Here is a 57,530-nt window from a genome sequence, read left to right as displayed (position 1 = left end):
TTCAGCCGGGCGCGGACGTGGTCGCAGGTGGCGACGACCGACTCGATGAAGTGCTCCATGTCGACGGCGGATGCGAGGAAGGAGTCCCGGTCGCCGTCGATCTCCTCGTAGTAGGCGTGCAGGGAGACGTGGTCGACCAGGTCGTAGACCGCCTCCAGGACGGTGGCCTCCCACGCGGCGAAGGTCTCCATGCCGGAGTTCGAGCTTCCGCAGGCCACCACCTCCAGATCGGGCTGGATCATCTTCATGGCGCGGGCCGTCTCGGCGGCGAGCCGTCCGTATTCCTCGGCCGTCTTGTGGCCGATCTGCCAGGGGCCGTCCATCTCGTTGCCCAGGCACCACATCCTGATGCCGTACGGCTCCTTGCCCCCGTGGGCGACACGGCGGTCGGACAGCTCGGTGCCGCCCGGGTGGTTGCAGTACTCCAGCAGTCGTATGGCGTCCTCAACCCCGCGGGTGCCGAGGTTGACGGCCATCATGGGCTCCATGCCGGTCTTGGCACAGAAGTCGATGAACTCGCCGAGGCCGAACTCGTTGGTCTCGGTGGTCTTCCAGGCCAGGTCCAGCCGTGCCGGCCGCTCCTCGCGCGGTCCCACCGTGTCCTCCCAGCGGTAGCCGGAGACGAAATTGCCGCCTGGGTAGCGCACGGTGGTGACGCCCAGTTCACGGACCAGGTCCAGGACGTCGTGGCGCAGACCGTCGGCGTCGGCCTGCGGGTGGCCGGGCTCGTAGAGGCCCGTGTAGACGCAGCGGCCCAGGTGCTCGACGAACGATCCGTACAGCCGCGGGTGGACGTCACCGATGCCGAAGGCCGCATCGAGGGTGAAGCGTGCGACCGGGGTGGTGGTGCGGAGATCGGGCATGACTGCCTTTCAGATTTGCGGACCCAGCAGGTGAGCGAAGTGAGTCATCAGAGAACGAGCGCACACACGACCGAGGGCGCGGAGATCGCCGAGGCAGCCTGTTCGAGGGCTCCCGTGTCAAGGACGCGCAGGGCGGCCATCGTGCCGCTGTGCTGGTTGGCGACCAGCAGATGACCGGCCGCGTAGGTCAGGCCTCGGGGCCAGGTGCCGCCGCTCGCCGTCTCGCCGATCGGTTCCGGGGTGGTGCCGGTGAGGCGGAAGGCGGCCACGGTGTCGGCGCCGCGGTTGGTCAGCCAGACGAAGCGCCCGCAGGGGGAGGCGACGATGCCGCCGGGCTGGTTGACGACGTCCCGGGCCCTGGTGGCGGGCACCGTGGCGACGGCCGTCAGGGTGCCCTTGGCGGTGTCGTACCGGTGGCAGGTGAGGGTCGAGGACAGCTCGTCCGCGCTGAACACCAGCTCCCCGCCGGGAGCGAAGGCGAGGTGGCGAGGGCCGGAGCCGGCGCACAGCCGGTTCACCGCCGCCCGCTCGAGGGTTCCGGTGCGCGTGTCGAGCCGGTAGGTGAAGACCGCGTCGGCGCCCAGGTCGGTGGCGAGGACGTAACGGCCCGCCGGGTCGACGAGTACCTGGTGGGCGTGGCTGCCCTCCTGCCGGCCGGCCACCGGTCCCGACCCCTCGTGCACCACGACGTGGGTCGGCTCGCCCACCCGTCCGTCTGCGCCGAGCCGGTGCACGGCCACGCTGCCGGGAGTGACGTCGTCGCCGTAGTGCGCGGTCAGCAGCCAGCCGCCGTCGGGGTGGACGGTGAGGTGGCACGGGTTCGCGCCCCCGCTGCTGACCGGTGCTCCCCGGGCGGTCAGGGTGCCGTCGCCCTGCCGGGCAAGGGCGGTCACGGATCCGGAGGCTTTCTCGTTCGTGCTGTAGAGGACGTCCAGGAACGGGTGCGCGGCCAGGAAGGAGGCACCACTGACCGGCACGGGCGGCACCCCGCTGTCGTACGCCAGGTGGCCGGTCGCCGGATCGAGCCGCAGGGCGGCGACTCCGGTGCCGTCGCCCCCGCTGTCCGGGGTGTGGGAGCCGGTGAGGACGAGGGGCCGGTCGTCGGGGGTGCGGGTGCGCATGAGTGGTCCTTGAGCAGGTGCGGGGAGGTCAGCGGACGTTGTCGTCATGGTGGTCGAGGAGCCGCAGTTCGGAACGACGGGGCAGGCCCTCCCAGTCACCGGCGGTGCCGACCGCGAAGGCGCCCAGCAGGGCCGCCGTGCGCAGCCGCCGCTCGGGCGGCTCGCCCGCGAGGAGTTCGGCGAGGTACCCGGCGGCGAAGGCGTCGCCCGCTCCGACGGAGTCGTGGACCTGGACGGGGATGGCGGGCTGCCGGTACTGCCGCCCGTCGATGAGCGCGTACGCGCCCTCGGCCCCCGTCTTGATCACGGCGGAGGCGGGGCCGAAGTGGCAGATGCCTTCGGCGAGTTTGTCCGGGTCCTGCGTGCCGTCCACCGCGAGTCCCGCCTCGTGCGGTCCGGCGAAGACCAGGTCGCTGCGGCGCAGCAGCGGCAGCAGGGCGGCCCGGGCATCCGCCTCGCTCCACAACAGGGAACGGAAGTTGATGTCCAGGGACACGGTCACCCCGGCGCCTGCGGCGATGTCCACGGCCCGGGTGACGGCCCGGGCGGGGCTGTCACCCAGCGCGGGCGTAATGCCGGTGACGTGCAGGACCGTCGCCCGGGCGATGAGGTCCTCGGGGATGTCCTCGGGTGACAGCCGGGCACCGGCGGTGTGGGTGCGGTAGTAGCGGGTGCGGCTGTGGCCGGCGGTGCGCTGCTCCTTCAGCAGCAGCGAGGTGGGAGCGGCGTCGCGTACGGCGACGGCGGTGACCCCTTCGGCCCGCAGTTCGCGCAGGATAAGGTCGCCGAGTGCGTCGTCGCTGACGCGGCTGATCCAGGTGGCGCTGCCGCCGAGCCGGCTGACTCCGACGGCGACGTTCAACTCAGCTCCGGCCAGCCCCAGGCGCAGGTCCATCCCAAGGGCGAGGGGGCCGGGCCGGAACGCGGACAGCACCCCGAGAGCCTCGCCGACTGTCACGAGACAGGGCTCCTTCTGCCGGCCGCTCACCGGCCGGCCTCTTCGGTCCGGGGGCCGGGGGCCCGCATCGTGGCGCCGACCGCGTCCAGCAGGTCACGCGCCCTCGCGGTGAGGGACTCCAGTGGCCCGGAGCCCGGGGCCCGGTCCGCCCCGCGCAGCAGCGGGGAGCCGATTCCCACGGCGTATGCTCCCGCGTCGACGTACTCGCGGGCGTGGGCGATGTCGACACCGCCGACGGCCATGAGCGGGATCTCCGGCAGCGGCGCACGCAGTTGGCGCAGGTGCCCGGGGCCGCCGGTCGAGGCGGGGAACAGCTTGACGGCGGCGGCACCGGCCCGCCAGGCCGCGGCCACCTCGGTCGGCGTCCAGGCGCCCGGATAGCACGGCACACCGCTCTTCGCGGCGCCGCGCACCACGTCGGCGTCGACGACCGGCGCCACCAGGAACTCGGCGCCGGCCGCGAGCGCGTCCCGGGCCTGGCCGCAGCTCATGACCGTGCCCGCGCCCACCGCGACCTCGGGCCCGAGGTCGTCACGGATCCAGGCCAGGGCGTCGAGTGCGTCGCGGGTGGTGAGGGTGATTTCCAGGCAGGTGATGCCGCCGGCCGCGAGCGCCCGGGCCGCGGCGGGCAGCCCGGAGGCGTCGGCCGACCGGAGGATGGCCATCACCCGGGTCCGGCCGAGCTGCGGGGTGAGGGCGGGGCGGTCCATCACCCCACCCTGCGGGTCGTGTCGGCGCCCTGGACGTCGGTCATGTTCGTCGTGCCTTTCAGGTTGCTCGCGGGAAATTGACGATGTGCCAGTTGCCCGCCGGCTCATTTGAGCCCGGAGGTGGCGATGCCGGAGACGAAGCCGCGCTGCATGATCAGGAAGAGCACGAGCACCGGGATCACGTACATCACGGCGCCTGCGGCGACGAGGTTGGACATCGGCATGCCCTGTGCGTTGACGTAGCCGTTGGCGAGCTTGACCGTGAGGGTGGTGTGCGCGTCGTCCAGCAGCAGCGCGGGGCCGATGTAGTCGCCCCATGACCAGCTGAAGGACAGGATCAGGCTGGCGGCGATGACCGGCCACGACTGCGGCAGGAAGATCCGCAGGAAGATCCGGAAGGTACCGCAGCCGTCGACGATCGCCGCCTCCTCCAGTTCCTTCGGCATGTTGCTGAAGAACTGCCGGAACAGGAAGATCAGGAACGGTGCGCCGGACAGCCCCCACAGCACCCACGGCATATAGGTGTTCAGCAGGTGGAGCTCGGCGAACATCAGATAGGTCGGGATGAGGGTGATGACCTGCGGCAGCATCATCGTCGACAGCAGCACCGCGAAGATCACCCGCTTGCCCGGGGCGGTCAGCCGGGCGAAGCCGAATCCGGCCCAGGCCGAGGCGAGGGTGACCAGAACGGCGTAGATGCCGGCGATCGTCAGGGAGTTGCGCGCATAGCCGAGGTAGTCGAACGCGGTCAGCGCCTGCCGGAAATTGTCCAGGTTCGGGTGGTGCGGCCACCAGTGGATGGGCATGACCCGCAGTTCCGACGCGTCCTTGAGAGCGGTGATCGCGAGCCAGCCGAAAGGGCTGAGGAAGAGGACGAGCAGTGCCACAAGGAGCATGTAGACGGCGTTGCGCCGGGCGAACACCATTACGCGTCTCCCATCGTGCGGGGCTTGTCCTTCGCCGGCTCCGCTTCCACCGTGTAGAAGACGGCGCCCTTGCTCACCTTGAACACCAGGAAGGTGATGACGACGATGAACGCGAAGAGCACCCACAGCATCGCTGAGGCATAGCCGTAACGTCCGTTGGCGAAGTACTGGGCGAAAACGTTGATCATGTAGAAGTAGTTGCTCTCGGGGACGGACGTCACGCCCGCCGGGGTGGGGTTGAGTGCGATCAGCAGCGGCGCGAAGCTCTGCAGCGCTCCGATGATCCCGGTGACGACCTGGAAGAAGATCACCGGGGAGAGCAGGGGCAGGGTGATCCGGGTGAAGGACTGCCAGGAACTGGCACCGTCGACCCGCGCCGCTTCCAGAAGTTCCTTGGGGATGTCCTGGAGCCCGGCGAGCGAGATGATCATGACGTTGCCGACACCCCACATCGTCAGGGTGATCAGCACCCAGCGGGCGTAGGGGTCGATCAGCCAGGGAACGCCGTTGATGTTGAGGACGTCCAGGACGCCGTTGGCGGCCCCCGAGTCCCGGTCGAAGATCAGCTTGAAGGTGAGCGCCGCGCCGACCGGCGGTACGACCGCGGGCAGGTACAGCAGGGTGCGGAACAGGCCACGGGAGCGGATCGGCTGGTTGACCAGGACCGCCAGCATCAGCCCGGCCACGATCGACAGCGGCACGGTGATGCCGGTGAACAGCGCGGTCCGGCCGAGGGAGGCCATGGTGTCCGGGTCGGAGAAGACCTCCTGGTAGTTCGCCAGACCGACGAAGCTGGTGCGCTGGGAGAGTCCGTCGGAGTTGGTGAAGCTCAGCCACAGCGCGTACAGAAGCGGGTAGGCCGTCAGCCCCAGGAATCCCAGCACCCACGGGCCGGTGAACGCGTAGAACGCCCATGCCCTGCGCTTGCTGAGGGACCGTCGTCTGCGTGCCGGGCGGGCGGCCGACCCCGGGGACGGGGACGGCACGGCCCGGGCGGTGTCTCCGGTGAGCTGACCGGTACTCACCCCACCAGCTCCTTGCCCGCGGCGATCGCCTCGTTCATCTGCGAGTTCAGCGCGTCCGCGACCTTCCCGACGGAGGTCCCGGACCTGACCGCACCCGGCAGCACCTTGTTGATCACCGCGTCCAGGGCGGTCGCCTGGGCGTACGGGGTGACGGTCATCATCTGGAAGTACGGGAGCTCCCGCTGCTGGACGGCGTAGGACTGCTTCTGGAACGGCTGCGCCTGCGGCATCAGCGAGCGCAGCGACTTCAGGGTCGGGATGCCCCAGCCGCTGCTGGCCCGGTCCTTGGCCGGCTGGCCTGCGAAGTACCACTCGAAGAACTTCCAGGCGGCGTCCTTGTTCTTGGCGCCCGTGGGGATCCAGTAGCCGGTGGCACCGAAGGTGGGGCTGATGCGGTGGCCGCCCATCTGTGGGGCGGGCGCGAACCGTGACACCTCGGCGGTCTTGGGGTCGCCGCCGATCGACCCGCCGAACCAGTAGCCGTCGCCGGCTATCGCCATCCGCCCGGCCTGGTAGGTGGGCCAGTCCCAGCCGTCCGGGTTCGGGTTGGCGGGGCTGGGGCCGATGTTGGCCTTGGCGTACTCCAGGTACCAGCTCAGTCCCTTCATCGCCTCGGGCGAGGAGAAGTCGACGGAGGCGAGGTCATCGGCGAACAGCTTGCCGCCGGCCGAGGCGGTCATGTTCATGAACTGGGGCAAGGTGCCGGGCCCGGCGCTCAGCCCGTAGACCTTCACCTTGCCGAGCCGGCGTTTGACCAGCCGCTTGCCGAGGTCCAGCCACTCGTCGTAGGAGAGCGGCTCGGTGTCGCTGGGGTGGTCCAGCTTCGCGGCGTCGAACATGTCGGTGCGGTACCAGAACATCGCGTCCTGGGAGTAGTCCTTCGTCATGCCGTAGCGCGGGCCCGCCCCCTGCTTCTCTCCATCGAAGCGCCAGAGGTCGTTGACCGGGTCGAGGTCGGAGGTCTTGAGGACCGAGCTCTCGGCGAAGTAGGGGTCCAGGTCGGCCATCAGGCCGCGGGCGGCGAAGTACGGCGTGTCCAGTGCACCGAAGCCGCGCACCACGTCCGGCGGGTTCTTGCTGGCCAGCATGGCGTTGAGCTTGGTCTGGTCGAAGGCGAGGTAGGTGATCTTCACGCCCAGCACCTGTTCGGCGGCCTGGATGGTCTTCTTGTCCTCGTCCTTGGCCATGACGGTGAGCGTCGACGCGCCCTTCTTGGTGCCGGAGCCGGAGCCGTCGTCGACGGAGGCGGCACATCCGGGCAGTGCCGCCGCGGCGAGCGTGACACCGGCGGTGGTGGCGAGGAAGTCGCGCCGTCCGAGGGCGCTTCTGGCGGGAACGGACATGGTCGTGAGCCTTTCGTACAGGGGACAGCGGGGCTGCGGGGCGGATCGAGGGCCGATGCGCGGCGGGAATTCCGATGCGGAGATCCGCGGGGAACTCCGCCGGGGCAAGGCAGGAGTGAGGCGCCGGCTCGCCCGGTGAGGCGCACGGGAGCGTGCCGGGGTACAGCCGGGTGGCCGCCGCCGAGTGGCCGGCAGGCCGACGGGGCAGTCGTGACGCGGCCTCGCGGACGGACCTTTGAGGACGCCGGGGTACGGGGACGCAGAGCGGCTTCGGGTGGTCGCCGTGCGGACGATGTCCGGACCGGGGGCGGGTCTCGCCGGGGTCGGCGCCGGGGGCAGGCATCTGTTCGTCGCGGGGGCGCCTGGTTCCGCCGCCCTGGGGACGTGGTGCGCGGGACGCGTCCCGGTGAGGTTGCCCCTGGCCCTGTACGGCGCCGCCCCGGTGAGGCGGTCGTTGCCGCCGCCGTACGCGGCCAGGAGCGGATGTCCGCGCCGTTGCGCGGAACGGGTTCAGAGGGCGTGAAGCTCGCCGGGAAGTGGCTCCGGCTGCGGCCCGCGTCGTGATCGCGCCGAGCTCAGGCGGCGGCCCGCCTGATGCGTGAAAACGGTTTCTTTCGATTTCTTGCCTGTATAGGTGCAGGTAAACGGCGTCGCGGCCGCCCTGGGAGTCTTCCGGAGCGCTTCATCGCACACCTCACGGATGGTCGGCGCCAGTCGACTTGTCATGTTTTGACTGGCGTTAGACGGCTCTCGCGTTCTGCCCGGACATAGTGCTTATGACTGCTGAGAAACCGGTTGCCTGAAACTTCGGCGAACGCTAGGTTGTGGCGCCAGAGGGTGTCAAGAGATCCGACACGCACTCGGTAACCGGTTGCCGAAACAGTTACCGCGTGCCGTGCGTTCACTACGGGAGAGGGAGGCTGCCGAGGTGGCTGAGCAGCCGGTTCGGGCAAGGCTGGTGGACGTCGCCCGCGAGGCAGGAGTCTCCAAGGCCACCGTGTCCAAGGTGCTCAACGGCCGGGAAGATCTGTCCGTCCGGCCGGAGACCCGACGGCGCGTACACGAGGTCGCCCAGGCGCTGGGCTACCGTCCCCACTCAGGGGCCCGGGCGCTGGCGGGCGCCAGCACGCACGCCCTGGCCCTGCTCGTCCCCGCCCTCGCCAACCCCACGTACGTCACCATCGCCCGCGGCGCCTACCAGCGCGCCCGCGAACTGGGCTATCTCTCCCTGCTGGCCGAGGACTTCGACGGGCAGGAAGCCGATGAGTCCTTCAACGACCTGGTGCAGGAAGGCCGGGTCGACGGACTGCTCATCGCCTCCGCGCGCCCCGGCCACCCCCTGCTGGACGCGCTGAGCCGCAGCGCGGTCCCCCACGTCTTCCTCAACCGCTCGGTGGAGGGGTCCGGCCGGAACGTCACCATGGACGTGGCCCGCTCCAGCGTCACCGCCCTCGACCACCTCCACTCCCTAGGTCACCACGCGGTCGGTCACATCGCGGGCCCGCCGGGCATCACCCCCAGTGAGGCCCGCAAGGAGGCGTTCCTGCGGCGCGCCGGGGAACTCGGGCTCGCCGCCGCTCCGGTGGCCTCCGGGGACTTCACCGAGGACGGCGGTGTGTCCGCGGCACTGCGACTGCTGCGTCCGGTCGACGGTGGCACGCGCCCGCCGGTCACCGCGCTCTACACCAGCTCCCTGGCCCAGGCGATCGGCGCCATGGCGGCGATCCGGGGCCTCGGTCTGCGGATCCCCGAGGACGTCTCGGTGGTCGGGAACGACGATCTGCCGGTCGCCGGCCACCTCTCCCCGCCGCTGACCACCGTGGCGATGCCCCTGTACGAACTGGGCACCGCGGCCGTCGATGCTCTGGTAGCCGCCATCCAGGGGGTGCCAATGGGAGATGTCGTCGTACCGACCGAGCCGCGCCTGATGCTGCGCGGTTCCACGGCAAGAGCGGGAGAAACACCATGAGTCGCGCCGGCCTCGCGCGCTTTCCGGGCCGTACGGCCCTGCTCACCGCCGCCGCCTCGGGCATCGGCGAGGCCACCGCCCATCGCCTCGCCGCGGAAGGGGCGTCGGTCCTCGTCACCGACGTGGACGCCGAGGGCGCCCGCCGTGTGGCCGAGGAGATCAATGCCAAGGGAGGACGGGCCCGGCACCGCGAGCTCGACGTCACCTCACCCGACGCGTGGACCGCGGCCGTCGAGGCGGTGACGTCCTGGACCGGGCACCTCGACGTCCTGCACCTCAACGCCGGCCGAAACCGGTCCGGGGCGGCGCACGAGCTGGACGACGCCACATGGCACGACCAGCTACGGCTCTGCCTCGACTCGGTGTTTTACGGCGTCCGGGCTGCGGTCCCCCAACTCCGGACCACCCGGGGCGCGGTGGTGATCACCTCGTCCGTGCACGCGGCCATCGGCTTCAAGGGCTTCCCCGCGTACGCGGCGGCCAAGGGCGGCATCGACGCCCTGGTACGCCAGCTCGCCGTCGAGTACGGCGGTGAGATCAGGTTCAACTCCGTCCTTCCCGGCGCCGTGGTCACGGCCCTGTGGGCGCATACACCGCCGGAGTCCCAGGCCCGGACCGCCGCGCGTGCGCCGGTCGGCCGGCTCGGCAGCCCCGAGGACATCGCGGCCGCCGTGGCCTTCTTCGCCTCCGACGACGCCTCGTTCATCACCGGCCAGAACCTGCTCGTGGACGGCGGCCGCAGCATCAGCTCCCAGGAATAGCCCGGGCTTCCGACTGTCCGGCAGACGGTCCGCGAGACCGCTCACTGCCTGGCCGACCCCCAGCCCGCACGCCCCCTACCCGCAGCCATCGGCCCCAGGGCCGTGCACCAGGACCCGGAGGTCCGCACCGTGAAGATCACTGGCTACGAACTCTTCCTCGTCGAACCACGCTGGCTCTTCCTGCGCGTCGACACCGACGAGGGCATCTCCGGCTGGGGAGAGCCCATCGTCGAGGGCAGGGCGCACACCGTGGCGAGGTGCGTCGAGGAGATGTTCGACTATCTGGTGGGGCAGGACCCGGCCCGTATCGAGGAGCACTGGCAGATGCTCGCCAAGGGCGGTTTCTACCGCGGGGGTGTCGTGCTCAACAGCGCACTGGCCGGCATCGACCAGGCCCTGTGGGACATCGCGGGCAAGACCCACGGTGTGCCGGTGTACCAACTGCTCGGCGGCCATGTGCGCGACCGGGTACGCGTCTACGGCTGGGTCGGCGGCAAGACCCTCCAGGATCTGGCCGACGCGGCGGCCGCACAGGTCGCCAAGGGCATGACCGCGGTCAAGCTCAACCCCTGCGGACAACTGGAGCCGCTCGCCACGGCCGCCGCGATCAACGCCATCGTGGACAGCGTGACCACGGTACGCGAGGCCATCGGCCCGGACCGCGACGTGGCACTGGACTTCCACGGCCGCTTCAGCGGCGCGATGTCCCGGCGCGTCCTGCCGTTGCTGGAGCCGCTGCTGCCGATGTTCGTGGAGGAGCCGGTACTGCCCGAGTTCTCCCGGGACCTCGGCGCGGTGGTGCGCTCCACCTCGATCCCCATCGCGACCGGTGAACGGCTGTACTCCCGCTGGGACTTCCGTTCCGTGCTGTCGGACGGCATCGCCGTGGCGCAGCCGGACATCAGCCACGCCGGCGGTATCTCCGAGACCCGGCGGATCGCCTCGATGGCGGAGGCGTACGACGTCCTGGTGGCGCCGCACTGCCCGCTCGGCCCGATCGCGCTGGCCGCCAGCCTGCAACTCGACTTCGCCACACCCAACTTCCTCATCCAGGAACAGGCGCTCGGCATCGGCTACGGCGACAGCAGCGGGCTGCTGGACTATCTCGTGGATCCCGAGACCTTCGCGTTCCGCGACGGCTACATCGAGCGCCCGACCGCACCGGGTCTGGGCATCACGATCGACGAGGCCGCGGTCCGGGCAGCCGCCGAACGCGGCCACCGCTGGCGCAACCCGGTATGGCGCAACGCGGACGGCTCGCTGGCGTCCTGGTAGCGGAACGGCTCCCGGGCAGCGGACACACGGTGTCTGTGCGCGGGGCCGAGCTCCCACTCCGGAGCGGACCGCATACTGGTGCGCGGCGCGGCCACCGGCCCCTCGTGGCGGCCCGTACCCCACCCTCTGTGAGGATCGGGCTTCCGGTGGCGGCAGTCGCCGAGGTTCACCGCAGCTCGTTCACGTAGCGGTCCGTCCCAGGCACCGTCGGGATGAACGGCGCGGCGAACTGCACGTTGCCCAGCCCCGAAGCCGCCACTGCCGTGTGCAGCTCCGCGCAGTGCTCCCGCCAGTTGTCGCGGGGATCGCGCTGGAGGAACCACAGCAGTGTCAACCGGGTCCCGACCCCCTCGACCTGTTTGACGTAGGTCATCCGGTCCAGGGGCAGCGGCGTCGGCGTCGGCGTGAAGACGGTCACCATGGCCGCGGGCGAGCCCGCCAGGCGTTTCGGAAGGTGGTCGTCGCGCAGCCACGCGAGCATTTCCCCGCGCCTGCCAGGCGAGTCGGACTCGATGACCTGGACGACGAGCCCGGCGTAGGGGTTGTGATCGAGGGCGTGGATGCACGCGGTCGTGGTCGCCATCGCGGTAGATGGTCGCCGCATGCTCCTGGAAGGCCGTGAAAACGTGTGTACGGTCCTGGAAGACACGTTGGTCGCGGTTGAAGGGGCTTGTTGATGCGTCGCCCGGCTGGTCGGCCAGTTAACCGCGTGGTGCCGCCGTCTACCCGCCGCCGCGGAGCAGCGTCGGCGGGATCGGTGCGGTGGTCGTTGAGCGTGGTCAGCAGGCGGTAGGTCCGCCGAAGTCGCCGCCGTCGGCGGTGCGGGAGTGGATCTCGGCCTCGATCACCCGCAGCGGGAGGCCCGCGATCCGGGTCAGGTAGGAGCCGTCGGGCAGCAGCGCCAGCACCGGCGGTCGTCGGGTGCTGGTGGCGCGTATCAGGAACTGAGTCCCCAGCCTGCCCAGCGGTAAGCGGATGGCGTCTGACCGCAGAAAGGTGCGCTGACCTGCGAGGATGCGAGTGTCTAGGTCGTATCGGTGCAGAAGTCAGGACACTTTCTGGTGAGCGAGCGTACAGGGTGGGATCTTGGGCTGTCCGTGGCAGCCGACGGAATGGGCCTGGTCGGACATGCGGGGGCGGTGCTGCTGCGTCGGCTGGCGGATCGGGTGGGGCTGACGCGAGGGCTCGCCGGGATGCTTCCCTCCAGCACGAATGCCGGGTGGCGGGGGCGGGCCGGGGTGCTCGTCCAGCTCGCCGTCGCGATGGCGCTCGGGGCGCGGAGCCTGCTGGAGGCCGAGCAGCTTCACGCCGGGTGCCCGCCGCCGCGCTGGAGGCCGAAGTCAACCAGTACATAGCGGAGTTGACCGCAGAGACGGACGCGGCCGGACATCGGCTGGTGTTCCGCAACGGTCACCACCGGTCCCGCACCGTGGCCACCGCCGCAGGCTCCATCGAGGGCGTGAACCTCGCCACCACCGGCCCCTGCAACCTGCTGCCCTGGCGGCTCGGCCTGCTGAGGAGCCGCCGCGTGAAGAACCGGGCGCCCACGCCGGTGATACGGGACCGGCACGGGGCGCCGAGCGGCGGGGCGTGGGTCAGCGGGTTTATCCGCTCTCGTCGGCCGGGGCCGGTTCCGGGCGGTGGATGCCGCGTGGGCGGTAGCCCAGGAGGTCGGCGAGGCCGAGCAGGTCGGCGAGCAGCCAGATGATGGCGAGCCACATCTCGGTGCCCTGCAGCCCGGGTGCGCGGCCCGGGCCGGTGCCGTCGGGCCTGGGACCGAATGCGAAACCCTGTCCCGGATGCCAGCGCCGGAGGGCGGCGGCGAGCTGGTCCGCCGCCCAGGCACGGGCCTCCTCGGCGCGATGGGAGGTCTGCCGGGCGCACAGCCACAGGGGGTGGGCGACGTCCAGGACGTTGCAGGCGTTCTCCCGGCCGGGAGAGAAGTGGCGTGCGTCGCGCGCATGGTCGAGAACTGTGTCCATGACCCGCTCGGCGTACGGCACCGGCAGGTCGAACTGGGCGAAGGAGCCGCGGGTGAGCCGGTAGTAGCCGTTGACCATCTGCAGGCGCCCGCCCTCGCGGGTGGGAGAGCCCCACATGCCGGTCCACGGGTCGACATGGGTGTGCAGCCAGCCGAACAGCGCCTCCAGCGCCCCCGGTTCGGCCGGTTCCCCGCCCAGGCGCCGGTTCCAGTGCGCCGCGGTGGCCCAGGCGTCCACCCACGACCCGGCGCGCCAGGCGCGGTCCCGCCAGGGCAGTGCGGCCAGGCGCCGGACCAGCTGGTCCGCTGTGGTGTCCCGCACCGGGCGCAGCGGGTGGGCGAAGGAGCTGCCGAGCAGATCCAGCGCGTAGCCCACGCACAGCACGTGATAGGCGCAGGCGCCGTCGTCCGGCAGCCCGGCCGGGCCGGCCGGGCCGGGCTGCGTGGGTGCCTCGCCGTACTCGGGCACCAAGCCGGTGGCGGGATCCTGCAGTGCACGCAGCCGCGCCGCGTGTTCGGCGGCCGGCAACTGCGGGGGAGCGGTGCCGAGGAGCAGGTCGGCGATCTCCACCGCGTCGCAGTGCGCCCGCACGGTCGGCTCGGAGCCGGGCTGGTCGACGTAGCGGCCGGCGTCCGGAAGCCAGCAGCGGGCCAGCAGGCCGGCGGCCTGTGCGCGGGTGGTCTCGGCGAACTCCGGCAGTCGGTCGGCGAGCGGCGCGGCGGAACGCGGGGCCTTGCCGCGCGCGTCCCGGCGGTCGCGGATGCGGCGCGCGGGGTTGCCGGCCGCCACCGTCCACGCGGGCAGGTCCTTGGTGACCACCGCGCCGGCGCCGACGACGCAGTGGTCTCCGATGGTGACGCCGTCCACGACGACCACGTGGGAGCCGATCCACACGTCGTCGCCCACGGTGATGCCGCGGCTGGTGACGGGCTGCCGATGGACCGGCAGATCGGGCGCGGCGCCGTGGTTGAAGCCGAGCAGCGAGCTGTGCGCGCCGATGCGTACGCCGTCGCCCAGCGTGACGGTGCCGCGCACCACGGCGAACGGGTTGACCGAGCAGTCGGCGCCCGTGCGCACATCGTCCGTGACGTAGGCGTGGGCCGCGATGTACGACCGGTCGCCCAGGTGCAACCGCTTCGGATACACGGCCGCGGTCGCCGCGACGAAGCACCCCTCGCCGAACCGCACCTGCCCGGCGCCGAGCAGCCGCTTCTGCCGCTCCCGCTGTGCCGCGCGCTGCCCATCGGAAGCCTGTTTGCCGAACAGCCAGGGACAGTGGTCGAAGAGGCCGTCGTCGCTCGCGGACTGCTCCAAGGGATCCTCCCCGGTGGCTGCGCGGGGCGGTCCCCGCTTGATGTCCGGATCATTGTCCGACGCCCCGCCCGGCCTTGGCCAGTGCGGTGCAAGATCGCCACCCGGATCACCGACTTCCACAACACCAGGCGGCGGCAGTCTGTCCAGATTCTGCCGGTAGGACGGCGCGCAGCGATGCCACGTCCCTGCTGATGACCCGGGCCTTCTACATGCATCTGGCCGGGCGGCAGCGCAGAATGTCCCGGCCGTCCGTCTCGATCAGCCGTTCCGCCGCGGCATGGTCCAACTGGGCGGTCTCAGGCGCCGACAGCCGTACTGCCAGCGACTTGGCCCCCTGAATCGAGCAGGCAAACGGGTCAGGGACGTCGTTGGTGCCGTAGCGTTCCATCCGGGCTCTTCTTCTCATGCGTTCTGCTGGTTGGCACCTACGAATGCAGGAAGAAGAGCCCCTTGAACACCGGCCGACCGCAAGGGGATGGTCCGCCTCACCGGCATGGTCCCTGCGCAGCTCCACGCCCAGGCGTACGCCAGCACCAAGGCCGCAGGCATCACGATGGGCCTCTTCCTCAAGCGGCTTATCGAGCAGCTCGCGTTCAGGTGTACGCCGACATCGCGTCAGGTGGGAGGCAGACATGCGCTGGTCGGCACCCGAGGCCCGTAGTCGTCGGTTCGGCGCGAGGCGGTGTCAGGCGCGCTGTTCGGTGAACCGGACCCGGCGGACCAGGACCTGCCCCGACTCGGTCCACAGACCGATCAAGCGCCCGGTGAACCCGCCTGCTACTTCGGTGGCGAGGTAGCGTCCGTCCAGGCGGCCGAGGACATCGGTGCCGGTTCCGTGACCGATGCCCAGTTCGATGTCGTCTGGTCCGTTCCAGGTCGGCTCCGTAGATCGGATGCGGAGGGTGGCAGAAGAGTCGGGCAGTGGCCGGGAGCCGAGAACGCTCTGGATCTGTCCGATGCGTGCGACCGCGGCGACTTCGCCGTCGGCGACGCGCAGCCCGTACCAGTGAGCACCGTCGAGCCGTAGCGCGACGGTGAACGCGCCCTCCCGTGGGTCAACGAGGAAGTCGGCCTCCCAGTGGTCTCCGCCGACTCGGGTGAACAAGCCCGAGGGCTCACCGGTCTCGCTCGGCGCGTGACCCACGATCACCCCTCCGGCGCGCTGCGGGCGAACCGGTCGGGACGCTCCCCTGGCGAGACCCACCTGAGATGGAGTCCGGGCGCGGAGAAGTCGTCCTCGAAGTCCCGCTGTCCGGTGGGGACGCGTAGGTTCGCAGGCTCGAAGTGTGGCCAGTCCTCGGCCCAGGACAGGTTGGCAAGGAATGTCTCACGCCCGTTGACGTGGAAGCGCGGACTGCGGCCTCGCGGCCGTGTGCCGAGATACACCGCTGCCCACGTCCCGTCGGGGCGCTCGACCAGATCGGCGTGACCGACGTTCTGGACTGGATGCGCCGTGCTGCGGTGGGTGAAGACCGGATTGTGCGCGGCGGCCTCGAACGGCCCTCGCGGCCTGCGTGAGCGTGCGACCGATGCCACGTGGCCCCGGTCGGTGCCGCCTTCGGCGATGACCAGGTACCACCAGTCGTCGCGCCGGTACAGATGCGGCCCTTCGGGATGGGCCAGGCCGGTACCGTGCCAGATCCACCGCGGCTGCTCGAGGGCCCGGCCCCGCTCCAGATCGACCGCGGCCTGCCTGATGCCGATCTCGTCCTCGGACCACGAGCAGTAGGAGACCAGGCACGTTCCCTCGTCGTCCCAGGCCAGGTCCGGGTCGATGCCGTCGAGCTCGGTCAGGCAAACCGGCGCGGACCACGGCCCGGCCGGGTCGGTCGCGTGGTAGACCTGATGACCTCCGCGAGCATCGTCGATATTCGTGGTGATCAGCCAGAACCGCCCGTCGCGGTAGCGCAGCGTTGCGGCGTAGATTCCGCGGCTCGACGGCGAGCGGCCCGCGCGGAACTGATCCTCCCTCGTCAGGGCATTGCCGATCTGACGCCAGGACACCAGATCCCGGGAATGCCAGATCGGGACGCCGGGGCTGTACTCGAACGACGAATTCGCCAGAAAGTAGTTCTCGCCGACCCGGCATACCGATGGATCAGGGTACATACCTGAAAGGATCGGGGCGGTCGCCGCGTGAGCGCTCCCGCCAATCTCCGACAGCATCGAACTCAACCGAAACACTTCCTTAACTCGAACCCTTATCAATCAACGCCATTCGGTTGGGCCGACCGTGCTCGGAGCACCGGACAAGATGCTCCTACTGGCCGGCGGCCGCAGTGACTCTCGTGCGGAGTTTCTTGATTCTTGATTCTGGCGTGCGCCATCAACGACGGAGACCTGCGCGTGGTGAACCAGACCGTGTCTCCTGAGTGCAGCTCGGTCGTCGTGTGCCCCTTGTAGTTGAGGGTCTCCAGCACCGGCCGCGCCCACTGACGGCGACGTAGCACTCCGTGCCGATGAGGTGCGTGTGGGGCGAGCCGCCGTGTTCGTCGTCCGCCGTGGGCCAAGGGTACACATCGAGCTGGCTCAGCCCCACGGCTCCGGGGAAGTCGGGAAGGGCGGTCACGGCGCGAACCTCTCCGCGATCGGCTCGAGTTCACGGCGGTCCACTTTGCGGTCGAGGAACACGAAGCGGTGGCTCAGGTGAAGGGTCTCACCGGGGTCGAGCTTGATCTCCGTGTCGAAGGGGGGCGACGGATTGAGGCAGGCGAAGGCACTGCTGCGGGCGAACCACTTCAGCGGGACGGCGGCCGTGGTGGTGCCGGCGTGGGCGAGTACCGTGGCGCCGCCGTCGATCTCGTCGTGCTCGCCGGTGATGGCCGCCCAGGCGCCCTGGGTGCCCATGACGGCGTCGCTCTCCTGGCCCCCGTCGGCAATGACGTCGGCGCCGGTCCAGGCTCGGGGCCCGCGCCAGAACAGTCCGGTGTAACCGGCGTTGGCGCGGCCGTGTGTGGTGGGGCTGCCCAGCTCCAGGGGCTGCTGGTGAACATTGGCCAGGTCGGTGGTGAAGTCCAGCGCCCAGACCCCCTCGTCGGTGTCGGCGCTGTGGAAGCGAAGAGTGCGGGTCTCGTCGATCCACACCTCGTCGCTCGAGGCGACCCAGTCCAGGACCTCGGCGACCGACACCTCGCTGCCGCTGATGTCCTGCCGGTCGAACGCGCGATGCACCTGCCGGCCGTGGTTGTCACGCCAGACGTAGCCGTGGCCGGGCGCGCCCGGTTCGAAGGTGGGCCCGCCCCAGAAGTTGTCGCCGGACAGATGCGACCAGGTCGTCTGCAGGCCCTTGTGCCAGCGGTGGTCCCAGGGCCGGTACACGCCCACAGGCGCGCCGGAGAGGGTCTTCAACGGGTAGAGATAGGGCTTGGGGGATTCCTCGAGCGGGGTCTCCGGCCGGTAGACGTACGTGGCGAGGTCCGAGCCAGCAGCCGACACCACGAACTTGCTGCCGGCGTCGTCGTGGTCGATCCGGAAGTGGGTGTCAGACACAGGTCTGCTCCTTGTCGGCGTTGTCCTGGGCGGCGCTGAGGCGGCCGCTCATGGAGTGGTAGAAGGGGTTTGGCCTGGGTGAGCATGTCCCAGGTGACGGGGCGTCCGGTCGTCGCCGACTCATACAGGGCGGCGATGAAGGCCAGGATGCGGCGGCCGTCGTCGCCACTGGCCTCGGGGCGTCGTCCGGCGCGCAGGGACCCGTAGCCGCACGCGCAACTGTGCGGCGTGCGAACTGGCGTCGTCGTCGAGCGGTGCCCCAGATCCGCGGCCGTAGCGCCGGCCCGGTGGGGTGCAGGAGTCCACGCCCAGTGGGAGTTGTCGTAGCCGTGGAGGTGGGACAGTTCGACCGTGGCCTCGGGGAAGTCGAACTCGCCCGGAACGAGCCGCTCGCGTCCGCCACCGGTGAAGGAGCCGGGTGCCACGCCAGAACAGGCCGCCGTATCGGACGTTCTCCCGGCCGCGGGTGGTGGGTGAGCCGATCGGGATGCCGGCGCTGGAGACGTTGGCCAGTTCGGGTGGTGAAGGTCAGTGCCCAGGCGGCGGGGGTGAGGGTTCGGGCGGTCAGGGTGCGGTTTCGGTGAACAGGAGGGTGCCCGCCTGGGTGAGCCAGTCCAGTTCGTGGCCGAAGGCGACGTCGCCCTCGGCGGCCTCGGTGCCGGTGAAGCGGCGGTGGAGCTGATGGCCGTTGTTGTCGAGCTGCACGTAGGACTTGCCGTGGACGTAGGTGGGGCCGCCCCAGAAGTTCTCCTCCCCGACCACCGGCAGCGACCAGGCGATGCCCTTGTGCCACACGTGGTCCCACGGCCGGAACAGGCTCACCGGCGGCCGGAGCGGGTGCGCAGCGGGTGCAGGTAGGGCCTGGGGGATTCGAGTTCGGGGGTGTCGGGGCGATAGACGTAGCGCAGCAGCTCGGTCGGCCCGCCGTGGACGGTGAGCGCGTTCCGGGTGTCGGGGCGGGCGGAGCTCCAGCCGGTCACGCGGCCGCCCCCTTCACCGGCGCCCACGGTACGGCCCCGCCGTCCATGCCGCGTGTGAACGGGTCGTCGCCGGTCAGCTCGCCCGCGACGACGGGCCGGCCGCGGAAGGCGGAGGCGTAGGTGGCGGCGGCGAACTCCAGGGTGCAGCGGGCCTCGTCCAGCGGGACACCCGGTTCGGCGCCGCTCGCGAGGGCGTCGAGGACGGCCTCGATCTGGAGCCGGTGCCCGCTCTCGGCGTCCGTGCCGTCGTCGGGCCGCCACAGGTCTGCGATGTGTTCGTGGCCGGGGGCAGGGGTGAAGCGCCAGTGTTTCTCGCGGTAGCCGTAGAGGTGCTCCAGCTCGACGGTGGCGTGCTCGAAGTCGAAGCGGAGGCGGGAGGATTCGCGCGGGGCGAGCACGGAGTTGACGACGGTGGCCATCGCTCCGCTGCCGAACCGGGCCAGGGCCATGGAGACGTCCTCGGTGTCGGTGGGCCGGGCGAGCCGGCCGGCGAAGGCGCTGACCTCGGCCCACGGGCCGAGGACGGAGAGCAGCAGGTCGAACTGGTGGATGCCGTGGCCCATCGTCGGGCCACCGCTTTCCACCTCCCAGCGGCCGCGCCAGGGTACGGCGAAGTAGTCGTCGATGCGGTACCAGAGGGTTTCGCAGGTGGCGGTGAGCGGGCGGCCGAGGGTGCCGTCGGCGACGAGGCGGCGCGGCCGGACGGCGGCGGGGCCGTAGCGGTGCTGGAACACCGTCAGGACGGGGGTGCCGGTCTCGGCCTGGACCGCGGCGAGGTGGTCCATCTCCCCCAGGCTGAGCGCGGTCGGTTTCTCCACGAGCGGGATGACGCCGGCCCGCATCGCTGCGGCGGCGAGCGGCGCGTGGGTCTGGGGCGGGGTGCAGATGTGCACCAGGTCGAGGTGTTCGTTCGCGAGCAGTGTGTCGGCGTCGCCGTACACGTGCGGTACGCGGAAGCGGCGGGCTAAGGCGGCGGCGCGGGCGGGGTCGGGTTCGGCGATCGCAGTGAGGCGGACTCGTCCGGGCAGGTCGGCGAGGGCCTCTGGGCGTGCGCGTGGGCGATGCCCCCGGCGCCGATGATGGCGGCGCGCGGGGGCGGTGACGGGGTGGGCGTGGTGAGAGCGGTCGGAGCACTGGGTGCCGACATCGGCTTCTTCCTCGGGCCGTCGATGGTGATCGTTCACATTCCGCAGTGCATCGCAACCTAGTGAACGTTCACCATCGGGGTCAATACTACGACCGGGGACCGAAGTGAACTTGGACGAGGACCGCAGAGAAAGGGGAGCGTGCGCATGCCCGAGCGTTCATCCGCCGCCCGGCGCCCGACCATGAAGGAGGTCGCCCGCCTGGCCGGGGTGTCGCACCAGACCGTCTCGCGCTACCTGCGCTCCCGCGACGGCCTCAAGCCCGCCACCCTCGCCCGCATCGACGCCGCGGTGCGCGAACTCGACTACCGCCCCAACCTGGTGGCCCGGTCCATGCGCACCCGCCGCAACGGCCGCCTCGCGGTCGTGATGCCGCCGATGACCTTCAGCCCCTCTCGGATGCTCGCCGGAGCAGCCGCCGCCGCGCACGAGGCCGGGTACGCGGTCGAGGTCGTTAGCCTCCAAGGCGGCGCCGAGGCCAGGACGGAGCGGGTGCTCGAACTGGCCGACTCCGGGCAGGTGGAGGGCATTCTGGCGCTGGCCCCGGTCCGGCCGGAGATCGAGGAGCGGCTGCCGACGGGCGCAGCCGTCGTCGTCTCGGCCGACTTCGACGACTCCATGCGCGGCATCGGCGAGCTCACCGACGCCTCGCCGGTCGCCGAGCTCGAGCACCTCGCCGGGCTCGGCCACCGCCGCTTCCTGCACGTCGCCGGGGACCAGCAGTTCGCCTCCGCCCGCGCCCGCAAGGACGCCTATCTGCGGGCCGTCGAGCGGCTCGGGCTGGAGTCCGTCGGCGTGGCCGACGGCGACTGGTCCGGCGAATCCGGGGTGACGGCCATCCATGAACTGGACGCCGGCCGGCCGGCCACCGCCGTCATCGCCGCCAATGACGTGGTCGCCGCGGGCGTGATCCGCGGCGCCCACGACCGCGGCCTCGACGTTCCCGGCGACCTGAGCGTGACCGGCTGGGACAACAACGACATCTGCCGCTACCTCCCACCCTCGCTGACCACGGTCCACGTCGACCTCGAAGGCGTGGACCGCAACGCCATGGTGCGGCTGGTCGAGACGATCAGCGGGCAGGCGCCGGAGCAGTCCCGGAACCCGGTGAACACCGTCATCTGGCGCGAGTCGGTCGCCCCGCCCCTGGCTATGCAGCCGCCGCCCACCTCCTGACCACCTCCCGGTTCGCGTCGATCCACTCCCCGGCCCTCTCGGTCAGGCCGCCAACGGACTCCGGGGTGCCCGCTTCGCCGGCACCCGGAGCACACACAGCGCGCCGCGACGGAACCACACACGAACGAGCATCAACCGACTTCAGAGTACGCGGACTTCATCAGAAATCGACAGCCGCTCCATTGACAGCGGCCACCGCGGACATGAGCCTTGTCCCCACGCGGCGCATACGACCCCTCTCCGGTGCATCACGGCCTATCTCGTCCCTGCTTCGCCCCGAGACACCGGTCTGCCAATTCCGGCTCCCTCCCGCCGCATCGAGATCTCACTCCCGACAAGGAGTACCCGTGCCCCGATCCACGACCGCCGATGAACGTCTGGCCGCCCTGCGCAAGCGACTGGGCGGCCTCGGATACGGCGGCGACTACAACCCCGAGCAGTGGCCCCCCGAGGTCTGGCGGGAGGACGTCCGGCTGATGCGCGAGGCCGGGGTCAACCTGGTCACCGTCGGAGTGTTCTCCTGGGGCCTGCTGGAACCGCGGCCCGCCACCTTCGACTTCGGCTGGCTGGACGAGGTGATGGACCTGCTGGCCGGCAACGGCATCGCGGTCGACCTGGCCACACCGACCGCCGCCCCGCCCTCCTGGCTCGCGCACGAACACCCCGAGACGCTCCCGGTGGACGGCGAGGGCCGCACCATCGCCTTCGGTGCCCGGCTGCACTACTGCCCCTCGTCGCCCGTCTACCGTTACCACGCGGCGCGCATCACCGAGCGGCTGGCCGACCGCTACGCCGGGCACCCGGCCTTGGCGATGTGGCACATCGCCAATGAGTACGTCGGCCTCGCCTGCCACTGTCCCGTCTCGACCGCGCACTTCCGCCGCTGGCTCGCCGACCGGTACGACGGCAGCATCGCGGCCCTCAACGACGCATGGGGAACCGCCTTCTGGGGCCAGCACTACGACTCCTTCGACCACATCGGCACCCCCGCCCCGCGCAGCCGCCTGGTGTCCGGTCCCAACCCCGGTCAGCTGCTGGACTTCCGCAGGTTCTGCGACGCCGCTGCCCTGGAGTGCTTCACCGCCGAGCGCGACACGGTCCGTCGCCACACCCCCGACCTGCCGGTCACCACCAACTTCATGGGGTCGTTCCGCAGCCTCGACTACTGGTCGTGGGCGGCTGAGGAGGACGTCGCCGCGCTCGACATCTATCCCAAGCCGCACGACCCTGACGGGCACCTCCTGGCCGCCTACAACTTCGACCTCATGCGCTCGCTGCGCCACGGCCGCCCGTGGCTGCTGCTGGAGTCCGCCACCGGCAACAACCTCACCGCGCCCCGCAACTCGGCACGCCCGGCAGGGCAGTTGCGCGGCCACGGACTGCAGGCGGTGGCGCGCGGCTCGGACTCGGTCATGTATTTCCAGTGGCGGGCCTCCCGGGCGGGGGCCGAACGGTTCCACTCCGCGATGCTGCCGCACGGCGGGACCCGCACCCGCACATGGCGGGAGGTGACAGCCTTCGGCCACGACCTCGCCCGGCTGAGCGGCCTGTCCGGAGGGGCCTGCGACCGGGCGCGGGTGGCCATGGCCTGGGACTACGACAGCTTGCGGGCCCTGGAGGGGCCCGACCACCCGTCCGACCATCCGAGCTTCACCGCACAGGTGATGGAGCACTACCGGCCCCTGTGGGGCGCGAACATCCCCGTGGACTTCGTCCGGCCGGCCGACGACCTGAGCGGCTACCGGCTGCTCGTGGTCCCCAACCTCTACCTGGTGGACGGCCCCGCCGCCCGCCATCTCGCCGGGTACGTCCAGGACGGCGGGCACCTGCTGATGTCGTACTTCTCCGGGATCGTCGACGAACACGACCGGGTGTGGCCCGGCGGCCACCCGGGCGCCTTCCGGGACCTGCTCGGCATCGACATCGACGACTTCAACCCCCTCCAGGTAGGCGAGACCCGCGCTGTGCGCTGCGGGGAGCACCGCGGCACGGCCACGGACTGGCAGGACGTCATCGTTCCCAGGCACGGCACCGAGTCCGTGGCCGTGTACACCGACGGGGAGCTGCAGGGGCATGTGGCGGCCGTCCGCAACCGGTACGGCCGGGGCGTCGCCACCTACCTGGGGACCTCCTTCGACCGGGAGACCATGCGGCTGCTGGTCCTTGAGGCGGCGGCCGCCGCGGGCGCGGAGCCGGTTCTCGACACCCCGGACGGAGTGGAGGCGGTCCGCCGGCGGGACGCCGACGGCACCCCTCATCTCTTCCTGCTCAACCACTCCGCACGGGAGGCGGTGGTCGACCTGCGCGGCGCCGCACCGCGGGACGCGGCGGACCTGTTGACGCCCGGAGCTCCGCCGGTCGGGGACAAGCCCCTCACCCTGCCGCCGTACGGCGCTGCGGTGCTGAAGCCGGGGCGCGGCACGCAAGCCGGCTCCTGAGCCGCCCACACCGCAAGCAAGCGATTACTGCGGAATCCATTGACGCAAAAATGAACGTTCACTACGTTCCCTTCCACTCCCCACGACGAGGGTGCGTTTCTGTTGGCGGGTGCCCAGGCGCTGGCCGATGGTACGGGCGAGTGCTTCGCGGGCGGAGCGCAGGGGGCCGTCGGCGACCTCGTGCACCACCGCCCGCTGCAGCGGGGCGGAGTGCAGGTGGGCAGGCAGGGCCAGCACGGCGTCGGCGGGGTGCAGGTTCGCAGACTTCGGGGCGCGGTAGGCGATGCGGGAGACTTCCACCGGACCCACCGTGGTGAGGAGTTGGCGGGTGTGCCCGGGCTCGGCCCTCCTGCGGGCCACCTGGTCGGCCCCGGTCACCACGGCGAGGCGTTCCTCCCGGCGGGCGGCGGCGTCCAGGTAGTCCTGCATCGCGATGCGCTGGAGCTCGCGTCCGGACTGGGTGAGGTAGTCCTCGAGCCGCTCCTGGGTGCATGCGGCCATGTCTGTGTCACTCAAACGGGCGATCATCGGCTCGAGTTGGGCACGTGAGGCCGCGTAGTCGTCATGGACGGGGACTGGCTGGGGTAGGTTGCCACCGGGTTCCTTCTTGTGCTGAGCGGCTTTCATTCACCCGGGCAACACAAGAAGGACCCGTCCACGCACGGCAGTTCACCCGCCTGCCGCGGCCGGCACACGCGCCAGGGCGAACAGGCCCCCGTGTCAAGCCCTGGGTTTCGTGGATACTGCGTTAGCTGGTTTTCTGGAGTGACGTACGGGGTTCGGCCGCGAGGTAGTGGGCGGCCTCGTGTTCGGCGGGGGTGATGTGGCCGAGTTCGCCGTGGAGGCGGCGCTGGTTGAACCCGTCGATGTACTCGGCGACCGCGATCTCGATGTCGTTGATGCCGGTCCACGGCCCCTTGTTCCGGATCAGTTCGGCCTTGAACAGGCTGTTGAACGCCTCGGCCAGGGCGTTGTCATACGAGTCGCCCTTGGAGCCGACCGAGGCCACGGCGGCCTCATGTTCGAGACTTCGGTGTGGCGCAGAGCTCGGTATTGGACTCCGCGGTCCGAGTGGTGCGTGAGGCCGGTGAGGTCGGCGCCGGTGTGCCGGCGGCGCCAGATCGCCATCTCCAGCGCGTCGAGGGCGAGGTCGGTGTAGAGGGAGGTGGCAGCCTGCCAGCCGACGACCATGCGGGAGAAGACGTCGATGACGAAGGCGGCGTAGACCCAGCCGGAGAAGGTTCTGATGCAGGTGATGTCCGCGACCCACAGCTGGTTTGGCGCACTCGCGGTGAACTGCCGCTCGACCGGGTCGGCGGGCCGGTCGGTCTCGGGTGCGGGGCGGGTGGTGCGTGGGCCCTTGGCCCGGATCACCTCGCGCAGACCGACCGCGCGCATGAGGCGCTCGACCGTGCAGCGGGCCACCTCGTGCCCCTCGCGCAGGAGGGCGGCGTGGACCTTGCGGGCCCCGTAGACGCCGTAGTTGGCCTCGTGGATCCGGCGTAGCTCCTTGGTGATCTCCTCGTCTCGCAGGCTGCGGGCCGAGGGCTCCCGGTTGCGGGCGGCATGGTAGGTGCTCGGCGCGGTCGGCGCGTCCGTCTCGGCGAGGACATCGCAGATCGGCTGGACGCCGAACGTCTCCTTGTACTGGTCGATGTAGGCGACCTTCATCGCAGTGGACGGTCCAGCTCCGCGGCGAAGAAAGCCGAGGCGGACTTCAATATCGCGTTCGCCCGCCGCAGTTCCTTCACCTCCCGCTCCAGCTCAGCGATCCGGGCGGCATCCGTGCTGGTGGTGCCGGGCACGATGCCCTCGTCTGTCTCGGCGCGCTTGACCCAGCCGCGCAGGGCCTCGGGATGCACGTCCAGCTGGTCGGCGATCCGCTTGATCGCACCGGCACGGCCGGCCGGATCCTTGCGGGCCTCGACCGCCAACCGCGTCGCATGCTCACGCAGTTCGTCGGGGTACTTACGGGGAGCAGCCATGATCGGCATCCTTCCGGGTCTTCGATGTCTCCATCAAACCCGGGGCGGTTCAGACGCACCACGTCGGGCGCCGTACTCGGGGCGGACTCGAGGTCGCGAAGGCATGCATCATGTCGACGGACCAGGCGTTTCACGGGCCTCGGCGAGGTTGTTGGGTCGGACCGGGGCGCCCTGCCGGGATTGCTCCCGGTGGGTTTCCCCGGCCCGCCCGCCGAACCCGGCGTGCCCGTCTCCGAGCACCGGGCTCTCCACGAGATCATGCCGTTGGGATCGGGTCGGACAGGGCGTCCGGCCAAGGGCTGGGGATGCTGTTGCCACGGTAGCGATACCGAGTGATCGGCACCTTGCCGAGGTGGAACAGCGTGATCCCGTCCAACTCGATGAGCTTCCAACGCCCTTGCGGGCCCCGGAGCTCGCCGGATGGCCGTCCACGTCATGCGGTGCCGGTGCATCACCCAGCGGACCAGCCGCCACCAGACGAAGGTGTGCAGGCGGGCCATGGTGTGCTTGGCAACCGCGTGTTTGAAGTAGTTGGCCCAGCCGCGCAGGATCTGGTTGATCCGGATCAGCGCGATCTTGTAATCGAGATGCGACAACCTCTGGGTCAGTGCCCTGATCTTCCGCTTCAGCGACGCGACCGGTTTGTCGGCGATGAAGGTATAGACGTGCCACTCGTCCGTCCCTCGTTTCCGCATCCAGACGATGCGGAAGCCGAGGAAGTCGAACCCGTCCGCAAGATGGACGATCCGGGTCTTGGCCGCAGACAGGACCAGACCCATCGGTGCCAGGACCGCACTCACCTGTTCGCGAAGCTCTCCGACGTGCTCCTTCGTGCCGTGGACCATGATGACGAAGTCGTCCGCGTAGCGGACCAGTCGCCAGGTCGGCAGGCCCCGGTGCCGTCGTCGTTCGCGATCCCGTCGGGTCGTCATCACGCTTGACCATTGCTCGGCGGCGAAGTCGTCGAGCACGGACAGCGCGATGTTGGCCAGCAGGGGCGAGAGGATGCCTCCTTGCGGTGTTCCGGAGGTGGTCTCGTTCCGCTCGCCGAGCTCGGTCATGATCCCGGCTTTCAGGAACGCCTTCACCAGCGCCAGCACCCGCTTGTCCTTCACCCGCGCTCGGACACGGTCCATCAGGGCCGCGTGTTCGATGCGGTCGAAGCACGCCTCGATGTCAGCGTCCAGCACCCAGCGATATCCCTGGGAACCGAACAGGTGAATCTCAGCGATCGCGTCGTGCGCACGCCGGTTGGGCCGGAACCCGTACGAGCACGGACGGAAATCCGCCTCGAAGATCGGCTCCAGGACCAGCTTCAGCGCGGCCTGCACCACCCGGTCGGTGACCGTCGGAATCCCCAGCCGACGCAGCTTCCCACCGGATTTGGAGATCATCCGCTCCCGCACCGGCAGGGGCCGAAAGGTCCCCGCCTTCAGCGCCGAACGGATGCGGTTCAGGTGCGCTGTCACCCCGGACTCCTGGACGTCGGCGGCGCTTTGGCCGTCGACGCCTGCTGTCCGGGCTCCCTTGTTGCCCGCAACCCGTTCGAAGGCCGTCATCAAGACGGCCGGGTCGCAGACGAAGTTGAACACATCGTCGAACCGGAAGCCGTGACCGGCTACCGCCCAACGGTGCAGTTTGGTCTGCATTCTCCGTACCCGTAGCTCAGCGACCTCGGCCGCTGGCCACGCGACCAGGGCATCCACCCCGGATTCTCCGGACATTGCAGTACCTGCCTTGCGATCTCGCTGCCGCCCTTCCCCATGTGCCGGGTTCTCCCCAGCTCGGAGTACTATGGCGGCTCCGCCCCTCCCACGGCCTGCTCGGCAGATGGTGTGCCCAGCCCAACTCGTCCGTGCTGGCGTCCCGGACGACGGGCAAGGCCGGGGAGGTTCCCGTGTTCACTGATTGATCGCTCGTCGGAGTAGGCACCCGGCTATACCCCCGGCGGCCCCGCCACGGCTACCCCGCAGCACTTCACCGTGGCCTCCCGGACCGTCTGGCAATCACGACCCGGAAGTTGCCCGCCCTGGAAGAAAGACGAGCACGCACCGCAACCAGCCCATATCCGCCAGGTTGGAGCTGATGTCACCTTAGGAGGCTTGGAGCACCGGTTCCTCACGTATACCTCTCCGTCTCGCTTGCCGGACCCGCACCATCTGACGGTTCTGACACGTCCCCGCTTTGTCGGGGCCGCTTGCCACCCTCCCCGGCACCTCCCGGCTCAGGCTGCCCCCAGCTTCACCGTCCTGCTGCGACAGAACGGCGGCGAAGGTCTCCCACCTCCACTCGATCAATCAGCGCCTCACGGCGCACGTGCCAGACGTGCCAGAGATCGGCAGTCTGGAGAGCGTCCGGGGCTCCGGTGCGGGCGCCGTCGGCGTAACAGCCGCCGCGGTCAGGGCAAACGACCCCGGCTGGAGCGAGCCAACGGGGGTTCTGCATCGCCCTCTTCTGTCACAGGCGATCACGAACACCATCGACGCACCGGGACCTCAAAGCGCCCACCTGCACAAACGGCATCGCCCTGGACCACGTGGACGTCAGAAGACGGTTCTGACCACTTGTGCCAGGTGGTACCCAGGGAGGGACCCAAGATCAGGACCGGAGCCTCTTCTGGCCCGTCAAAGCGGTATTGCAGGGTGTTCGACGGTGTCTCACTCACGCCTCAGACCCTCTCACGTATCACGAAATCTCACACGGCCGGGGGAACCCGGCGGCTCCTGCCCCTCTCGGCGCGGCACGTCCGGCACTGCCGGAACCCTCGGGGATCCAGATACGAGTTCTCCGGCGTGTACGCGTGGCCGTGGGGACAGTGCGTCCTCCTGGCTCGCGCGCTCTCCCAGTCCCTGCGCCGCAGAGCTTCCTTCTTTGGCACGGCTTCCAGGTGGTCCGGGTCGCAGCAAAGTGAACCGCCCCGGTTCGAATGGAGACTCGATTCCATGTAAGGATCAGAGTCATGGCACGTCCCTCCTCCTACCCCAATGCCGCGTAGTTGGCGTGTGACGCGATCCGTCAAATCAGGGGAGGTCCAGCCTTGTTCGAGCATGTATGTGCCTCTGCCGACCTTGCGGATCAGCCCCTCGGCCGTCCAGCGCGTCATCGATGCCCGAAAGCTGTGGATGTTGCTGTAGCCGACGACTCCACCGCGTCCACCATGGCGGTCCGCAGCACTTGGTGGAGCGTGAGCTGTGCCCATACCTCCTGTTCGAGACCGGTGGAGTCTGCGGAGCGCAGTACTTGCCCGTCGGCGAGGGTCGTCTCGGACGCACTCGACATGGGCTTGTGGCAGCGTGACCGCGACGGCCCGGCCGCCGGTGCCCGGAGAGCTGGTCCATCACTCGGATGCGGGCTCGCAGCCAGTACACGTCGTTCCGCCTGGCCGAACACCTCGATGCGGCTGAGATCGCAGCCTCCGTCGGCTCGGTCGGTGACGCGTATGACAACGCCCTCATGGAGTCGACGACCGGCCTGTACAAGACCGAGATCATCAACCCGATGCGCCCGTGGAAGACGCTCTCACACGTCGAACTCGCCACGGCCGAGTGGGTCGACTGGTACAACCACCGCCGACTCCACGGTGAGACAGGGCACAGCCCGCCCGCCGAATACGAAGCCGACCACTACCGAGCAACCACGAAACCCCGGCTCACAGCCACCAACTGAGATGTCCAAAGAACCCGGGGCGGTTCAGCCGGCATCTGGCAGATCGACAGCCACGGGGACTGGCGGGCCCGGTCCGGTCGACTCCTGGACCTTGTGATGGACGGTCTGCGCGCAGGAGCCCCTGGGCCGCGGTGAGGCAGCACCTCCCCCGACGGCACAGGAGCCCTGCCCGTTGCCGGCACTTACGTCGTACCAAGGTGCGTCATCAAAGATGGCGCTCCGCCTGGGGCAACCGTGGTCACCCGGCAGCGATGGACGCGTCGGCACCCGCGAGTGCCCGGCGCACCGCGTCCGCGAGTGCGGGAGCCGCGCTCGCGTCGGCGTCGGCGATCCCCACGCCGTAGCGGAACCGCACGGTGGCGCCGCGTTCGACGGTCAGTTCCTCGCTGAAGAACGGTGCCGGGTTGAGGCAGGCGAACTCCTCTGTCCGGGCGAACCACTGCGGCGGATGATGCGGGTTGGCCGTGTCGTCGACCATGAGCACGAGCGACTGCACGTCCGTCTCGTCGTGGCGGCCCTCGAAAGCCATCCACTCCATGCGCCGCCCGCGGACCTCGTCGCCGCCCGTGCCCTCCGCGGTCACGAACTGCCCGCCGGTGAACGACCGTGGGCCCCGCCAGAACAGGCCGCCGTAGCCGGCGTTCTCCCGGCCCTTGGTGGTCGGCGATCCCATGGCGACATCGGTTCCGGAGACGTTCGTCATCTGCGTCTCGAACGTCAGCGCCCAGGCGTGCGGGGAGATCAGGCTCGCCCGCAGCGTCCTGCGCTCCGTGAAGAACAGGTCCCCGGACTGGGTGATCCAGTCCAGGTCGTGGGCGAACGTCGCGCTGCCGTCGGCCCGGTCGAGGGCGGCTATCCGGCGGTGCGCCTGGGTTCCGTTGTTCTCCAGCTGGACGTAGAAGCGGCCGTGGATGTACGTGGGGCCGCCCCAGAAGTTCTCCTCGCCGACGTGGGGCAGCGACCAGGCGATGCCCTTGTGCCACACGTGGTCGTGGGGACGGAACAGGCTGACCACATGGCCCGCGCGGGTGCGCAGGGGGTGGATGTAGGGCTTGGGCGACTCCAGTTGGACGGTGTCCGGCCGGTAGACGTAGCGGAACAGCTCCGTGTCGCCGTCCCGGACCGTGACCGAGGCGTCGAGGTCGTGGGTGATGTCGAGGGAGTTCATGCAAGGGCCTCCTTGACGCGCTCCCACGGGACGGCGCCGCCGTCCATGCTGAGCGTGAACGGGTCGTCGTCGGTGAGTTCACCCGCGGCGACGCGGACACCGCGGAAGGCGGAGGCGTACGTCGCGGCCGCGAACTCCAGCGTGCGGCGTGCGTCCCGCAGGGAGACTCCGGGTTCCTGACCGGTGTCCCAGGCGTCGAACACGGCCTCGATCTGGAGCCGGTGACCGCTGACGACGTCCGGCTCGTCACCGCCGGCCCAGAGTGCCGCGAGCTCTTCGTGGCCGGGTGCCGGTGTGAACCGCCAGTGTTCCTCGCGGTAGCCGTAGAGGTGTTCCAGTTCGACCGTGGCGTACTCGAAGTCGAAGCGCAGGCGCGATGTCTCGCGGGGGGACAGCAGGGAGTTGACCACCGTGGCGAGGGCTCCGTTGTCGAACCGGACGGCGGCGATCGACACGTCCTCGGTGTCCGTGGGCCGCGCCTGGCGTTCGGCGAGCGCGGTGATCTGGGACCAGGGGCCGAGGACCGACAGCATCAGGTCGAACTGATGGATGCCGTGGCCCATGGTGGGGCCACCTCCCTCGACGTCCCAGCGTCCCCGCCACGGTACGTCGAAGTAGTCGTCGGGCCGGTACCACAGGGTCTCGCAGGTGGCGACCAGCGGCCGGCCCAGTGCGCCGGAACGGGCCAGCCGGCGCAGTCGTACGGCCGCCGCGCCATAGCGGTGCTGGAAGACGGTCAGGACCTGTGAACCGGTCTGCTGCTGTACGGCGGCCAGTTCGTCCATCTCGCGCAGGCTCAGCGCCGTCGGCTTCTCCACCAGGGCGGTGACGCCGGCCCGCATCGCCAGGGCGGCCAGGGGCGCGTGGGTCTGCGGCGGTGTGCAGATGTGCACGAGGTCGACCGTCTCGTTTGCCAGCAGCGTCTTGGGGTCGGTGAAGACGTGCGGCACGGAGAACCGGTTCGCGAACTCGGTGGCGCGGGCGAAGTCGACGTCGGCGACGGCGACCAGCCGGGCACGTGCGGGGAGTTCGGCGAGTGCTTCGGCGTGGGCGTGGGCGATACCGCCGGTGCCGATGATGGCCACGCGGTACGGCGGCCGGGGGCTGGGCATGGATGGCTTCTCTCTCGTGGTTTCCGACCCGCTTGCCGCGGGCTCCCCGGGGGCCGTGGGCCGCGGCCGCGGCCGCGGCCCCAGGGGAAAGAGGTCACTTGGCCGCGTCGATCTCGCTCTGGAGTTCCTTGATGAAGGACTTCGCGGCGTCTTCCGGGGAGGTCTTCTTGAAGTAGACCTCCTGGGTGTAGCGCTGAAGCATCGGCTCGATCCCGCTGGCGCCGTTGGGGGTCACGACGGGCGGCTGACCCGTCGTCGCCGTGTTCATGTACTCGGCGGCGGCCTTGTCCGTGCCGGTCAGACCCGCCTGGAGGCGCTGGAGCATCGCCTTGTTGGCGGGGATGCCGCGCTCGGTCTTGAGGATGTCGGCGGCCGCCGGGTCGTTGAGCAGGAAGTCGACGAACGTGGCTGCCTCGGCCGGGTGCTTGCTCTGGCTGGAGACCGCCCAGTACATCGAGGGCTTGAAGAAGTTCGCCTTGGTGTCGCCGACGTGGGGCGGCTGCAGCAGCTTCAGATTCGCGCCCGTCGCCTCCTGCAGCGCGGTGACCTGGGTGTTGTAGGCGCCCATCATGGCCGCCTTGCCGGTGGCGAAGCTGCCGGCGGTGACACCGGCGGTCAGGTCCTCGACCATCGTGGACGCCTTGACGCCGCCCTCGGAGGAGATCAGGTCCAGGCCGTACTTCCACATCTTGACGAGCGCATCGGGCTTCAGCGAGACGTTGCCGTCCTTGTCGAAGAGCTCACCGCCCTGCTGACGGGCCCAGTACTTGACGTCGCCCGCGAAGAAGCCGGGAGCGCCGGACGCGCCGTGGATCTTGCCGCCGCTCTTGTCCGTGAGCTCCTTGGCGATCCTGGCGTAGTCGTCCCACGTCCACGTCTTGTCGTCGGGGAGGGCCACGCCGTACTTCTCGAACATGTCGGTGTTGGCGAGGACGGTGGAGACGCCGACGCCGATCGGCAGCGCGTACTGTGTTCCGCCGACCTGTCCGGTAGCGAGGGCCTGGTCGTCGAACTGCGAGGTGTTGAGGAACTTCTCGGCGTTGCCGAGGTCGTAGAGCGCTCCGCGGCCCGCGTACGAGGCCAGGTAGAGCTCATCCATCTGGATGACGTCGGGTGAGTCCTGGGCCGCGGTCGTGGTGGCGAGCGCGTCCCAGTAGCCGTTCCAGTCCTTGTACTCGCCCTTGACCTTGATGTTGGGGTGCTTCTTCTCGAACGCCGCTATGGCTTCGTTGGTGAGCTGGGCCCGGGTGTCCGCTCCCCACCAGGTGACACGGATGGTGACCGGCTTGTCGCTCAGCTCGGGAGCGGTGCCCGCGCTACCGCCGGAGCAGGCGGTCAAGACCAGCGAGAGCGAGGCGACCGCTCCGAGTGCGAGACGTCTGAAGGGGCTGACTTTCATGTACTTCTCCTTTTGCCTGACACAGGTGTCGGGTTGATGGCTGCGGTGCTCCCGAGCGGCCATGACTCGTTCGCACCGCGTTCCGGCCGTTGCCCCCGCAGTTACTTGCCGCCGGTGGTCGCGATACCTCGGAGCAGGAAGCGCTGCCCGGCGAGGAAGACGAGGAAGACGGGAACCAGCGACACCACGCTCATGGCGAACACCGAGCCCCAGTCGGTCGCGGTCTGCTGGTCGACGAAGGCACGCAGCGCAAGGGGCGTGGTGTACATCGTCGGGTCGGTGAGGTAGATGAGCTGGGTGTAGAAGTCGTTCCAGGTCCAGATGAAGGTGAAGATCGCGGTGGTGGCCAGCGCCGGGACCATCAGCGGCAGGATGATGTGGAAGAAGATCCGCGCCTGCCCGGCGCCGTCGATCCGTGCGGCCTCGTCGAGTTCGCGCGGGATGCCGCGGACGAACTGCACCATGAGGAAGATGAAGAAGGCGTCGGTCGCCAGGAACTTCGGCACGATCAGCGGCAGGAACGTGTTGACCCAGCCTAGCTCCGAGAACAGGACGTACTGCGGCACGATGATCACGTGGATCGGCAGCATGATCGTGACGAGCATGATGGCGAACCACAGGCGCTTGGCCTTGAACTCCAGCCGGGCGAACGCGTAGGCGGCCATGGAGCAGGCGAGGAGGTTCCCGAGGATCGCGCCGATCACCACGATCAGCGAGTTGATCAGGTAGTGGCTGAACGGTTGGGCGAAGGCGTTCCAGCCGTTGCTGTAGTTCTCCAGGCGCGGCTGCGTCAGGGCGAGTCCCGCGTGACGGAAGATCTCGTCGTTGGGGCGGAGGGAGCTGACCACCATCCACAGGACGGGGTACAGCATCGCCAGGACACAGACGACGAGCAGGATGTGCTTGAGCAGTGCGCGGATCCTGCGCCGGCCGCGGTGCGCCTCGTGGGAGAGGGCTGCGGGCAGCGGGCGGGGTACGGCTACGGCGCGGTCAGTCATCGTGAAACACCCAGTACTTGGAGGCCCAGAAGTTGACGGCGGTGAAGACCGCGACGATGAGGAGCAGCAGCCACGCGAGCGCGGACGCATACCCCATGTCGAAGTGGCCGAACCCGCGCTGGTAGAGGTACAGCGAGTAGAAGAGGGTGGAGTCGGCGGGGCCTCCGGTGCCGCCCGAGACCACGAAGGCCTGGGTGAACGTCTGGAAGGCGTGGATGATCTGCAGGACCAGGTTGAAGAAGATGATGGGGGTCAGCAGCGGAATCGTGATGCTGCGGAACTGGCGCCAGCGACCGGCGCCGTCGACGGAGGCCGCCTCGTAGAGGGAGGTCGGGATCTGCCGCAGGCCGGCGAGGAAGATCACCATGGGTGAGCCGAACGTCCAGACGTTCAGGACGATGAGCGTCGACAGCGCGGTGCTCGGCTCGGAGATCCAGCCCTGCCCCTCGATCCCGAAGACGCCGAGCCCCTTGTTCACGAGGCCGTCCGTGCCGAAGATCGTCCGCCACAGCACGGCGATCGCGACGCTGCCGCCGATCAGTGACGGCAGGTAGAAGACGGAGCGGTAGAAGGAGAGGCCCCGTACCCCCTTGTCCAGCAGCAGGGCGAGTCCCAGGGCCAGCGCCAGCTGCAGAGGGACGGAGACCAGGACGTAACTGAACGTTACTTCGAGCGACTTGTGCAGACGCTCGTCGTGGAGCATCCGCGTCCAGTTGTCCGCTCCGCTGAACTGCGGCGGCTGCAGCAGGTTGTACTTGGTGAAGCTGAGGTAGAGCGAGGCCAGCATCGGGCCGAGAGTGATCCCGAACAACCCGATGAACCATGGCAGGAGGAAGAAGAACGCCGCCTTGTTCTGCTGTCGCGCGCCCCGTTGGGACCCGCGCAGCCGGCGTAGTTCGTTGATGGAGCTCACGGCACTGCTCCCTTGAGCGGCGGCATCGACACACAGTGGTTCGGGCCCGTCCGGGGCCACGCGCCCCCCGAAAAAGTGATCGTTCACTCTGGGGTTGCGAGGACCATAGTGAACGATCACTTTTTGCGTCAAGAGTGTGTAGTCTCTGACTTCACCGAACGTTGGCTGAAGGTGGGAGAAGCGGATGGACGGCGCTGACACGGCGCGACGACGGCCGACGATCACCGACGTGGCGCGGCTTGCCGGTGTGTCACCCCAGACGGTGTCGAGGTATCTGCGATTCAACGGCGGGCTGAAGCCGGCGACCCTGGAACGCGTGGAGAAGGCGATCCGCGAACTGGACTACCGCCCCAACCTGGTGGCGCGGTCCATGCGCACGCGGAAGACCGGCCGGCTGGCGATCCTCATGCCCGCCATGGCCTTCAACCCGTCACGCATGCTGGCGGGGGCCAGCGCGACGGCACAGGCCGCGGGGTACTTCGTGGACGTCGTGAGCGCCGGGGGCGGCGTACGGGCGAGGAGTGAACGCCTGCTGGAACTCGCCGACTCGGGACAGTTCGAGGGCATCCTCTCCCTCGCCCCCGTGCTCCCCTCGGTGGAGAACAAACTGCACCAGCGGACAGCCGTGGTGATCTCGGCCGACTTCGACGACGAGATGCGCGGCATCGGGGAGTTGGCCGACGCCACGCCAGTGGTGCGGATGATCGAGCACCTGGCGGCGCTCGGTCACACCCGGTTCCTGCATGTGGCGGGGGACGCGCAGTTCGCTTCCGCGAGGGCGCGCAGGAAGAGCTATCTGGACACGGTCGAACACCTCGGGCTCGAGTCCGTCGGTGTCTTCGACGGTGACTGGTCCGGCGAGTCCGGCATCGAGGCGATCCGGTCGCTCCCGAGCGGTGCACGGCCGACCGCGGTGATCGCGGCCAACGACCTCGTCGCCGCCGGCGTCGTCCGCGGGGCCCGGGAACGGGGCTGGGACGTGCCCGGCGACGTCAGCGTGACGGGCTGGGACAACAACGCGGTCGGACAGTTCATGACCCCGTCCCTGACGACCGTCGACGTGGACCTCGAACGACTCGGCAGCAAGGCCATGGGCAAGCTGATCGCGGGCCTGCTCGACGCGGCGCACGAGGCGGAGGAGGAGACCCTGTTCCGGATCATCTGGCGGGAGTCGACGGCCGAGCCCGCCCGCTGAAAGCCGCCCCGACCGCGAGCGGTGACCACTCGCGGTCCCGGCCGCCGGCCGGGGAGCGAACCCTCTCTGCGAGCCCTCGGTCGGCCCGCACACACCCGTGCGGGTCATGCGGGGCCCGGCCGAGGGCTCGTGACGCGGCGCGCGTGTCCGTATCAGTTCCGGTAGACGTCGAGCCGTCCGCACATCCCGAACTTCCCCCGGGCGGCGGGCTGTTCGGAGCGCACGACGGCATCGGCGAGGTGCGGGGACTCCCCCCGCTCCAGCGCGTCGAGCTGCACCGCGGTGGCCGCGGCGGCGGCCTCGGCGCCCTGCCGCCACCGTTCCCGCCACTCGGCTATGCGCGGCCGTACGAGCGCGGCGGCGGCCCGGTGGAACGCCGCCAGGGCCTCGGGCCCCTCGGCCGCACGCAGCGCCCGGTAGCCCTCCAGGGCGAGGTCACGCCGGGCCCGGGCGACGCGCTCCTGCTCCTCCTCGGGCGCGTCGGCCGGGATGACGGTGGCGCGTGCGTACGTCTCGGGATCGGTCAGGTAGTGCGGGGGCAGCGTGAGGACGGCGTCCCCCGCCTCCGGCAGACCGCTGTTCTGCATCAGGACGGTGATCCGCAGATCGCTCTCATTGACCAGCCGGTGGATGGTCCCCGGCGTGAACCAGGCGACGGTACCGGCCTGAAGCGGAGTCACCTCGTACCCGGACGCGGTCAGCGTCTGCACGGCTCCGCGCCCACCGGTGACGACGTAACCCTCCGAACACGCCAGATGCATATGAGGGGTGCCGCCGCACACCCCGTCGGCGGCAGGCCAGTCGTACACCGACAGATGCGAGATGGCGACGCCACCGGGCAGCCCGGTGTGGGTTGTGCTCATGTTCCGTCAGCACTCCGTTTCAGGATGGCAAGCGCTTTCTACCTTCTCTCAATTTACGTCCGCATGGCTCAACGGGTCAATGCACGGACTAATATCGGGCCGGAAATGTCGAACCGCAGGGAGATTGACGTGGAGAACGGGCTGGCAGGCAAGAGTGTGTACGCCTTCGGTGACAGCATTGTGCACGGACACGTGTATCCCCGTAGTTTCGTGGACGTCGTCGCGGAGCGCGAGAACATGACCCTTGCCAAATTCGCCCGGAACGGCGCGACCATTGGCGTCGACCCGCAGGCTTCCGGTGGGCAGATTCTTGCCCAGATCGAGCAGGCGACGGACATCGCGCCGGACTTCGTCCTCTTCGACGGCGGCACCAACGACGCCCAGTCGATCTTCCGAGACCGACGCTACGACGTGCCCGCCTACGCGGAAGAGCTGGAGAAGACGCTGCACACGATGCAGCGGAAATGGCCGGCCGCCCGCATCGTGTACGTCGCCGCCCACAAACTGGGTTCGCGGGACTGGGACACCCAGACAGCCCTGCGCGAAGTGACATTGCGGGCCTGCCGGAAGTGGGATGTCGCGGTTGCCGATGTTTTCGGGGACACCACGTTCGACACCCGCGATGATGCCCAGCGGGCGAAATACACATTCGACGACCTGGTCAATGGTGTACCCGGCACGGAGGGAACGGGAACCCACCCCAACCTGGCGGGCATCACGGCATTCTATGTGCCGGTGGTCAGCGCCCGGCTGGCACGGATGTCAGCACGCTGACCAGTACGGAAATCAGCCCTGCCGGACCGATTTCGGCCCGGCAGAGCTGGTTCTCCTTTTCAGGTGTCAGCGGACTTCCAGGTGTCAGCGGACTTCCAGGTGTCAGCGGACCGGAACCGTCACTGGCCGAATCCGGTACCGCGCGCGATCCTGACGTCGTCCACGTGCACCGCCCCGCGCTCGCCGCCGTTCGAGTACCACGCGACCTTCGCGATCCCCGGCATCGAGGTGCGGAACGCGGCGTCGGTCAGCAGGCGCCGGCCGTCGAGGTCGAGGTCGAAGCGCTGGTTGACGGTGTCCACGGTGAGCGTGACCCGATACCACGTGCCAGGGGTGTACGTACCGAGCACACGGTCCGTGGTCCCCTCGTACGCGTGGACCTCGCCGCGGGCGAAGGCGACGCTGACGGCCTGGCTGCCGCCGGCGTTGTACAGGTAGGGAAGCCCGAACCAGCCTCCTTGCGTGTCGTTGCGCATCACCCGTGCCTCGATGGTCACCAAGCCCTGCAGCGGGGTGCTGAAGATCCGGGCGAGGTTGGTCCCGTCGGTGTCGCCGCCTTCGATGGTGCGGGTCAGCCGCACGCTCTTGTCGGTGGTGGACGGCGTCGCCACCACGGAGACGTCGTTGTTGGCCGAGATGACCCGCCATCCGTTCGTCCCGTTGGCGAGCGCGCCGGTGGCCAGGCCGTTGAACGTGTCCGAGAAGGCGATGCCGGGCGCGCCGCGTTCGAGGGCACCGATCTCCGGACCGTTCCCGGTCGGCACCAGAGCCCCGGCGTAGTCGAGGCCGCCGTTGCCGGTGACGGTGGCGCCGACGTCGACGAACGGCGATCCGGACTGGAGCGCGAAGTTCGCCGCCGTGCCGAGCCTCGGGCCGTTCACGTCACCGTAGGGCCCCGTGACGCCGGGGTTCACGAACATCGGACTGCCGATCACGGCCTTCGTGTCGGTCGTGGGCCGGCTCGGCCAGTCGGACGAGTAGCCGTTGTTGTTGTAGATGACGCTCGTCTGCTTGTTGAACTCGGGGTTGGAGTTTCCGGTGACGAACAGGTTGTTGGTCAGCGTGACCCTTCCTGAGACGCCGCCGCTCACCATGGTCGAGGAATTGGCATTGACGAAGGTGTTGTTGTAGACCTCCGCCACCGAGCCCGTTGTCTGCGACATGTGGAGGTTCCACCGCTCGCTGCCGGTCACCACGTTGTAGCGGACCACCGCGCTGCCGAACCTGACCGAGGAGTTGCACGCGCAGAGCAGGATGCCGTCGCCGTTGTCGTGCAGGTAGTTGTACTGGAACAGCTGGTTGGTGGTGCCGATGTCGGGGTCCAGGCCGTTCGCGTCGGCACTGCCGCCCATGTGGTGGGTGCCCATGATCTCGTTGTACTGGACGGTGACCCGGTCGGCCATGTTGGTCTCGACTCCGGAGACGCCGACCCGGTCGATCACGTTGCCCTCGACGAGTGCGCCTCGGGTGCCGGTGACATAGATGCCGTTGCCGCCGAAGTCGGTGTTCGCCTGCGTGATGTAGTTGCCGCGGATCGTGACGTCGGTGTGCGGGGTGAAGCGGGAGTCCGTGGCCGTGGCGCGCTTGCCCCAGCCCGTGAAGACGGCACCGGGGGCGTCACCGGCGTACTGCTTCGTCACGATTCCCGCGAACGAGGTGTTCTTGATGGTGGAGTTCTGCACCGTGATGTCGTCGAGCACGGTGGCGGCGCCGGGCGCGGTGATGTCCTGGACTGTGGTGAGGAAGGCGATGCCGCCGGTGTTCTTCGAGCGGTCCCAGCCGTTGTTGAAGGTGATGCCCGGCTTGTTGTTGGCGGTGTTGCCGCCGATCCACTTGACCTCGCCGGTCACGTCGTGGACGTCGACCGAGTCGATCACGAAGTGGTGCAGGGTCTGGCCGTTGTCGCCGTGCACGCCGATGCCGCGGAAGTCGCCGAGGTGCGCACCGGGTGTCGCCGTCGCGGGCGCCGTGTTCGACACGTCGAGGTTGCGGATCTCCCAGTACTGCTGGTTGTGCAGCCGCACGGCGTCGCCGACGGTGCCCTGACCCGCGATCTTCGGCTTGGCGCCCTCTCCGTAGCGGTCGATGGCGATCGGGGCGCCGGCGACGCCGGACCCCTTCGGCCACAGCTGCCCGACCCAACTGTCGCCGGACCTGAGACGAATGGTGTCGCCGGGCTGGAACGTCTTCGAGTTCACCTTGCTCAGCGAGCGCCAAGGCGCGCTGCTGCTGGTTCCGGCGTTGCTGTCGTTGCCGGTCGCGCTCACGTAGTACGTGGTGCCCGCGGCGTAGGCGCGCTGCGCGGGGATGAGCACGATCGACGCAAGCACGACGGCCAGCGCGCACAGTGCGGCGGCGGTCGCCCTTGACGCGACTCTTCGGGTGGCGGTCATTGTCTCCTCTTGTCATCCGGGTGGTGCGGTGGTGGCTCCTGTCGGGACCCCTCCGGCCGAGACGCCGCACAACGGCTCCGGGTGCTGGTTTTTCGCGTCCGGCTCCCGGTCGCGGTGGGGGTCGGTGGGCCCCGATACGGGCGGCGCCGCGGTCGGTCCGAGCCGCTGGAAGTCGCCGGGAGTGCTCATGCCTGTCCCTCAGGCCGATCCGGGAAAACGCATTCCGCGCAGTGTGCCCAGCGGTGATCGAGTGCGTCAAGGTTTCGAGCGGATGAACTCGTCGACCCCGCTGGAACACCGCGGCCGCGTGATCACGGCCCGCCGGTACCGAGCCGCGGGGGGGGGGGGTGGGTCAGCCCACGTGACGCGCCGTGCTGTCGCGCACCACGACCTGCCCGTGCATCATCAGGCGCGCGGCTTCCGCACGAGGTGCGAGGGCGAGGCGGACCGCCTCGGCACCTGCCTGCGCCAGAGGCAACGACACGGTGGTCAGCCGTGGTGTCACGTCGGTCGCGAGCTCGATGTCGTCGAAACCGGTCACCGAGACGTCCGCCGGCACCGCCACCCCGGCGGCCCGGAAGGCCGACATCGCTCCGATGGCGATGGTGTCGTTCGCGGCGAGCACGGCGTGGGGCGGCTCAAACCCCTTGGCGACCAGGCGTCGTGCCGCGTCGAACCCCCCTTGGCGGCTCACCGCACAGTGCGAGATCCGGATGTTCCGCCGCTCGATGCCGCCGTCGCGGAGCCCGGCCACGAACCCCGCGGTGCGGGCGGAGACGTTGCCCCGCCCGCGGACGCCGGCCAGGATCGTCACATGCCGGTGCCCCGACTCGGCGACACGGGTGGCGAGTTCCCTCGCGGAGCCGTGATTGTCGAAGCTGATGGAGTCGAACGGCATGTCGGTGTCGCCGACGATCACCACCCGGCCGCCCTCGCGTTCATAGCCGAGCAGCTCGTCGAGCAGCCGCCCGTCCAGGGCGTTCGCGTCGAGGCGGCTCGACGTCAGGATGAGCGCCCGCGGCCGGAGCGCACGCTGCAGCCGGACGGTGTCGAGCTGGCGCTCGGCGGTGCCGTGGGTCGACGAGACCGTCACGAACGCCCCGGCGTCGCGCGCCTGCCGTTCCATCGCCGCGGCGGCCAGGCCCATCGACGGAGTCGTGAGGTCGTCGGCGACGACCGCGATCGAGTCGTTCGCGCGCCGCATGGCCCGGGCCGAGGCGTCCGCGGTGTAGCGCAGCGCGGCCGCGGCGGTGAGGACCCGCTGATGGTATTCGGGCGCCACCGTCCGCGAGCTGCCGCCCAGGACGCGTGATGCGGTGGTGACCGACACTCCGGCGGCCGCCGCCACGTCGCGCAAGGTGACGGTCGGTCTGGCTGGATGGGGCATCGTGCCGTTCCCTCCCGCACCACGCATACGAGCCGTCGACGCTACCCGAGGATATCTGTGACCGGTCGCCCGCGGGACACGGAGGGCACCGGCGACCGACTCCGCGATGGCGCGGCTCTCCCTGGTGTGCACGGAGTGCACGGTGTCGACGGCCGGCGAGGGACCGCGTACACGACCGTACGCGACAGGATGCGGTGCCCGGCCGGAAGGTGGCCGCCTCGGCGCTGGTCGGGGCTTCACCCGCCAGGCGCGTCGTAGAGGCTGGACGACGTGTCGCCGTCAGAGCGTCGACCACGCGGTCGCCGGCCAGGACCCGGTCGCCCGGCCGAAGGGTGGCCGTGTCGGCCCTGGTCGGGGCTTCACCCGCCAGGCGCGTCGTCGAGGCTGGACGAACGTGTCGCCGTCAGAGCGTCGACCACGCGGTCGCCGGCCAGGACCCGGTCGCCCGGCCGAAGGGTGGCCGTGTCGGCCCTGGTCGGGGCTTCACCCGCCAGGCGCGTCGTCGAGGCTGGACGACGTGTCGCCGTCGGTGGCATCGGCCGAGGGGAGGGAAAACGCATTCCGGCGTGGGGGGGCGTCTTGTCTGGGGAGTGACCTTCCGTGAGCACCCACCCCTTCTCAGGCGGTGTGTGGGCCGGTGCACAATATGCGGCATGGAAGACGGGTCGGGGGCGCCTCTGCGCCGGCGTGGGGAGGCCGGGGCCGGGGAGCGCCAGGCGACCCTGCGTGATGTGGCGCGGGCGGCGGGCGTCTCGCAGGCGACGGCGTCGCGCGTGCTCAACGGCAGCATCCGCAACGTCCGGCAGGAGAATGTGGACCGGGTGCTCGCCGCGGCCGCGGACCTGGACTACGCGCCGCACCTGTCCGCCCAGGCGATCGCACGGGGCTCGACGAACACCGCCGCGCTGGTCGTCAGCGGTGTCGACGACCCGTACTTCTCCTCCATCGCGGGTGGTGTGACGCAGGCGGCGGAGGCGGCCGGGCTCATCGTGACCATGGCGGTCGCGGACCGCTCCCCCGAGCGGGAACTCCAGATCGTCAGGACACTGCGCGGGATGCGGCCCCGCGCCATCATCCTGACCGGCAGCCGTATCGACGACACCGACACCCGTGACGCTCTCGCCGACGAGCTCGACGCCTACCGGGCAGCGGGCGGCAGGGTCGTCCTGATCAGCCAGCACGACCTGCCGTTCCGCACTGTGAGCATCGACAACTACGGTGGAGCTCGGCAGCTCGCCCGAGCGCTCGTGGGCCTCGGATACCGACGCTTCGCGGTGGTGCGCGCGGGCGTCGGCCTCAGGACGTCCCGTGACCGGTGCAGTGGCTTCCTGGAGGGGCTGCGCGAGTTCGGCATCGACATCGACGAGCGGTTCCTGGTCGAGGCCGGGTTCAGCCGCCGAGGCGGATACGCGGCTGCACGCGAGCTCCTGCAGCGGGGCCTCGACGGCACCGAACTCGTCTTCGCCGTCAACGACGTCATGGCGATCGGTGTGATGACCGCCTTGCGCGACGCCGGGCTGGTCCCCGGCCAGGACGTCGCCGTCGCCGGCTTCGACGACATCGGCCCGGCGGTGGACGTCGTCCCGGCGCTGACCACCGTGTCCGTACCGCTGCGGCAGGTGGGGGTCCGCGCGATGGAACTCGCCCTCTCCGACGACGACGCCTCGCGGATCGTGCCGGTCTCCACGAACGTCGTCCTGCGAGGCAGCACACCCCGTCGATGACGGCGCCGAGTCGCCGGCGACGGCGGCACGGCTTGGGGTCGTACGACCCTCAGGGCTACGGCGGTGCTCCCGCCGGTACGGCCGTGCGCCGGTCGACGGGGCTCCGGCGGCTCACCGCAGGTTCCACCTCGGCACCGGCGCACACGGCCCCGTCACCCTCACGCCCGCGCGTCGTACAGCGTCGCCAGTTCGGCGGCGACGGTGGTGAGTTCGTCGCGGGCCTCGGGTGGGCGAGGACTCGACGCAGGCGCCGAGGGAGAGCAGTTCGCGTACGTCGGGGAGGTCGCGGAAGGCGGGGTCGGCGCGGGAGCAGTCGGCGTCCACCGGCTCCGGCGGGGCGACCAGGCGGGAGGCGAAGAGTCGCTGGAAGATCTCCAGCTGTGCGCGGCGGACCCGGCAGTGGACGCGCAGGGCGTCGGGCAGTCGCTCGAAGCGTTCGCGCAGCAGACCCCAGGCGGTGGCGAGGGCCTGGCCGGGACGGCGTCGCACCGGCTCGTCGATCACGGCGGTCGACAGGATACGGTCGGCATGGAACAGCCGCGGCTCGCCGTCGCAGCCGGCCGCCAGGTACCAGACGCCGGCCTTGCTGACCAGCCCGTACGGGTCGACGGTGTGGCCGCGCGGCTCGCGGGCGTCGGCACTGCGGTACGTCAGCCGCAGCCGGCGGTCGGTGAAGACGGTGTGCTGCAGCTCGGCGAGGTCCGCGTCGGTGGCTGTCCCGGTGCCGTGCATCCAGCGGGCGGGATCGACCAGGACGCACTGGCTGGTGCGCTCGGCGTCGCCGCGGTAGGGGATCGGGCGGCGCGGCCATGACCTTGCGCAGTGCGGAGCGTATCGCCTCGCCCAGTCCGAGCGCGTCATGGGTGCCCTCGGCGGCCAGCACGAACAGGGCCCGAGCCTCGTCGTTGGTCTGCCCGGTGACGTCGGTGCGGTAGCCGGGCAGCAGCCGGACACCGCCGCCGCGTCCGCGTTCCGTCCACACCGGGACGCCGGCGGCGGACAGCGTCTCGACGTCCCGGTAAATCCTGACGCCGGATGTCACGTATGGGGGGGGGAACGCTGTCCGCACCAGGTGACAGCGGCGTCAGGAGTAGGACGATCCGCGGCAAGCCGACTCACGAGAAGTGCCCGCAGGTTGCCTCAAACCACCGGGGATTGGCTCTGGCCAGCAGCGCGGCGGGCAACTGCCCGTCGAACGGGCCGGTTTCGTCGGTCGGCAGGAGGAACTCGGCCTGCTGCACCGAGCGTTCGAGGAGGCGCCGCTGGTGACCCTGGTGGGACCGGGCGGCGTGGGCGAGAGCCGCACGGCGCTGCGGGCGGCGGCCGGCCTGCGGGAACGTTTCCCGGACGGAATGTGAACTCCCTGGAAGCCGTACGCCCGTGAGTGAAGGGGCGTCACCGAGCTGACAGGCTGGGGCCGGTGAGTCCTCGAACGGCACCCGCGGCCTGCGGGGCCCGATACCGCCAGCCGTGATCACCGATCCGCTGCCACAGCTGGTGGCCCCAGCTGACGCCTCCACACAAAAACCAACGAGAAGCGACACAACCATTGACCTGCGGTCCCCTCACCTCTACTTTTTTGACCGCCTCACCGAACCTGGTCCGGTATTTCGGACACCGGTGGCAGTGGCTGCGCATGCGTGTACCTCAGCACTCTCTCACTGAGCGCCCTTTCTGCTTCCCGCACATCACCGCCAACCTGACCATCGACGCAGACGCCAGCTTCGTGCGGTCAGTGTTCCTTCCCACTTCCCCTCCCCTTGGAGAGCCGCATGTTCCACACCGCTGCAGGAAGATGGACCAGACGCATCACCGCCCCGCTCATCGCCGCCGGGCTCGCCGTCACCGGTCTGGCGGGCCTCGACCGGGAGGAGCCGTCGGCGCCCCTGTCCCCCGAACTGGCAGCCGTGAGCACGAATCAGATAGGCGTCACCCCGCCGCCCATGGGCTGGGCGTCCTGGAACAGCTTCTTCAGCAGTATCGACCACAACGTGATCAAGCAGCAGGCAGACGCCTTGGTCTCCTCCGGCATGGCCGCCGCCGGCTACAAGTACGTCAACCTCGACGACGGCTGGTGGCAGGGCCAGCGCGACGCGAACGGCAACATGGTGGTCGACGAGACCCTGTGGCCCGGCGGCATGAAGGCCATAGCCGACTACATTCACAGCAAGGGTCTGAAGGCCGGCATCTACACCGACGCCGGCAAGCAGGGCTGCGGCTACTACTACCCCACCACCCGCCCCGCCGCGCCCAACACCGGTATGGAGGGCCACTACCAGCAGGACCTGGAGACCTTCCAGCGCTGGGGCTTCGACTACGTCAAGATCGACTGGTGCGGCGGCCGTGTGGAGGGCCTGGACCAGGAGGCCACGTACAAGCAGATCGCCGCCGCCAACGAGGCCGCGTCCGCCGTCACCGGCCGCAAGCTGGTGCTGTCGTTCTGCGAGTGGGGCACCGGACTGCCGTGGAACTGGGCGTCCGGCTATGGGGACTTGTGGCGCACCAGCCATGACGTGCTCCTGTATAAGGAGACCCCGGGCCTGACGAAGATGTACCGCAACTTCGACGAGGCCCTGCAACCCGCCGCCCAGCACACCGGCTACTACAACGACCCCGACATGCTGATGGTCGGCCTGAACGGCATGACCGCCGCACGCAACCGGCTGCACATGAGCCTGTGGTCCATCGCCGGCGCCCCGCTGCTGGCCGGCAACAACGTGGCCACGATGACCACCGAGACCCGCGACATCCTCACCAATCCCGAGGTCCTCGCCATCAACCAGGACCCGCGTGGCCTGCAGGGCGTCAAGGTCGCCGAGGACGCCCGGAACCTGCAGGTGTACGGCAAGGTGCTCTCCGGTACGGGCAAGCGCGCGGTGATGCTGTTCAACCGCACCGGCTCCGCCGCGAACATCACCGTCCGCTGGGCCGACCTCGGCCTGACCACCGCCTCCGCCACCGTGCGCAACGCCTGGACCCGCACCCACACCGGATCCTTCGCCACCGGCTACACCACCTCCGTCCCCGCCAACGACGCGGTGCTTCTCACCGTCTCCGGCACCGAGGCCACCGGCTCGACGTACGAGGACACCACCACCGCCACCACGCCGACGTTCACCGGCGTCACCGCCTCGACGGCAGGCACCAAGCTGGTGGACGTCACCTACGCCAACGGCGGTACCACCGCTCGCAGGGCAACCGTCCAGGTGAACGGCCAGTACAAGTACGTCGTGTCCTTCCCGCCGACCGGCTCTGCCACGACCTACCGCACCGTGTCCGTGCTCGCGCATCTGGCCAAGGGCACGAACACCGTGAGGTTCGCCGCGGTCTCCGGCAGCACCGCGCCCGACATCGACGCCCTGCGCGTCCAGGGCATCCCCGGCACCGACGGCGCCGCCCTCGTCGGCTCCGCCTCCAACCGCTGCCTGGACATCGAGAAGAACACCTACGTCAACGCCACCCAGGCACAGATCTGGGACTGCTCCGGCGGGCGCAACCAGACCTTGGCCCACACGTCGCGCGGCGAACTCGTCGTCTACGGCAACAAGTGCCTCGACGCCGACAACAACGGCACCACCAACGGCACCAAGGTCATCATCTGGGACTGCAACAACGGCACCAACCAGAGATGGACCGCCAACTCCGACGGCACCCTCACCAACAACCTCTCCGGTCTCTGCCTGGACGCCTCCGGCGCGGCGACCGCCAACGGCACCAAGCTGATCCTTTGGACCTGCAACGGTCAGACCAACCAGAAGTGGACCCTCAGCTGATGTCCGCGGAAGGAGCATGACGCGCAACCGGCGAGGGCGCGGCAGCACCTTCGCCGGTCGGCGTACGCCAACCGCAGTGTCACGTCCCCGCTGCGTGCCGTCGCAGTCTCGTCATCTCGTCGCGTGCCCCGCTGCTGGCCGCGTAGGGCTTCGCACCGATGAGAGGTGGGCAAGCTGAAGTTGCTGGTCACGGGGCTGGTGTGCGTGGGCATCGGGATGCTCGTGCTGGTCGCTGGCAGGGGACTTTGGTGAAGATCGTCGGTCATCGGGCGACTTCGCGGTTCGTGAGGACCAGCAAGGCCCGGACCAGGGCGGTCGCCCAGGCGGGGTCGGTGCGTACCTTGCTCAGGACGCGCCAGTTCTTGAGGTGGGCGAAGCCGTGCTCGACGGGTGCCCGGACGGCCGCCAGTGCCGTGTTGGACGGCTTCTGGCCTCGCGTCAGGGGCCGGTTTCCGGGCGGCCTTGTAGCCGGTGATCACCGCCGGGTCGGCGTCGGGGCCGCCGTCGTCGAGGCCGGCGGACCCCAGGTCGGCAATGGCTCCGAGCCCGGCTTCCCGCAGTTTCCGGGTGAGCTTGTCGTGCCGGCAGGCGGTGATCTCCGAGGTGCGCCCGGGGCGGGCCGCCGAGATCCACAGCAGTCGGCCCCGGCCGTCGGTGAGCAGGCCCGGGCCGACGCCGCGGCTGTCGCTCCGGTATCGGCGAAGGTGGCCGGACCCCACGCTGGGCATCGACGTGGCGTGAGCGACGCGACTGCTCTCGACCTGCCCGGACGAGGCGCCAGCCGTACATTCGGACGCATGGACGAGATGCCACAGCGCATCGACCCCTCGATGGACCGCGCAGCCGCCGCGCTCCTGCTCGGGCTGCCTTCCGGCTGAGATCGGCTTCTGCCCGCGCTGCCAGGGGCTCACCCGCCGCTACGGACCCAAGGCCCCAGATCCCTTGCTCCGCCTGTCGGGCGGCCAATGCCGTGGCTGACAAGGACCCTTCCGGCTGATCGGCCGCGATCAGCCGGAGGCCGGAGCCGCGCCCTCACCGAAGGCCGCCACGTCGCCGGATGCCGTGTCTTCCCGGAGATGGACGAACCGCACCGGATGTCGCCAGGCTCCGCGGTCCTGTGCGGTGTCCACGGTGGGCTCCGCGACCATGTCCGGCTCGACGAGAGCTACGTCGAGCGGGGCGCGCGATCCCCACGACGTCGTGAACCGCACGCCCTCCCAGGGGTGCCCCGGACCTGGCACGGTGAGCTGGTCGGCGAGACGCCGGGCCGCCGCGGGGTGCAGTTGGGTGCTGCGGGCGACGAGCCGCAGCACCCCGTCCTGGCCGTAGCGGCCGGGGAGGACGGTCTGGGGACGGTGCAAAGTTCCGGTGATGGCGCCAACGATGCCCTCGGTGGTGTCCCGGCCGGCACTGGCGAAGTGTTGGTATTCGAGGGCTGCAGTATTCGCCTGGCTTCGTAAGCGAGAGCGGGATTCGAGGCGACTGCGGGAGTCACGTTCTGACCGAGTTTGCGATGTCGGTTTGTTTTGATGTCAGTTGGGGGCTTGCGGTGGGAGTGTCAGGTGTGCTTCTTCCGCTGGGGCCTGATGGGTAACTCGCAGTCGAAGGTCGACCTGTATGCCGGGACCATCACCGCCTGCACACCTGCCGGCGTCAGTTGAGGTGACCGGGGGTGTGCCGGTCAGGTGCGGGGTGAGATGCCCAGGAACCGGTGGAGGGAGGTTGTCATGCTGGCGACGAAGGTGTCACGGGTCGGGTCGTCGACATGGTCCAGGGACAGGTAGGGGTTGAGGTCTTCCAGCTCGACCAGGAGGAGGTCGCCCTCCTGGGTACGGCAGGCGTCCACGCGCTGGATACCGTGATCGAGGGTGTTCCAGTCGATGAAGCAGCGGGCGAAACCGAGATCGGCTTCCGTGGGCTGGTAGGGCTCAAGGACCCAACGACGGTCGGGATCGGGGGCGTGGAGGGCGTATTGGAAGGCGTCGTCGACGTAGTAGAACGACATCTCATAGCGGAAGTCGATGCGGGGCTGGACCAGGATGTCGCCGTAGGTGAGGCCGTCCAGCTGGTCCCGGGAGACGAAGTTGAGGCCGATGGAGTCCGCCCCTGCCTTCGGCTTGACCGCGTACTGGTCGGTCTCGGGCAGCACGCCGAGGTTCTGGGGCCGGTCGATGGTGGGGATGACCGGGTATCCGGCTGTCGTCAGGTCCAGCAGGTACTGTTTGCCAGCCATGTCGGCCCGGCCGGACAGCGGGTTGTAGACCCGGGTGCCGCGCGCTGCGGCCTGGTTCCGGAAGGCGTCGTACTCCTTCTGGTAGTGCAGCACGGGGCCGCTGTTGCGGACCACGACCCCGTCGAAGGCGTCCATGAGAGCGGCGGCATCCAGCGGGTGGCACAAAGCGATGTCGAAGTCGTGCCGCAGCCGCGACGACAGGAAGATGTCCTCGTCGCAGTAGCGCCGCCCCCGGGCCTGGTAGGCGAGATCGGTCACGAACAAAACGCTGGGGCGGCCGGGCACGAGGCATCTCCTGGGTCGGTGGCTACCAACCTACCCACGCCGCCGAGCACCGCCCTGCGCCGGGCCCGCCTCCACCGACGACCAGTTACTCTCAGTAGCCGAAGGGTGCGCTCGATCTCGTCTGACAGCGTCGGGGCAATCAAGGTGTGCGCGATCACCGGGTCGAGACATTCCACGTAGGGCCGGTCGAGAAAGTGGGACACGATGAACACCACCCGCGCCCTGTCCGGCGAGGACTTGTCCCGCAACTGCTTCGCGGCCTTGGCGATCAACGACTGGGCCGCCTCGACGACATCGTTCGCCGACACGAACGTCGACCAATGAGTGCCTGGCTCCTCACCTCGCTTCAGTGCCCGGGAGACCGCTGCGTCGTGCTCGCGGAAGTCACCAGGCATCGACTTCACCTCGAAGTCGGCGAACTCGACACCGTCGCGGCCGAGCAGCGACGACAGTGCGTCGCTGTCCGAGTCCGCCACGCGGTAGACGAGATCCACGCCGCCGTGGACGTCTACGGCGACCGACACGATGCCGAGATAGGCGGTCGTCAGCATCGCCGCGAGATGCTCGCCCGCGGCCAGCTTCAACTTCTTCAGGTCGTCCGCCGGTACGTGCGCCGGCAGTGCTTCCGTCGCCCAGTCCATCACTTCGTAGGTGATGGCGATGACGTGTGTGCCGATGCCTCCGTCGAGACTCTTGGCGCTGTCGTCGCTCATGGGCGCGAGTGTGGCAGCACCGTGACGCGGTCGCGACGGGTTTCGGGACTGACTGGTGGGCTCGCATGTTGAGGTGTCGTGTATTCGTAGCTGACGTTGACAACACCATGACGCTCAGGGTCGGTTGTTCATGCACGCGATGCCGTGTTCAACGACGCCCCCGTGTGCCGGTCACACCGCGCCGGTGGCGTCGCCGGGAGATAGATGGCCGGCCTGCCTGCGCGGCGAGTGCCACGGCGCCACCCCGCCTCGCCGCCGCATGAGCCTGAGTTACCCGATGATGTCCGGAGGCAGGCCCCTGAAGAAGTCGCCGACCGGCGACTCCTTCTTCACACCGTCCTTGTAGCTGTAGTCGCATACCCTGCCGTTCTTGAAGAAGAACAGCTCGTCGACGTCGTAGAAGTGGGCGCTCACGGCGTCCAGATCGGAATGGTACTCCTGCGGGAGATTCTCGAAGAACTCACCGATCTTGACCTCGCGCTTGACTCCGGACTCCCAGCTGTAGTCGCAGACCTGGTCTCCCTTGAAGAAGAACAGCTCGTCGGTGTTCCTGTAGAAGTGACGGCACACGGCGTCCAGGCTGGAACCGAAACTCTCGGGGAGACCTGCGAAAAATGCACCAATCCTTCCGGTGGACTTGACCCCGGACTTCCAGCTGTAGTCGCAAACCTGGTCTCCCTTGAAGAAGAACAGCTCGTCGGTGTTGCTGTAGAAGTGACTGCTCACAGCATCCAGGTTCTGGCGGAACTCTTCCGGCAGCCTCTGGAAGAAATCCACGATGGAGCTGTGGGCCTTCACCCCGGACTTCCAGCTGTAGTCGCAGACCTGGTTCCCCTTGAAGAAGAACAGCTCGTCGGTGTTCCTGTAGAAGTGCGCAGAGACTGCGTCCATTCTGCCTGCTCTCATTGGTCGGTTGTCACGCAGTCCAGTCCCAGGCGGCAACAGGAAGGGCGTGTACAAGAACTGACTCGGCTGCTCATTCATACCGGGAACAAAAGGAAAAATCACTTCCGTGTCTCCGCTTTCATACATATGGAGGGCGGTAGGGCGTTGAGCTGCGGAACCGAGGTTCAGAAACACGTACTCAGCTTGTTCTTTATGGTCTGACCTCGAACGATGTCCCGAACGTGATCGCTCGTACGAGGATTCCGGGGACGTGAACACGGCCTTCGTCTGATCCTGTGCTCCGACCAAGAGGTACTTGACCAGTACGAAGGCCGTAGGGGAATGAGTCTGCTGCAACCCGATGTCCGGCGGGAGGCGTTCGCAGTGGCGTCACGCTTCCGGGGCGACTTCTTCGACTCCCTGCCCGTGCGCGGGGACACGCTGTTCGAGCTGACCGACGCGCTGCTGTGCGCGGACGGTCCGGTGACGACACCGGTGAACCTCACGCTGACGGCCGAGCACCGGCGCGGGCATGGCGCGATGTACGACGCGCTGAACCGCGGGGACGTTGATGTGCCGCGGTTGCGGCAGGTGCTGGCCGGGCTGCCGCAGCCCGTGGCCGCCGACGGGCGCTTGGTCCTGGCCGTCGATGTCACCCACTGGCTCCGGCCGGACGCGCCGACGAGTCCGGACCGCTTGTTCTGTCATGTCTACGGCCGCAGCGGGCGCTCGTCGGACCAGTTCGTGCCCGGCTGGCCCTACTCGTTCGTTGCTGCGCTGGAGTCGGGCCGGACTTCGTGGTGCCAGATCCTGGACGCGCTGCGGCTGGGACCGGCCGACGATGTTGCCGTGGTCACCGCGCCCCAAGTCCGCCGGGTGGTCACCGACCTCATCGATATGGGCCGCTGGAAGGCAGGTGACCCTGACATCCTGATCGTCTTCGACGCCGGCTACGACGCTCCGCGCATGGCCTACCTCCTCGACGGTCTGCCGGTGGAGGTCCTGGGGCGGATGCGCACGGACCGCGTCATGCGCAAGCCCGTCCCGGTGCCGTGGATCTCCCCGCCGCAGGGCGGGCGTCCGCCGAAACACGGCAAGGAGTTCCGCTTCGCCAAGCCGAGACCTGGGGCGAGCCCGATGCCGCGACTGTCCAGGCCACCGACCGCTACGGGACCGCTCGCGTAATGGCCTGGGACCGCGTCCACCCGAGGCTGACTACCCGCTCCGCGTGGATCGACCACACCGGCGAACTCCCCGTCATCGAGGGGACACTGATCCGCCTGGAGGTTGACCATCTGCCCGGTGGCCACGATCCGCTCCCGGTCTGGCTGTGGTCGTCGGCCACCGGGACGACCGGCGAGGACGTCGACCTGCGCTGGCAAGCATTCTTGCGCAGATTCGATCTTGAACACACTTTCAGAATGATCAAGCAGACCCTCGGCTGGACCCGTCCGAAGCTCCGTACACCCGAGGCGGCGGACCGGTGGACCTGGCTGATCGTCGCCGCCCACACTCAACTCCGCCTCGCCCGCCCGCTGGCCGCAGACCTCCGCCGCCCCTGGGAGAGGCCGGCCGAGCCCGGTCGACTCACCCCTGCACGCGTCTGCCGCGGGTTCAGGAACCTCCGCCCACATCTCGTCTGCCCGGCCCGTGCGCCGAAACCCAACCGGCCCGGCCCCGGACGCCCGCTCGGCTCGAAGAATCAACGCCCTGCCACCCGCTACGACGTGGGCAAGACGACCAGACGCCCCGGCACCATCGCCGAACGTGACCAGGTCAGACCATGAAGGACAAGCTCAGCCGGCGAGCAGGGCGTGCACCCACTGGTCTTCGCGTTGCTCGATGTATTCGGCGTCGTTTCGCCAGGCGTCACCGTGGCCTTCAGCCCACAGCCTTGCCCAGGGCTGGACACCTTGGGCTGCCTGAGTTCGCAGGAAGTCGTGCATGGAACGCGTACGGCGCCCCAACAGAGGGACCAACCGACGACGTTCGGACTCATCGAGACCGTACGCGTCGGCGAAGACTCGCAGTCGTTCCGCCGCGTCCGGGCGCTGCCAGTCTGGATGTGCGGACAGCGGGATGAACCCGTGAATGGCGTATGCGACATCCCACAGAAGGGAGCCGGGACCTGCTGCGTCCCAGTCGATGAGGGCCCACCGCGTCTCGTCTGCGACCACGAGGTTCCAGGGGGCCAGGTCGTTATGGGCGATGATGTCGCTGCCCTCGGGAGGGATCAGTGTCTGCCAGTGCGCGTCGGACGGGGGCGTGAAGTCCTGCACGGCATCGTGGAAGTCGCGGATGAGGCGTGCAACGCGAGCCAGTTGTCGAGCGGGTTCCATCAGCGAGAACCGGTCGGGCCAGACCACATGTCCCGGCATGAAGGTCAGGACCTCACGTCCTTGATCGTCAATGCCGAGTGGGCGAGGCGCCGCGCTGAATCCCACCTCGTTCAGGTGGGCAAGCAGGGCATGCACGGAGGGAGTCCACGGTCCGGCCGGACGGCGAACGGTGTCTCCGACGCGAACGACACCATCACTTACGTTGCCGCCAGGCAACGGCTGTTCATCATCGTGCTGCATCGAACCAGTGTGTCGGACCAGCTCGCCATGATCACCCCATTAACAGGGGAACGTCAGAGTGCGGACAGAGGTTAAAGAACAAGCTCAGTGAGCCGTCAGGGGCGGTCGATCGCAGTGGGATGATCGCGCGGTGAGTGATGCGAGTGTGTTGGCCGCGGAGGCCGTTGAGTCGCATGTCCGGGCGTTCTCCGAAGGGCACTCAGTGGAGGTCGTCGACTACGACCTCGGGCCGGAACGGCGAGAGGTGGCGCCCGATCTGCGAGTTCTCGTTGTGGGGCCCGGTCCCCGCAGCGACAGCTGGGCCTATGTGACCGCCGGGTGCTGGGCCGCGATGGAGAAGGACAGTCACGGCCTCGAGTTCGTCATGACCGCCCACGTCCGCGACCAGCGGTTCATCGAGCTCATGGCGATGATCGCCTACTACCACTGCGGAGGACATCAGCTCGACCTGGAGCACAGCATGCCGATCGGTGAACCGTGGGTGCCGGGGTCAACCTGCGACCACCTGCTGATCAGCCTGCCCTACCTCCACGGACCAGACCTTGAACACTGTCCCGTTCCCGACGGCCACGCCCGCATCCTGTGGACCCTGCCGTAACGACAGCCGAGATCGAGTTCCGCAGGCGTCACGGACACGAGGCGTTGGAGCAGCTCTTCGACGAGGTAGAGATCATCCCCACCGATCCTTTCAGGGCGTCGGTTGCCTGAGCTTCCGTCCTCCGGCGGTCACCGATGGTGGTCGCCAGGGCCGTATCGGCTCCAGGTTCGGGAACATCCGGATATCCGGCCGTAGTCGATCACCTGACCCGGCCGACGCTAGCAGGACCTGAAGGGGATGTTCCGGAGAGCGAGAGCCGCTCCGCCTGCCGTCTCAGTACTGTGACTTCGCATGACCGACACAGAGATCGATATCACCGCAGACCTGGTTCGCGACCTGCTGCAGGAGCAGCATCCAGACCTTGCAGGGCTGGCCATCCGCGAGGTTGCGGGCGGCTGGGGCAACCAGATGTGGCGCCTCGGGGACGAGTTGGCCGTGCGCATGCAGCGCATGGACCCCACCCCGGAACTCCAGCTCAAGGAGCGGCGGTGGCTACCCGTGCTGGCTCCGCGCCTGCCGCTGCCGGTGCCGACCCCGGTGCGGTGCGGTGAACCGTCCGAGCGCTTCCCCAAGCACTGGACCGTGATGACGTGGGTTCCCGGCGAGCCGCTGGATCACGGCTCGATCAGCCGCGGAGCCCACGCGGCCGACACGCTGGCGGTCTTCCTCCGGGCGCTCCATGTGGAGGCGCCCGCCGAGGCGCCGATCAGCTCGGACTTCGGCGCTCACCCCAAGAAGTGCACCGACGGCTTCGAGAACTTCTTCCAGGCCGTTGCTCCCGACGACATCGCTGCCGATGTCCGGGCCGTCTGGGACGATGCCGTCGCGGCCCCCGAGTGGGATGGTCCGCAGGTATGGGTGCATGGCGACCTCCATCCCGCGAACGTCGTCGTCTCGGACGGAACGCTCTCGGGCATCGTCGACTTCGGTGCCCTGTTCGCCGGCGATCCGGCGTGGGACCTCGCCGCCGCATGGGTGCTGCTCCCCGCGGGTACGGCCTCACGGTTCTTCGACACGTACGCCCATGCAGACGAGGCGACGATCCGGCGCGCCCGCGGGCTCGCCGCGATGAAGAGCCTCTTCCTGATGCTCATGGGACAGAACGGAGATCGGGGTCTTCCCGGCGGCAAGCCGCACTGGGGACCTGTAGGCCGGGCGGCACTTGATCGTGTTCTGAAGGGCGTTTGATGCGCGCTTCTTCGAACTTTTTCTCGATCTTGGTCGAGGGCCGTGCGGCACTCCACCTTCGTGGGTTCATCGATCACCACGCGCGGTGGGGATGCCGAGGTCCACGGCCGTGTGCTGCCCGGGGCTCTGATCGAGCTGGCCGAGCTTCTCCTCGGCGCCGGCCAGGCTGACCCGGAGACCTTCGACCTCGCCGAGCCAGCCTTCCCTCTCGGCTTCGGCGATTCGGGCGATCAGGTTGTCGCGGATCTCGGCAAGCCGTGCCCATTGGGCCGGGTCAGGTCGGAGGAGCGAGCATCTGACGCAAGCGTGCTCGTGGATGCAGGCGGTGCCGTAGGCGCGGGCGCAGGTGCCGACGGAGAGTTTGCGGCGTTCGAAGTGGCCGAGGAAGTCCTCCCACTCGGTTTCGGTGGGGGTGCGGTACTCCTCGGCGGGGCGCAGGGTGCGGCGGCGGGTGATGAAGGCGCGGTGGGCTTCGATGGTCTCGGTGGGGTAGACGGCGTGTAGCCCATGGTGGTGTTGATATTGGTGTGGCCGACGATGACCTGGGCGATGTGGGGTGGCAGGCCGGAGCGGATGGCGTCGGTAATGAACATGCGCCGGAAGTCGTGCGGGGCGAAGTCCATGGGCCGGCCGGTTGTGCCGGTGAGGCCGATGAAGGCGAGGATCTCGGCCAGGGCGCGGCGGATGAATTCGCCGGTCATGCGGGAGGGCTCTCCGGCGCGGTCCCACTGGAACAGCAGTGGTGCGGGTGGGTTCCAGATGCGTTCCTCGTAGTCGTAGGCGGCCAGCAGCGGAATGCCTCCCGTACGCGGGTCGCGGACCCGGCGGACGATGGCGGCCAGGACGTCGGCGAGCTCGGGGCTGACCAGCAGGACACGTTCTTGGTCGGTCTTGGAGGGGGCGATCTGGAGCAGGGGGACGATCTCGCCGGTCGTGGGCAGGCGGTACTGGACCAGGGCGTGGTGGCTGGTCTCCAGCATCTCCTCGATGCGGGCGCCGGTGTGGCGCAGGAACTCCACCGCTGCCCAGGCCCAGAAGGCGCGGTGTTCGGCGAGGTCGTAGTGCAGGAGCGTCCCGGCCGCGTCGCGGGCGCCGGCACCTCCGATCTTGGTGCGGACGAAGACGGCGCCGCCGACGATGAAGGTCGCGCCCGGCGGCACCGCGCGCAGAGCTTCCAGACCAGCCAGGCGGTGGCGATGGTGGTCGGCCGCGGCCCGGGCGAAGGTCTCCAGGGCAGGGAGACGTTCGCGGGTGCGCTGGTCCATTGTTGCTTTTGTTCGTGTTGTGGGGCGGCATCTGCAGCGCGGCGAGTACATCCTGTGCGGGCTTGCACGTCATCGGCCATCGCGTCCCGGCCTCGCGGGCGGGGAACCCCTCGCGGGCGGGGAACCGGGCGCGCGCCTGTTCCAGTGGCCCGCCTGCGGCCTGGGGCACCGGCAGCCGCTCGCCGGGACCGGCGGCGGGTGTGCTGGTCAGGTGCCGGATGCGGGCCTTCACCAGGATCCTCCGGACAGGTCGTTGAGAGCCTGGGCCCGGTAACCGGCTGCTGGCACCGCCGGGATCCGGGCCAGCCGCTCCTGGCGCACGTGGTGCGCTCGCACGGCCTCGACGATCTCGTCGCGGCCGGCCGGTAATGGTGGAGTCGGGTATTGGAACTGCCTGAATGCCTCTGGAACGAGAGGTTCTCCGAGCGGGACCTGACCACCCTGGAGTGAGCGTTCGGCAACGTCGAAGTGCCAGGTCACATGGCGTGTCGGGGTTGGCGAGTGGTCTGTACTTCGCACTCTGCGGCGTGATCGAATGGGGGATGACATCGTTCTGGACTGGCAATCGGATACGCCTGCGCGGTATCGAGCCTGACGACTGGACCGCGTTCATGCGGTTCGCCGTGGACGAAGAGCGGATGGGCGACCTGCTGAACCCGCCTCGTTCCGCCGAAGGATTTCGTGCCTGGGCGAAGGAACAGGCCGCTGCCAAGTCCGATGGCGACTGCTTCCAGTTGGCGATCGAGGACGTCGACGCGGGGGAAATAGTCGGTGCTGTCGGCTCGCACCAGGCTGATCCGCGTGCGGGCTGGTTCGAGTATGGCGTCACGATCGGCGCTGATCACCGACGCAAGGGCTATGCGGCGGAAGCCGTGGTGATGCTGCTGCATTTCATGTTCGCCGAGCGGCGTTATCACAAGTGCGAAGCACTGATCTTCGCGCACAACGAAGCGTCGCTA

At 69.3% G+C, this 57,530-nt stretch carries 48 protein-coding genes and 7 pseudogenes (1 of these 55 running past the window's edge); 18 read left to right on the top strand and 37 right to left on the bottom strand.

Translation table 11 applies throughout. The features are described 5' to 3' along the window. From KWI83_RS33235 to KWI83_RS33205, 7 genes are all read right to left on the bottom strand, one after another. Nucleotides 1-863: the 5' portion of an alpha-N-arabinofuranosidase gene (locus KWI83_RS33235; RefSeq protein ID WP_218518107.1), read on the bottom strand. The gene continues 664 nt to the left of window position 1, outside the view; 863 of the gene's 1,527 nt are visible here — the first part of the coding sequence; the start codon lies at nucleotides 861-863; its stop codon lies beyond the left edge, outside the window. A gap of 47 nt (nucleotides 864-910) precedes the next feature. Beyond that, complete coding sequence (locus KWI83_RS33230) at nucleotides 911-1,984, bottom strand: lactonase family protein (RefSeq protein ID WP_218518106.1); 1,074 nt, start codon at nucleotides 1,982-1,984, stop codon at nucleotides 911-913. Between the two features lie 28 nt (nucleotides 1,985-2,012). Then, the gene (locus KWI83_RS33225; RefSeq protein ID WP_308122325.1) at nucleotides 2,013-2,942 is read right to left on the bottom strand and encodes a sugar kinase; all 930 of its coding nucleotides are present in this window, start codon (nucleotides 2,940-2,942) and stop codon (nucleotides 2,013-2,015) included. Between the two features lie 26 nt (nucleotides 2,943-2,968). Further along, nucleotides 2,969-3,652, bottom strand: coding sequence for a bifunctional 4-hydroxy-2-oxoglutarate aldolase/2-dehydro-3-deoxy-phosphogluconate aldolase (locus tag KWI83_RS33220; RefSeq protein ID WP_256363145.1), 684 nt, complete (start codon nucleotides 3,650-3,652; stop codon nucleotides 2,969-2,971). 104 nt (nucleotides 3,653-3,756) lie between these two features. Beyond that, nucleotides 3,757-4,578, bottom strand: coding sequence for a carbohydrate ABC transporter permease (locus KWI83_RS33215; protein ID WP_171115882.1), 822 nt, complete (start codon nucleotides 4,576-4,578; stop codon nucleotides 3,757-3,759). Next, the gene (locus tag KWI83_RS33210; RefSeq protein ID WP_218518103.1) at nucleotides 4,578-5,603 is read right to left on the bottom strand and encodes a carbohydrate ABC transporter permease; all 1,026 of its coding nucleotides are present in this window, start codon (nucleotides 5,601-5,603) and stop codon (nucleotides 4,578-4,580) included. Before KWI83_RS33210 ends, KWI83_RS33215 begins: the two co-directional genes overlap by 1 nt. Next, on the bottom strand, nucleotides 5,600-6,946 hold the full coding sequence (locus tag KWI83_RS33205; protein WP_218518102.1) for an extracellular solute-binding protein: 1,347 nt from the start codon (nucleotides 6,944-6,946) through the stop codon (nucleotides 5,600-5,602). Before KWI83_RS33205 ends, KWI83_RS33210 begins: the two co-directional genes overlap by 4 nt. A 928-nt stretch (nucleotides 6,947-7,874) precedes the next feature. Between KWI83_RS33205 and KWI83_RS33200 the strand changes: the two genes are divergently transcribed. From KWI83_RS33200 to dgoD, 3 genes are all read left to right on the top strand, one after another. Continuing rightward, on the top strand, nucleotides 7,875-8,915 hold the full coding sequence (locus tag KWI83_RS33200) for a LacI family DNA-binding transcriptional regulator (protein WP_218518101.1): 1,041 nt from the start codon (nucleotides 7,875-7,877) through the stop codon (nucleotides 8,913-8,915). Next, entirely contained in the window at nucleotides 8,912-9,676 is a 765-nt protein-coding gene (locus tag KWI83_RS33195; protein ID WP_218518100.1) for an SDR family NAD(P)-dependent oxidoreductase, read from the top strand. Before KWI83_RS33200 ends, KWI83_RS33195 begins: the two co-directional genes overlap by 4 nt. Nucleotides 9,677-9,805: 129 nt before the next feature. Next, entirely contained in the window at nucleotides 9,806-10,951 is a 1,146-nt protein-coding gene (gene dgoD, locus KWI83_RS33190; RefSeq protein ID WP_218518099.1) for a galactonate dehydratase, read from the top strand. Between the two features lie 166 nt (nucleotides 10,952-11,117). On the opposite strand, the pseudogene KWI83_RS33185 reads toward dgoD, so the two are convergent. Together KWI83_RS33185 and KWI83_RS33180 are read right to left on the bottom strand one after the other, a co-directional pair. Continuing rightward, nucleotides 11,118-11,613, bottom strand: a pseudogene (locus KWI83_RS33185) (hypothetical protein); the annotation flags it as partial. Nucleotides 11,614-11,730: 117 nt separating this feature from the next. Then, nucleotides 11,731-11,859, bottom strand: a complete 129-nt coding sequence (locus tag KWI83_RS33180; RefSeq protein ID WP_374106428.1) for a hypothetical protein — start codon at nucleotides 11,857-11,859, stop codon at nucleotides 11,731-11,733. 153 nt (nucleotides 11,860-12,012) lie between these two features. On the opposite strand from KWI83_RS33180, the gene KWI83_RS39345 reads away from it, so the two are divergent. Further along, a complete protein-coding gene (locus KWI83_RS39345; RefSeq protein WP_256363144.1) occupies nucleotides 12,013-12,306 on the top strand; it encodes a hypothetical protein in 294 nt (97 codons plus the stop codon). A gap of 249 nt (nucleotides 12,307-12,555) precedes the next feature. Here KWI83_RS39345 and KWI83_RS33170 read toward each other — a convergent pair whose 3' ends face one another. From KWI83_RS33170 to KWI83_RS33140, 8 genes are all read right to left on the bottom strand, one after another. Continuing rightward, nucleotides 12,556-14,247 (bottom strand): DapH/DapD/GlmU-related protein, encoded by a 1,692-nt coding sequence (locus KWI83_RS33170; protein WP_218518098.1) that lies wholly within the window; start codon nucleotides 14,245-14,247, stop codon nucleotides 12,556-12,558. A gap of 205 nt (nucleotides 14,248-14,452) precedes the next feature. Then, entirely contained in the window at nucleotides 14,453-14,635 is a 183-nt protein-coding gene (locus tag KWI83_RS33165) for a hypothetical protein (RefSeq protein ID WP_218518097.1), read from the bottom strand. Nucleotides 14,636-14,932: 297 nt separating this feature from the next. Next, nucleotides 14,933-15,391 carry a hypothetical protein gene (locus tag KWI83_RS40135; RefSeq protein WP_308122324.1) on the bottom strand — a complete coding sequence of 153 codons (459 nt, stop codon included), beginning with the start codon at nucleotides 15,389-15,391 and terminating at the stop codon, nucleotides 14,933-14,935. A gap of 2 nt (nucleotides 15,392-15,393) precedes the next feature. After that, nucleotides 15,394-16,413, bottom strand: coding sequence for a glycoside hydrolase family 43 protein (locus tag KWI83_RS33160; protein WP_308122328.1), 1,020 nt, complete (start codon nucleotides 16,411-16,413; stop codon nucleotides 15,394-15,396). A gap of 399 nt (nucleotides 16,414-16,812) precedes the next feature. Continuing rightward, entirely contained in the window at nucleotides 16,813-17,736 is a 924-nt protein-coding gene (locus tag KWI83_RS33155; RefSeq protein ID WP_218518096.1) for a PmoA family protein, read from the bottom strand. 564 nt (nucleotides 17,737-18,300) lie between these two features. Beyond that, on the bottom strand, nucleotides 18,301-18,558 hold the full coding sequence (locus KWI83_RS33150) for a DUF6807 family protein (RefSeq protein ID WP_308122323.1): 258 nt from the start codon (nucleotides 18,556-18,558) through the stop codon (nucleotides 18,301-18,303). Continuing rightward, entirely contained in the window at nucleotides 18,555-18,716 is a 162-nt protein-coding gene (locus tag KWI83_RS33145; protein WP_218518095.1) for a DUF6807 family protein, read from the bottom strand. The genes KWI83_RS33150 and KWI83_RS33145 overlap by 4 nt, the downstream gene beginning before the upstream one ends. Beyond that, nucleotides 18,713-19,900 (bottom strand): Gfo/Idh/MocA family protein, encoded by a 1,188-nt coding sequence (locus tag KWI83_RS33140; protein ID WP_218518094.1) that lies wholly within the window; start codon nucleotides 19,898-19,900, stop codon nucleotides 18,713-18,715. Before KWI83_RS33140 ends, KWI83_RS33145 begins: the two co-directional genes overlap by 4 nt. 108 nt (nucleotides 19,901-20,008) lie before the next feature. On the opposite strand from KWI83_RS33140, the gene KWI83_RS33135 reads away from it, so the two are divergent. Both KWI83_RS33135 and KWI83_RS33130 read left to right on the top strand, forming a co-directional pair. Next, nucleotides 20,009-21,037 carry a LacI family DNA-binding transcriptional regulator gene (locus KWI83_RS33135; protein ID WP_218518093.1) on the top strand — a complete coding sequence of 343 codons (1,029 nt, stop codon included), beginning with the start codon at nucleotides 20,009-20,011 and terminating at the stop codon, nucleotides 21,035-21,037. Between the two features lie 347 nt (nucleotides 21,038-21,384). After that, the gene (locus tag KWI83_RS33130; protein ID WP_308122322.1) at nucleotides 21,385-23,475 is read left to right on the top strand and encodes a beta-galactosidase; all 2,091 of its coding nucleotides are present in this window, start codon (nucleotides 21,385-21,387) and stop codon (nucleotides 23,473-23,475) included. Between the two features lie 24 nt (nucleotides 23,476-23,499). On the opposite strand, the gene KWI83_RS33125 is transcribed toward KWI83_RS33130, so the two are convergent. The 4 genes and pseudogenes from KWI83_RS33125 to KWI83_RS40130 all read right to left on the bottom strand — a co-directional run. Then, on the bottom strand, nucleotides 23,500-23,991 hold the full coding sequence (locus KWI83_RS33125; RefSeq protein WP_218518091.1) for a hypothetical protein: 492 nt from the start codon (nucleotides 23,989-23,991) through the stop codon (nucleotides 23,500-23,502). Nucleotides 23,992-24,223: 232 nt separating this feature from the next. Next, a pseudogene (locus KWI83_RS33120) lies at nucleotides 24,224-25,460 on the bottom strand (IS3 family transposase). A gap of 488 nt (nucleotides 25,461-25,948) precedes the next feature. Beyond that, a pseudogene (gene ltrA, locus KWI83_RS33115) lies at nucleotides 25,949-27,019 on the bottom strand (group II intron reverse transcriptase/maturase); the annotation flags it as partial. Between the two features lie 1,001 nt (nucleotides 27,020-28,020). Further along, nucleotides 28,021-28,125: pseudogene (locus KWI83_RS40130) on the bottom strand (3-oxoadipate enol-lactone hydrolase); the annotation flags it as partial. Between the two features lie 680 nt (nucleotides 28,126-28,805). On the opposite strand from KWI83_RS40130, the gene KWI83_RS33110 reads away from it, so the two are divergent. Further along, nucleotides 28,806-29,126 (top strand): integrase core domain-containing protein, encoded by a 321-nt coding sequence (locus KWI83_RS33110; protein WP_218518090.1) that lies wholly within the window; start codon nucleotides 28,806-28,808, stop codon nucleotides 29,124-29,126. 27 nt (nucleotides 29,127-29,153) lie between these two features. Next, nucleotides 29,154-29,261: pseudogene (locus tag KWI83_RS39340) on the top strand (TetR/AcrR family transcriptional regulator); the annotation flags it as partial. Nucleotides 29,262-29,364: 103 nt separating this feature from the next. Here the strand turns inward: KWI83_RS39340 and KWI83_RS33105 are convergent. The 5 genes from KWI83_RS33105 to KWI83_RS33085 all read right to left on the bottom strand — a co-directional run bounded on the left by KWI83_RS33105 (nucleotide 29,365) and on the right by KWI83_RS33085 (nucleotide 34,716). Next, nucleotides 29,365-30,294: a PmoA family protein gene (locus KWI83_RS33105; protein WP_218518089.1), complete on the bottom strand. Its 930-nt coding sequence runs from the start codon at nucleotides 30,292-30,294 to the stop codon at nucleotides 29,365-29,367. After that, a complete protein-coding gene (locus tag KWI83_RS33100) occupies nucleotides 30,291-31,406 on the bottom strand; it encodes a Gfo/Idh/MocA family protein (RefSeq protein ID WP_218518088.1) in 1,116 nt (371 codons plus the stop codon). Before KWI83_RS33100 ends, KWI83_RS33105 begins: the two co-directional genes overlap by 4 nt. A 94-nt stretch (nucleotides 31,407-31,500) precedes the next feature. Continuing rightward, nucleotides 31,501-32,805: an ABC transporter substrate-binding protein gene (locus tag KWI83_RS33095; protein WP_218518087.1), complete on the bottom strand. Its 1,305-nt coding sequence runs from the start codon at nucleotides 32,803-32,805 to the stop codon at nucleotides 31,501-31,503. A 101-nt stretch (nucleotides 32,806-32,906) separates the two neighbouring features. After that, entirely contained in the window at nucleotides 32,907-33,803 is an 897-nt protein-coding gene (locus KWI83_RS33090; RefSeq protein ID WP_218518086.1) for a carbohydrate ABC transporter permease, read from the bottom strand. Beyond that, complete coding sequence (locus KWI83_RS33085) at nucleotides 33,796-34,716, bottom strand: sugar ABC transporter permease (RefSeq protein WP_308122320.1); 921 nt, start codon at nucleotides 34,714-34,716, stop codon at nucleotides 33,796-33,798. The genes KWI83_RS33090 and KWI83_RS33085 overlap by 8 nt, the downstream gene beginning before the upstream one ends. 184 nt (nucleotides 34,717-34,900) lie before the next feature. Between KWI83_RS33085 and KWI83_RS33080 the strand changes: the two genes are divergently transcribed. Then, a complete protein-coding gene (locus KWI83_RS33080) occupies nucleotides 34,901-35,911 on the top strand; it encodes a LacI family DNA-binding transcriptional regulator (protein ID WP_218518085.1) in 1,011 nt (336 codons plus the stop codon). Nucleotides 35,912-36,063: 152 nt separating this feature from the next. Here the strand turns inward: KWI83_RS33080 and KWI83_RS33075 are convergent, their stop codons facing one another. After that, on the bottom strand, nucleotides 36,064-36,774 hold the full coding sequence (locus tag KWI83_RS33075; RefSeq protein ID WP_218518084.1) for a cupin domain-containing protein: 711 nt from the start codon (nucleotides 36,772-36,774) through the stop codon (nucleotides 36,064-36,066). A gap of 129 nt (nucleotides 36,775-36,903) precedes the next feature. Between KWI83_RS33075 and KWI83_RS33070 the strand changes: the two genes are divergently transcribed. After that, nucleotides 36,904-37,548, top strand: coding sequence for an SGNH/GDSL hydrolase family protein (locus KWI83_RS33070; RefSeq protein ID WP_218518083.1), 645 nt, complete (start codon nucleotides 36,904-36,906; stop codon nucleotides 37,546-37,548). 119 nt (nucleotides 37,549-37,667) lie between these two features. On the opposite strand, the gene KWI83_RS33065 is transcribed toward KWI83_RS33070, so the two are convergent. Then, nucleotides 37,668-39,941 (bottom strand): right-handed parallel beta-helix repeat-containing protein, encoded by a 2,274-nt coding sequence (locus tag KWI83_RS33065; protein WP_218518082.1) that lies wholly within the window; start codon nucleotides 39,939-39,941, stop codon nucleotides 37,668-37,670. A gap of 352 nt (nucleotides 39,942-40,293) precedes the next feature. Continuing rightward, nucleotides 40,294-41,328, bottom strand: a complete 1,035-nt coding sequence (locus tag KWI83_RS33060; RefSeq protein WP_218518081.1) for a LacI family DNA-binding transcriptional regulator — start codon at nucleotides 41,326-41,328, stop codon at nucleotides 40,294-40,296. 653 nt (nucleotides 41,329-41,981) lie between these two features. Here KWI83_RS33060 and KWI83_RS33055 point away from each other — a divergent pair. Then, entirely contained in the window at nucleotides 41,982-43,052 is a 1,071-nt protein-coding gene (locus KWI83_RS33055; protein ID WP_218518080.1) for a LacI family DNA-binding transcriptional regulator, read from the top strand. 111 nt (nucleotides 43,053-43,163) lie between these two features. On the opposite strand, the gene KWI83_RS33050 is transcribed toward KWI83_RS33055, so the two are convergent. Continuing rightward, the gene (locus KWI83_RS33050; RefSeq protein ID WP_308122318.1) at nucleotides 43,164-43,913 is read right to left on the bottom strand and encodes a WYL domain-containing protein; all 750 of its coding nucleotides are present in this window, start codon (nucleotides 43,911-43,913) and stop codon (nucleotides 43,164-43,166) included. 263 nt (nucleotides 43,914-44,176) lie between these two features. Between KWI83_RS33050 and KWI83_RS33045 the strand changes: the two genes are divergently transcribed. After that, on the top strand, nucleotides 44,177-44,410 hold the full coding sequence (locus tag KWI83_RS33045) for a hypothetical protein (RefSeq protein ID WP_305733708.1): 234 nt from the start codon (nucleotides 44,177-44,179) through the stop codon (nucleotides 44,408-44,410). A gap of 414 nt (nucleotides 44,411-44,824) precedes the next feature. Continuing rightward, nucleotides 44,825-46,825 (top strand): ricin-type beta-trefoil lectin domain protein, encoded by a 2,001-nt coding sequence (locus tag KWI83_RS33040; RefSeq protein WP_218518079.1) that lies wholly within the window; start codon nucleotides 44,825-44,827, stop codon nucleotides 46,823-46,825. A gap of 262 nt (nucleotides 46,826-47,087) precedes the next feature. Here KWI83_RS33040 and KWI83_RS40125 read toward each other — a convergent pair. Then, nucleotides 47,088-47,484, bottom strand: a pseudogene (locus KWI83_RS40125) (transposase family protein); the annotation flags it as partial. A 78-nt stretch (nucleotides 47,485-47,562) separates the two neighbouring features. On the opposite strand from KWI83_RS40125, the gene KWI83_RS39330 reads away from it, so the two are divergent. Then, nucleotides 47,563-47,703, top strand: coding sequence for a hypothetical protein (locus tag KWI83_RS39330; protein ID WP_256363143.1), 141 nt, complete (start codon nucleotides 47,563-47,565; stop codon nucleotides 47,701-47,703). 129 nt (nucleotides 47,704-47,832) lie between these two features. Here the strand turns inward: KWI83_RS39330 and KWI83_RS33025 are convergent, their stop codons facing one another. The 4 genes from KWI83_RS33025 to KWI83_RS33010 form a co-directional block, all read right to left on the bottom strand. Further along, on the bottom strand, nucleotides 47,833-48,186 hold the full coding sequence (locus tag KWI83_RS33025; protein WP_218518078.1) for a hypothetical protein: 354 nt from the start codon (nucleotides 48,184-48,186) through the stop codon (nucleotides 47,833-47,835). A gap of 320 nt (nucleotides 48,187-48,506) precedes the next feature. Further along, on the bottom strand, nucleotides 48,507-49,343 hold the full coding sequence (locus tag KWI83_RS33020; protein WP_218518077.1) for a hypothetical protein: 837 nt from the start codon (nucleotides 49,341-49,343) through the stop codon (nucleotides 48,507-48,509). Continuing rightward, nucleotides 49,313-50,056, bottom strand: a complete 744-nt coding sequence (locus KWI83_RS33015) for a hypothetical protein (protein ID WP_218518076.1) — start codon at nucleotides 50,054-50,056, stop codon at nucleotides 49,313-49,315. Before KWI83_RS33015 ends, KWI83_RS33020 begins: the two co-directional genes overlap by 31 nt. Before the next feature lie 270 nt (nucleotides 50,057-50,326). Further along, entirely contained in the window at nucleotides 50,327-50,947 is a 621-nt protein-coding gene (locus KWI83_RS33010; protein ID WP_218518075.1) for a hypothetical protein, read from the bottom strand. 336 nt (nucleotides 50,948-51,283) lie between these two features. Between KWI83_RS33010 and KWI83_RS33005 the strand changes: the two are divergent. After that, nucleotides 51,284-52,728: pseudogene (locus KWI83_RS33005) on the top strand (NF041680 family putative transposase). 9 nt (nucleotides 52,729-52,737) lie between these two features. Here KWI83_RS33005 and KWI83_RS33000 read toward each other — a convergent pair. Beyond that, nucleotides 52,738-53,520: a phosphotransferase enzyme family protein gene (locus tag KWI83_RS33000; RefSeq protein ID WP_218518074.1), complete on the bottom strand. Its 783-nt coding sequence runs from the start codon at nucleotides 53,518-53,520 to the stop codon at nucleotides 52,738-52,740. Between the two features lie 130 nt (nucleotides 53,521-53,650). Between KWI83_RS33000 and KWI83_RS32995 the strand changes: the two genes are divergently transcribed. Both KWI83_RS32995 and KWI83_RS32990 read left to right on the top strand, forming a co-directional pair. Next, entirely contained in the window at nucleotides 53,651-54,118 is a 468-nt protein-coding gene (locus KWI83_RS32995) for a suppressor of fused domain protein (protein ID WP_308122317.1), read from the top strand. Nucleotides 54,119-54,409: 291 nt separating this feature from the next. Beyond that, entirely contained in the window at nucleotides 54,410-55,306 is an 897-nt protein-coding gene (locus KWI83_RS32990) for an aminoglycoside phosphotransferase family protein (RefSeq protein ID WP_218518073.1), read from the top strand. Between the two features lie 230 nt (nucleotides 55,307-55,536). Here the strand turns inward: KWI83_RS32990 and KWI83_RS39320 are convergent, their stop codons facing one another. Next, nucleotides 55,537-56,571, bottom strand: a complete 1,035-nt coding sequence (locus KWI83_RS39320; protein WP_305733706.1) for a site-specific integrase — start codon at nucleotides 56,569-56,571, stop codon at nucleotides 55,537-55,539. A gap of 527 nt (nucleotides 56,572-57,098) precedes the next feature. On the opposite strand from KWI83_RS39320, the gene KWI83_RS32980 reads away from it, so the two are divergent. Then, nucleotides 57,099-57,530: GNAT family N-acetyltransferase (locus KWI83_RS32980; RefSeq protein ID WP_308122316.1), on the top strand; the 432-nt coding region annotated here is incomplete at its 3' end.

The organism is Streptomyces sp. TRM70350, from assembly GCF_019219825.1.
In the GTDB taxonomy this organism is placed as follows: domain Bacteria; phylum Actinomycetota; class Actinomycetes; order Streptomycetales; family Streptomycetaceae; genus Streptomyces.
Note: the sequence above shows the minus strand (reverse complement) of the source record. Positions and strands in the feature narration are given on the sequence as shown.

Excerpts from the sequence above, each read along its gene's own strand:
- KWI83_RS33065 (WP_218518082.1), bottom strand. The coding sequence starts at position 39,941 with ATGACCGCCACCCGAAGAGTCGCGTCAAGGGCGACCGCCGCCGCACTG.
- KWI83_RS33040 (WP_218518079.1), top strand. The coding sequence starts at position 44,825 with ATGTTCCACACCGCTGCAGGAAGATGGACCAGACGCATCACCGCCCCG.
- KWI83_RS33105 (WP_218518089.1), bottom strand. The coding sequence starts at position 30,294 with ATGAACTCCCTCGACATCACCCACGACCTCGACGCCTCGGTCACGGTC.
- KWI83_RS33100 (WP_218518088.1), bottom strand. The coding sequence starts at position 31,406 with ATGCCCAGCCCCCGGCCGCCGTACCGCGTGGCCATCATCGGCACCGGC.
- KWI83_RS33095 (WP_218518087.1), bottom strand. The coding sequence starts at position 32,805 with ATGAAAGTCAGCCCCTTCAGACGTCTCGCACTCGGAGCGGTCGCCTCG.
- KWI83_RS39320 (WP_305733706.1), bottom strand. The coding sequence starts at position 56,571 with ATGGACCAGCGCACCCGCGAACGTCTCCCTGCCCTGGAGACCTTCGCC.
- KWI83_RS33220 (WP_256363145.1), bottom strand. The coding sequence starts at position 3,652 with ATGGACCGCCCCGCCCTCACCCCGCAGCTCGGCCGGACCCGGGTGATG.
- KWI83_RS33160 (WP_308122328.1), bottom strand. The coding sequence starts at position 16,413 with ATGCTGTCGGAGATTGGCGGGAGCGCTCACGCGGCGACCGCCCCGATC.
- KWI83_RS33110 (WP_218518090.1), top strand. The coding sequence starts at position 28,806 with ATGCGGGCTCGCAGCCAGTACACGTCGTTCCGCCTGGCCGAACACCTC.
- KWI83_RS33080 (WP_218518085.1), top strand. The coding sequence starts at position 34,901 with ATGGACGGCGCTGACACGGCGCGACGACGGCCGACGATCACCGACGTG.
- KWI83_RS33000 (WP_218518074.1), bottom strand. The coding sequence starts at position 53,520 with ATGCAGCACGATGATGAACAGCCGTTGCCTGGCGGCAACGTAAGTGAT.
- KWI83_RS33135 (WP_218518093.1), top strand. The coding sequence starts at position 20,009 with ATGCCCGAGCGTTCATCCGCCGCCCGGCGCCCGACCATGAAGGAGGTC.
- KWI83_RS33205 (WP_218518102.1), bottom strand. The coding sequence starts at position 6,946 with ATGTCCGTTCCCGCCAGAAGCGCCCTCGGACGGCGCGACTTCCTCGCC.
- KWI83_RS33090 (WP_218518086.1), bottom strand. The coding sequence starts at position 33,803 with ATGACTGACCGCGCCGTAGCCGTACCCCGCCCGCTGCCCGCAGCCCTC.
- KWI83_RS33015 (WP_218518076.1), bottom strand. The coding sequence starts at position 50,056 with ATGAGCGACGACAGCGCCAAGAGTCTCGACGGAGGCATCGGCACACAC.
- KWI83_RS33055 (WP_218518080.1), top strand. The coding sequence starts at position 41,982 with ATGGAAGACGGGTCGGGGGCGCCTCTGCGCCGGCGTGGGGAGGCCGGG.
- KWI83_RS33165 (WP_218518097.1), bottom strand. The coding sequence starts at position 14,635 with ATGGAACGCTACGGCACCAACGACGTCCCTGACCCGTTTGCCTGCTCG.
- KWI83_RS33230 (WP_218518106.1), bottom strand. The coding sequence starts at position 1,984 with ATGCGCACCCGCACCCCCGACGACCGGCCCCTCGTCCTCACCGGCTCC.
- KWI83_RS33060 (WP_218518081.1), bottom strand. The coding sequence starts at position 41,328 with ATGCCCCATCCAGCCAGACCGACCGTCACCTTGCGCGACGTGGCGGCG.
- KWI83_RS33050 (WP_308122318.1), bottom strand. The coding sequence starts at position 43,913 with ATGACGCGCTCGGACTGGGCGAGGCGATACGCTCCGCACTGCGCAAGG.
- KWI83_RS33010 (WP_218518075.1), bottom strand. The coding sequence starts at position 50,947 with ATGGACGCAGTCTCTGCGCACTTCTACAGGAACACCGACGAGCTGTTC.
- KWI83_RS33215 (WP_171115882.1), bottom strand. The coding sequence starts at position 4,578 with ATGGTGTTCGCCCGGCGCAACGCCGTCTACATGCTCCTTGTGGCACTG.
- KWI83_RS33075 (WP_218518084.1), bottom strand. The coding sequence starts at position 36,774 with ATGAGCACAACCCACACCGGGCTGCCCGGTGGCGTCGCCATCTCGCAT.
- KWI83_RS33195 (WP_218518100.1), top strand. The coding sequence starts at position 8,912 with ATGAGTCGCGCCGGCCTCGCGCGCTTTCCGGGCCGTACGGCCCTGCTC.
- KWI83_RS32990 (WP_218518073.1), top strand. The coding sequence starts at position 54,410 with ATGACCGACACAGAGATCGATATCACCGCAGACCTGGTTCGCGACCTG.